The organism is Novosphingobium sp. JCM 18896 (assembly GCF_025938095.1).
GTDB lineage: Bacteria > Pseudomonadota > Alphaproteobacteria > Sphingomonadales > Sphingomonadaceae > Novosphingobium.
In genome coordinates this window covers 1-57,671 of record NZ_JAPCZF010000013.1, presented here as the reverse complement: position 1 = coordinate 57,671, position 57,671 = coordinate 1, and the positions used below count along the sequence as shown (strand labels likewise).

The window sequence follows — 57,671 nt, the reverse complement described above, 5'->3', positions numbered from 1 at the left end:
AGCCGAGCCATTCGCTCCGCATTTTTCAGCGTCATCTTCAAACCCATCAATAGCGGGATCCGAGCCTGTTCGGGGCGAGGCAGACAGTAGGCGTCAGTCAGCTTGAGATGCGCGGACGCGTAGTCGACGGGCTGCTCACCCCAGACAGCGCGGCACGCCGCGACATTCTCGTCGAGCAGCCGATATCGTTCTTCCCAGGCAAACCCCTGGGCCTCGTACTCGGCCTTCTGCCAGCCAACGCCCAGGGCCAGCTGGACCCTGCCCCTCGACAGGACGTCGAGCGTGGCGATCGTCTTCGCCAGCAGCAAAGGGGGACGCAGCGGGGCAAGCAGGATTCCGGTCGAAAGGATCAGGTTCTTCGTCACGCCCGCCATCGCCGCCAATGTGGTCAGCGGTTCCGGCCAGGCGGATTCGGCCCGGTGCAGGAACTGACCGTACGGGTAGGCGGACGTATCCGGGCCCAGCATCAGGTGATCGCCGAACGTGATCGAATGAAGCCCGGCATCATCCGCCGCTCGCGCAACGTCGAGACACACCGAAAGATGTTCGTTCGCCGGGATCTGGTACGGCCTGAAAAACAGGGAGAGCTGCACGGTCAGTTCCTTCTCGAAAAGTCAGGAGTCCGTTTCCAGCCACTGCTGCGCACGGCGAAAGAGAAAGACTGCCTGGTCATGGAGCATGCGGCCGGTGGCTACGTCCGCCTTTCCGGCGGCAGCACGGGCGTGAGTGCCTTCCAGCAGGATGGCGAGCTTGTAGCAGGCCAGTACTTTGTACCACAGTAACTGGGACAGATCGCGCGGGGTGCTCTGGGAATAGCGCTCGACGAGCGTGTCCGCGGTCGGGAAGCCATCCCAAGGCTTCACGGGGAGTTTGGCCGGGTCGAGGCCGAGATCGGGCCAGGTCGCCAATAGCCAGCCTAGATCGATGAGCGGATCGCCAAGCGTCGCTAGCTCCCAATCCACGATCGCGGCTATTTGCGGGCCGTCGTTGCGGTACATCACGTTGGCGAGGTGATAATCGCCGTGCATGATCCCTGGCGTGAAGCTGCTCGGGCAGTTCTGGTTCAGCCAAGCCCCCACAGCGTCAACCCCGGGTAACTGGTCAGGCCCTGGCCAGCCATTGAAAGTGGCATAGCCATCCAGTTGGCGCTTCCAGCGCTGAGGCTGCCGGACCAAGAAATCCTCAGTCTTGCCGAAATCGCCGAGGCCGAGGGCCACGGCATCGAGCCGCCCGAGCTTGCCGATGGCATCGACCAATTCAAGTCCCATTTGGCGGCGTATTTCCCGATCACCGGAATGCAGTTCGGGCATGGCCACGGTCGGATTGAAGCCCTCCACCGGCTCCATCAGATAGAAGGCAGCGCCGATCACCGCGGGATCTCCGCACGCCGCGATCAGGCGAGCGTGAGGGACGTCGGTGTGAGCGATCGCCGCCAGAACGCGCGCCTCACGCCGCATGGTTTCATCGCCGTTCGCGATCGTCGTCGCCGGCGGACGTCGCAAGACATAGCTGCGGCCAGCCCGTGAAAACCGCACGAGGATGTTCTGTGTGCCACCACTCAGCCGGGCGGCGCCCTCGATCGGCCCTGAAGCGAGCCCCTCGCCGTCCATCCAGGCGGCTAGACGGACCTCATCCACCCCGGTGTCGCTCACAGCGAGGCGCCGCCATCCACGGTGATGGTCTGGCCGATGACATAGGCCGCATGCGGCGACGCCAGAAACAGCACGGCGCCCGCTATGTCCGCGGGCGTCCCCAGGCGGCGAGCCGGGATCATGCTCAGAGCCCACTTGAGACGATCGGGGTGTTCGACGGTGACCTTGGTCAGCTTGGTGTCGACCAGCCCTGGCGCAACGCCGTTGACGCGAATGCCGTCGCTGACCCACGCCTGGGCCAGGGAACGGGTCAGCCCGAGCAGACCCGCCTTCGAGGCGTTGTAAGCCGGATTCCCAAGGGTGGTTCGATAGGCCGCATTCGAGCTCAGGATGATCAAGGATCCCTGGCTGGCAGCCAGATCGTCGTGGAAGCGGGTTGCGCAGGCCATCACGCTGCCCAGGTTCACCGCGACGACCTTTTCGAAGCCCTCCATGGCGAATTCGCCTCGCCCGTAGATGACCGTCCCCTGACATTGGACGAGGACATCCAAGCGCTCGAACGGTGCGGCGGCACCGGCCACCGCGTCGAAGTCCGACACGTCGACACAGGCGTAATCCAGGCCCGAGAGGTCGCTTCCGTCTTCGCCTGCATAGGCAGCGGCGCTGTGCCTCGTGCCCCACACGCACACCCGCGCGCCGCGATCGAGGAAGGCCCGCGCGACGCCATTGCCGATCCCGCTGGAGCCGCCCACGACCAGAACGTTCTTGCCTTGATAATCCATCGATCTTTGCTTCCTCAATCGGCAGCGAATGCTCTGCCAGCGACCTCGCTCAGCTAGCCAGCAGCGCGGCGAGTTCCTTCGTGAACGGATCGTCTGCTCCGGTGCCGCTCTTCGGGCCCTGCGGATCAGGCCGATCCGACGTGGGGATGTCGCGGACCAGCTCGAGGTCGTGGATCCCGACCCGATGGATGATCTTCCAGCCCTCTGCAGTTCGAACCAGCCGGTCGACGTAGCGGCCCTTGACCAGCACTTCCTCGGTGAGGTCGGCATCTTTGGCGAGGCGATTGTAGGCGACGAAATGGCAGTCGCTCACCGCGCTGTCGCCGCGGACGACGATGCGGGGCGTGGCGATCATGTGAGTGATGCTGGCGCGGCCTTGCAACCACGCCAAGGCGGGTGCGACCCACTCGCTCGACGGGCCGCGATACCCACCATGGTCATGGGTGGAATCGGGATGGAAGCAGGCGTGGAGCGCGCCCTCATCGCAGCGATCGCAGGCTCCACAATAGGCCAAGAGCAGATCGGTGATTGCCTGGCGATCGGCAAGTTCGGCAATGATCGCTGTGTTGTCTGGCATGCGGGCTCCTTACGATTCCGAGCATCTGCTGTTCGGACCAGCCGACCCGACGGACGAGCTGTCCGAGCCGTCGAGCATGGGGGTCATGGTAACGACCGTTCGGGCCGAGATTTAAGCCGCGTCCGCCTTCGCAAATCGGATCGGAAGTTCCTTCATCGGCCGCAACAGGGCGTGCGGCACGTGAGCGATTTCGGGAAGTGGCCGGGCCAGCTCGATATCCTTCAGGCGAGTGAGCAAGGTCCGAAAGGCGATGACCAGTTCGCGGCGCGCGAGCAGGCGCCCGACACAGAGATGCGGCCCGGTGCCGAACGACAGGTGCGCCTTGTCCTTGCGATCAATATCAAACTTGTCGGGCCGGTCGAACTTCGCCGGGTCGCGGTTCGCCGCGGCATAGCGGGTCATGACAATCGAACCCGCCGGCAGATGAACGCCGGCGAGTTCGGTATCGCGCGTCACCAGACGCGCAAGCCCGGGCACGGCGGTGTCGAACCGAAGCGCCTCCTCGACGAAATCGGGCACCCTTGAAAGGTCAGTCGCGACTTGCTCCATGACGCCCGGCTCACGCAGCAAGATGAGCATGCCGTGTGAGATCATCGTCACGACAGACTCATAGGTTCCGGACAGGAATTGCCGCATGAAGCTTTGCAGCTCCATCATGTCCAGTTCCTCGCCGTCGCTGCCGCGCGAGGACACGAGCGCTGAAATCAGGTCGTTCCGGGGCTCCTTGCGGCGTTCCTCCAGCTTGCCCGCGATGAAATGCTGCATCTCTACAATGGTCTCGGCATTCTCGCGCAGCTCTTCCACGGTCATCACCCGGCTGGTCGGAGCCATGATCGCCTCACCCCACTTCTTGAAGGTGGACATCTTCTCGCTGTCGAGGCCGAGTTGTTCGGAGATGATCGTGCCGACGAACGGAAACGAAAACTCGCTGACGAACTCGCACTCTCCACGGTCGATGAACCGGTCGATGATGAGATTGCACAGTTCCTCGATGCGGTCGCTGATCGCGGCGATCCGTTTGGCATTAAAGATGGAGTCCGCAATGCGGCGATAGCGGGTGTGAACCGGCGGATCGGTGAAATTCAACGTCGGCAGGTCCGGCCAGCCGCGCTCCTGGAGTATGCCTTGGTGTACCTTCCAGTTCTCGCCCTGGAGCATTCCGTATCCGTCCAGGTTGTTCGAAAACGTCTCCGTATCCAGAAGGACCTGTCGCAGGTCCTCATACCGGGACACCAGATACATGCCGGTCTCCGGCATGAGGTATACTGGAGCCTGCTCTTGAGCAGCTCGGTAATATTCGAACGGATTGTCTAGAACCGCGGGATCAAGGAAGTTGAACTCCTCGATCGGTTTCGAATGCGAGCGCAGGTCCATTCGGCTTCTTCCCATTCATCGGCTCGAGCTGCTTGCGAGCCCATCGCTGTCGTGGCGAAGCATATCAGATCTGAAGTGCGAGAATAGGCACATTATATCATGCGACGCAATTTTCTAGCCCTGCTCCTCGGGCACGCTGACGACGAGGCCGTGGAGCTCTGGGGCGAGGCGGATCTGGCAGCTCAGCCTTGATGTGAGGCTGGTGCTGGCCGCCATCTCGAGCATCTCCGTCTCGTTTTCGTTGGGAGGCCCGACCACCGCGAACCAGTGCTCATCACACACAACTTGGCAGGTAGCGCAGGCGCAGGCGCCGCCGCACTCGGCTACGATCCCGGCGATGCCCAGGGACTTGGCGAGTTCCATCAGGGTGGTGTCCTCGGCACCCCGGCCCTGGACCGCGGTTCCATCAGGGCAGAGGAACGTCACTTCGACCATCGATCTCGCCTATGCTGAAGCTGGCGCTGCAAGCGTACGCCGCTGAGCGGTTTCCTGCGAATAACGCATGAGGTGATAGTTTCTGCCGCCGAACTGCTTTTCAATCGCCAACCCGCGGCGGAAATAGCGGCTGATCGGCGTCTCATTGGCGATCCCGATCGCGCCGTGGATCTGGACGGCGTCTTGTGCAACCGATCGACAGACCTTGGCGACGAGCGCCATAGACGCGGAAGCGGCCAAGGTAGCGTCCGCCCCCCCAAGCTTGTTCCGAGCCAATCGCGTGATGCTCTCGGCCTGCTCGATGGCGACGAGCATGTCGACCATTCGGTGTTGCAGCACCTGGAACTCAGCGATCGGTCTGCCGAACTGGACCCGCTGCCGGGCAAACTCCACGGTCTGTGCGTGCATGGCCTTCATTACGCCGACGGCTTCGGCGCAGACCCCGACCACCGCTGAGTTCACCGCGCTGCACGCCCGGCGAAGCGCCTCGGTCCCGGACGCGATCAGAGCGGAACTGCCGACGTGCACGTTCTCGAAGCGAAGGTGGCTCGCCGTTGCTTGATCGATCAAGCTGAAGTCTTCACGCGCCAAACCGGCCGCCCTGGCGGGAACAAGCAACAAAACGTGCTCTCCCCCTCCCAACTCCTGCGTTCGCGCGAGCACGACAAACTGATCCGCGAGCGCCGCATCGCGAACCAGCGCCTTCACCCCATTCAGCACAAAGCCGTCACCGCCGACAGCTGCGATCAAGGCTCTCCCACTCATGTCCTGGTCGCCTGGGCCGTCACTCAACGCCGGAACGATGATCGCTTCCCCGCGCCCGGCGGACGACAGCAGCAGCGTATGTTCAGGCTTCGCGGCGTCGAGCAACTGCGAAGCCGCTACCACGCTGGAAAGGTAGGGCTGAGACACCAGATGGCGGCCGAATGCTTCCAGAACGATTGCGTGCGCATGGTGAGACCCGCCCATCCCGCCGAGCTCGTCAGGCAGACCTACTGCAAGCAGCCCCAGTTCACCTCCGAGCAAATGCCATGCCTCACGGGAGAATTCCCGTCCGCACAGGCCTTCATGCTTGTCGACAAGCACGCGCTCCACGAGGTTCTCGACCGAAGCGAGCAGCTCCGACTGTTCGTCATCCATTGTAATCGAAGCGGTCGTTAGGCCCAGGGCCGTGCGCGTGAGGATATTTCGCTGGATCTCGCTGGAGCCCCCGAAAATGCTGATCGCGCGCATATTGAGGTAATGGGCCACAGGCGTCGCGGCGCGCCGGGGTACGTGTGAGGACGGCTCGCTCCCACCGAACAAGACCTCGCCTTGATAGATCTGCGCGTATTCGCCGATCGCATCCACCTCCAGCTCGGTAATCGCCTGCATGAGGCTGCTGACGTGCAACTTGTGGATCGACGCAAGACTGTCGTCCGCCCCGCTTCCACCCTGGCGCATGGCTTCGAGCTGGCTGTGCTCCGACTGTTCCAAGGCAGCGATCTCGATCTCGATTTGCGCGCGCTGGCGAGCGAAGGCGGGGTCGGACGCGTTCGCCCCGAATGGCCCATCGGGCTCGACGATCTTGTCCAGCATGCCCAAGGCGTTCCTGAGGTATGCCGCCGCCGAGCCGCTGCCCCGCTCGTTCACGAGCAGAAATTTGGCGACCTTCCAGCCCTGGTTCTCTTCACCCACAAGGTTCTCCACCGGCACCCGCACAGCGTCGAAGAAAACTTCGTTCATCTCATGCTCCCCGGACATCGAGATGATCGGTCGAACGGTCATTCCCGGTGCGTCCATCGGCACCAGCAGGAAGCTTATCCCGGCCTGGCGTGGCCCCTCACGGGATGTGCGCACGAGGACGAATATCCAGTCCGCGAACTGGGCGTGGGTGGTCCAGACCTTCTGGCCTGAGACGATGTAGTGATCTCCGTCGCGCACGGCCCGGCACTCCAGGGCGGCCAGATCCGACCCGGCTTGGGGTTCCGAATAACCTTGGCACCACACGTGCTCACCCGACAGAATACGGGGAAGGAAGCGGTCCTTCTGGTCAGGGGTGCCGAACTCTATGAGCACCGGGCCGCACAAGCGAATTCCCGCCACCGGCAAGTCGGGCGTACCCGCGCGGGCGCACTCCTGGTCGAAGATGTACTTCTGCGTGGCGGTAAATCCGGCGCCACCATATTCTTCAGGCCAGCCGGGCGCGATCCAACCCGCCTCATAGAGGATTCGGTGCCATTTGGCGGCCAGGTCCCCATGGGCGAAGACGCCCGTTTGGAGCTCTGCTTCGCGGCGAAGTTCAGGCGTGAATTTCTCGGCGAGAAAGCGCCGGACACGCGCCTGAAAAGCAGCTTCCTCAGGTTCGAGGACCAGGTCGAGTTCAAGCATTGGCGGATACCCCCGGTCTCACGGCTGACGCGGGTTCGAGATGGCCGGACAGGCTCTCGAACAACTCACGGCAAGCAGCGTCGGCGGCGATCCTGTGCTCGAGCCCGGTGCACCGCACTACCAGATCGCGCGAGAACCACACGCCGGCGACCCGCAGTTCACGCGCCGCATCACCTTCCCCGGCTATGACGCAGAGCCGCGCCGCGATCCACCCGAGCGTCGCCAGCCCGGCGAGCTCTAGGAAGGCCGTTGCACCCGCCTCTGCTTTCGGGGGATCGTCCCGCAGTCCCTCGAGACGGACAGCCGCCCGTTCGAGGATGGCGCAACCTTCCAGCGCGGCCATGGCCGGATCGTCACTGCGCCCAGCCAGATCGTTGCGGACCATAGTCAAGAGCCCGGCAAGGCCGGCTGCTCCGTCGTGCCACAGGCGGCGATGCAGCAGATCGAGTGCCTGCATCCCGGTGGTGCCCTCATAAATGGTGGCAACCCGTCCGTCGCGCAGGGCCTGCTCCACAGGCCATTCATCGGTGTATCCGGCGCCGCCCAAAACCTGAATGGCGTCGCTGGCAAGCTCAAACCCGGCCCCTCCGGCCAGGGTCTTGTAGATCGGCAGAAGAAACGCGACGAGCGCGGCAGCGTCTTCACGCTGCCGCTGGTCCGGATCATGGCGGGCGAGATCTGCCTGCACGCCGAGCAGAAGACCGAGCCCGCGCAAGACCTCGAGCTTTGAGATCATCTCGAGCAACTGACGCTGGACGTCCGGGTGCCGGTCGATCGTTACGGGGCGGAGGCCGGGCGGGCCACCCTGGCGTCGCTCGCTGGAATACGCACGCGCGACCTGCACGGCGGTTGCCCCCAGGCCCAAACCTTGGGCGCCGACACACAGCCGCATGTTGACGATCATGACGAACAGCTGAGAGAGGCCGCGTCCCTCCTTGCCGATCAACCAGCCTTTCGCGCGCTCAAGCCCTAGGGCGCACGTCGGCGAACCATGTAGACCCAGCTTGTGCTCGATGCGCCGCACGGAGACCGAATTGCGGGTACCGTCGCCGAGCGTGTCCGGCACGAGAAAGAGGCTGAGCCCGCTTTGGGTGCGGGCCAGGACACAGTGGCCAATGCGGGGGCACAGGTCGTGATCGCCAAAGCTGATCCACATTTTTTCGCCCGTAACCGACCAGCTGCCATCGTCGTTAGCCACTGCCGCCGCCCGTGCCCGCGATGCGTCGGACCCGGCGTCGGCTTCCGAGATGCAGATCGTGGCCGCCCACTCCCCGGACACCAGATGCGGCAGCCATTCCGCGCGCATGGCCTTCGATCCGTGGGCATGGATGAGCCGCGCCGCCGATCGTACCAGCACCGGCAGCATTCCGAACGCGGCACAAGAGCCGTCGAGCAATTGCTGCACCGTCGAGGAGAGGAACAGCGGCAGCCCTTGCCCGCCAATCTCTTCGGGCAGGTCCAGCATGGGCCAGCCAAGCTTGACGTAGGCGTCCCACGCAGGGGCAAACGCTGTTGGCACCGTCACCCGGCCGTCGTTCAGGCGACAACCCTGCCGGTCTGCATCCGAATTGATCGGTGCAATCTGGCCCGCGCAAAAATCCGCCGCCTGCTCCAAAATGGCAGCCGTCAGTTCAGCGTCGGCACTGCCGATCGCCCCGTCAAGCGAACGCAGCCGGTCTATCCCTGGCGTATGTTCGATCTGCACCAGCAGGGTGGAAACATCGAGCCTGGCGGGATGGGCGCTCATCTACCTGTCCTGTCAGCCACGCGGCCGCCGTTAGGCGGGCCGGAAGACAGGCAGCGGCGCACCGCCATCTGTCGGACAGAATGACACCATCACGGGCTGACCGATTTTGACCTCAGCGGGCTCGCAATCAACGATCGCGGTCATCATGATCGGCCCTTCGGCGAGCTCCACCATGGCCGGCACCTTGAAGACCGGGGCGCGCTCGGTGATAGTGAAGGTGTAGATCGTGCCGCTGCCCTGGGCCTCTCGCCACTCGGTACGGTTGCTGCCGCAATGGGGGCAAAACGGGCGCGGATGTACGTAGTGTTCTTCGCACGCCAGGCAGCGCATGAGCATCAGGACGCCGTCGGCGGCCCCCTGCCAGTAGGGTACCGCTTCAGGCCAGATCTCGGGTGCCGAAGGCAGTTGGACAGCGGCGGTCATACGCTTCAAACCCTTTCGAGAATTGCGGTTGCGGAACCATGATAGCCGGCGAGCGACCCGCCGGTGCCGTGTGCCAGAGCCAGCGAGCAATCCGCGACCTGCACCGCCGGGTGCGCCTCGCCCCGCAATTGCCGCACCGCTTCGAGCACTTTGGTGATGCCCCCGCGATTGCCGGGATGGTTGTTGCACAATCCGCCCCCATCCGTGTTGAACGGCAACCGCCCGCTTCCGGAGATAAGATTGCCGTCGGCCACGAAGCGTCCGCCCTCGCCCTTCGCGCAGAAACCGAGGTCCTCGAGCTGCATGATCACGGTGATGGTGAAGCTGTCGTAGAGCGAGACGTAGCGGATATCCGCCGGCGTGATCCCCGCCTCCGCAAAGGCTGCGGTACCTGACTGGCGGCCGGCCGAATAGCTGAGGTCGACCTTTCCGCCGGCATTGTGCTTAACCGCCTCGCCGGCACCACGCAGGCGAACTTTCGGTCTGGCGAGACTGCTAGCAATCTCGGGCCTGGCCAGCACGATAGCGCCACCGCCGTCGCTCATAACACAGCAATCGAGCCGCCGCAGGGGCGCAGCGACATAGGGCGACGCCAGTACTTCATCCACCGTCACCACATTGCGCAGCAGGGCATTCGGGTTGTGCTGGGCATGGTGCGACGCTGCCACCTTGACCCACGCCAGCTGCTCCGAGGTGGTGCCGAATTCGTACATGTGCCGCTGAGCGACCATCCCGTAGAGCGCCGGGGGACCCATAAGGTAACCGTCCTCGAAGGGCTGTTCCGGTGCGCCGCGCCAGTCGACGCCGCCGAGTCCGATAAATTTCCTGCTGGCCACCTGATTGTCGGCGCACGTGATCAGCGCGACGTTGCACTTACCCGCGGCGATGGCCAGGGCGGCATGATGGACATGGCCGATGTAGCTCGATCCGCCCGTTTCAGTGCTGTCGGTGTAGCGCAGCCGCAACCCCATGTACTGGGCCATGGTCAACGCGCCGATACCAGGTGCGTCCGCGCCACAGAAGTAGCCGTCGACGTCCGAAACGCTCAGCCCGGCGTCCTCGAGCGCACCGCGCGCCACATCGGCATGCAGCTGCGCCAGGGAGATGCCCTCCGCCTTGCGGACGGGGTGCTCGTAAATTCCGACGATATGCGCGTCACCCGGGTACATCATTCCACCGTCGCTTGAGGGCAATGGATGGTCGTGCGGGCGGGGTCACCGCCCAGCGCAACGTCCTCTGCCGTTCCATTGGAGCCGTCGCCGCATGCAATGAGCGCGAGAGTGCCCTTGCAGCGAACGAGAGCTGCTGGCTGCCTCGGCAGGCCAACAGCTCTCACCGTCAATCAAAGATCGAGATTGTAGCAGCGCTGCGCATTTTCCTGGAGGATCTTGCGAACGACGGACTTGTCGAGGTCAGCTAGAACCTCGGTCAGATGTGCTTGCGGATCCGGATAAAGCGCCGTCGGATGCGGGAAATCGGTTTCGAACATGACGTTGTCCGGTCCGATGAGATCCAGCATCTTGGATGGGGCCACCTTCTCGAACCAGAACGAGGCGAACATCTGATCGCGGAAGTACTCGACCGGACGCCGATCCATTTTGTAATCGGGCATCATCTCGTCGATTTGGTATTCGAGCGCTTCCAGCAGGAAGGGGATCCAGCCGATCCCACTTTCGACCGACACGATCTTCAGCTTGGTGTACTTGTCGAGCACGCCGCTGACGATGAAATTGCCCAAAGTCGCCGCGTTGCCGATATAAAACAGCATTGATCCGACCGCGAGCTTCTTCTGGAAGTCGAGGTCCTTCCAGGTGATGCCGAAGCCGTCGATCCCACCCGTCGCGATGTGGAAGTTGATCGGTATCCCCTTGTCGTTGCACAGCTCGAACAGGGGCGCCCAATGGTCGTCGTTGAACGTCGGCAGGCCGAACTGCTCTGGCCGATCGGGAAGGTTGAATCCCTTGACGTCATACTCTTCGACGCAGCGCAGAGCCTCCTTGCCCATGGCCTTGCTGTCCCACACCGGCAGCAGCGCCATCGGGAGCAGGCGATTTCCGGACTGCTTCTGGGCATCGCCGCGGTCGTCGTTGTAGACCTTGAGCAGGACTTCGGCGAATTCCTTGTCGACCCAGTTCAACAAGCTCACCGAAGAGGATGCGAAACCGTTCGGATAGCAGATCTGCGAATGGATCCCCAGGTCGTCCATGAAGGCGAGGCGCGCATCCACGTCGTAGGCACCAGGATGCATTTGCTCCATCGTCGGAAGACTTAGCCGACCCAGCGTCTTATCGCGGTTCTTGTCGATGACGGAAGCACCGCCTGGGGAGATGAGTTTGTCACCGATGAACCAGTAGTCCATGCGGCCTTCGCGCTTCATGTACGGAGCGCGGTCCTTCATCCCGGCGGGAAGCCTCGCGGTCCAGAGATCCGGCTTCTCGGAGAAGTGGGAATCCACATCGACGATCTTGATGCCGTCGGTGAGTTCGCTCGTCCCATTCAGTTCGACGCCAGGCTTGATGACGCCGCCATCGGCAAACGCGCCGACCAGCCAACCTCCAACCTGGGTCTCATCAACTCCGAGCTCAGCTCCAAAGCTGAATTTTGCGTCATCCTCTGCCACTTGCTTGTTCCTTTCCAGACTCGATCCGACCGCGCGCCATGCACCGGCCAAAGCTCAATGATTTTGACGGACTCGCTCCGCCTGCATCTCTCATCCACCGCGCGGCCATCGACAGCGACTCTCTGCCATGGATTTTGCATAGCATGGCCATAATCAAACAAAATGCAATACGTTTTAGTTTTGATCGCAAGGCAGTCGGTCGCACGTCTGAAACGGCGTGGCGCCGCCGCCCGGTTGTGACGCGTGCGAGCCGCTGCCTGAACCGGTTTCCGCCACTCGCTGCTGAGCTGAATGGCCCGAGAACCGTGCTTCCACAGCGTGTCAGTCACCCCTGATCTCGTACATGGATAGATGGGCCAGTGTGAGGCATTGCCGGGCTTCACGGCATCGCGCTTGACGAATCTCGACTGAGCTTCTCTAACGGACTCCTAATTATGCATATGTATGCAGAAAGTTGACGGAGGCTCCTGTGATTGGTGGCGCACTGCTGGCGGAGAGTCTCTATCGCCTGGGAATCCGCAACGTATTTACGTTGCACGGGGGGCACCTCGATCCCTTTTTGATCGGCTGCCACGACCTCGGCATCCGCCTTGTCGATACCCGGCACGAGGCGACCGCGGGCCACGCCGCCGAGGTTGCCGGAATGCTTGAGCCCGGAGCCGTGGGCGTGTGCGCCATCACTGCCGGCCCTGGGCTGACCAACGCACTGACTGCGATGGCCAGTGCCTACGTGAACGCCCTCCCGGTGGTGTACATTGCCGGCGCCCCGCCGCTGCGCGAGGCGGAGACCAACGAGCTGCAAGGCGGGTTCGTGCAACTGCAAATGGCCCTTCCGGTCACCAAGTGGGCCCACAGGGTTACTACCGGTGATCGCATCCCTGACTTGCTCGAGAAAGCGATCCGCATCGCCGGTAGCGGGCGCCCGGGGCCGGTGCTCCTCGAGGTGCCGATCGACGTCATGTTTCGTGAGGTGCCGAGGGTGCTGTTCCCCATCGGCGACAAGCGAGTGGCACCAAGCCGCCCATCTCCTTCGGTGGAGGCCGCGCAGGAGTTCCTGCGCGCTCTCGCCTCGGCCGAACGTCCGATCATTGTCTGCGGGACCGGCTGCATCACCTCCGGAGCGGGCGCCGCGATTGATCAGTTCTCACGCCACACCGGCATTCCCGTGGTGACCAACAGCAAGGCGCACGGACTACTGCCCAGCGATCACCCTCATTATTGCGGACCGGCTGGGACCTTGGCGGCACTGGCCATGACGGGGGGAGCCAGACCGGACCTGGTCGTCCTGGCGGGAGCCAGAGCCGGCCTCCTGCTGGGCGGTCGTTCCGGCTCGATCATCCCGAAGGACGCAAGGCTCCTCCAGATAGACATCGAAGCGAGCGAGATCGGCCGGATGTCTCCTGTCGAGAACGCGCTCGTCGCAGACTGCGCCGAGGCGTTCAGGCTGCTCAAGCGGCTCGCTGCCGAATTGGCCTGGAGCCCGTTGGAAGCCTGGGGAGCCGCCTTGGCGAACGTCCGCTCGATCGATCCGTTCGCAGCAGCGCCAGCGGAGTGTGCAAGCGGGCGCATTCACCCTCATCACGCCGCCCGCGCCGTGGTCGAGGCGATCGGATCGGAGGCTACCGTTGTCGTTGATGGCGGCGAAATGACGGCCTGGTGCGAACCGCTCAACCGTGCCTCGCGGGCAGGCGCCTATCTCACCGCCGGCTATCTCGGAACACTCGGCTTTGGACCCGGCTATGCCATCGGGGCCGCGGTCGCGCGGCCGGAAGCACCCGTGTTCCTCCTGGCGGGGGACGGCGCGATCGGGTTCCACTTGCAGGAATTCGACACGATGGCCCGCCACCGCCTGCCGATCGTCACAGTCATCATAAACAATGCCTGCTGGGCCATGTCCAAGAACGGGCAGGATCTCGTATTCGGCGAAGGCAGGCGCGTCGTGGTCGAACTCGCCGACCGGGCCTACGAGGACGTAGCGAAGGCGCTTGGCGGGGCCGGCGAGCGGGTTGAGAGACTAGAGGACATTGGCCCCGCGATAGCGCGGGCCGTGGCCAGCGGCGGACCGGCGTGCGTCAACATTGCTACGGATGGCGATGTGGTTCACCCAATAACCTTCGGGATGGCCGGGGCGGATCCAACGAAAGGCAAGATAGCCATGCCGTACTACCAGAACGAGACTGCGTAGAAGGGTATCGCGCAGCGAGTATCGTAGGATGAGCTTCTCTCAAACACCCCTGCCGACCGGCTTCGGAAACTCCGGCAATTTGCCCGTTTCATGGAAGGCGTGGAGCATCTTCTCAGCCTGGACGGAAATCTCTTCCGTGGTTGCGCCGATCAGGAGCGTCAAAGTGGCCGTGAAAATCGACGGCAGATACTCCTCGTCGCTGATCCGCTCGAGGCACCAGTCGTTGATCAGGGAGTACTGAAGATTAGCCAACTCGCTAGCTACTCGGGCCGGGTCGGCCCAGCCCTTCAGGTGTCCCTGCGACTTCAAGTGTTGAAGCCAATCGCGCCAGCCGCCTTGGGCCATGTCCTGGATAGTCGTCCAGATATCTTTGCTGGTGCCTGGCGAGAAATAAATCGAGACGATCGCTTTTGTATAGTTCCGAACTTTAAAGTTGCGACGGTTTGTAGACAACGTCCGATCGATGGCGCCTTCAATCGAAGTAGGATCAGTCCTGTATGAAACAAAGCGCTGATACTCATCGTACGCTTCGCGAATTGCGAGCGCGATCAGGCGGTCTTTGCTGTCATAAGCGTTGTAGAAGGTCCTCTGCGCCACGTCGGCCCGCTCACACAGCTTTCGGATGCTGAAATTCTCCAGCCCTCCTTCGGCAATCATGGCCCGCGCTTCCGAAAGCAGCCGCCGTCGGCGCTCGATGATCTGCTCACTTGAATACGAAAGTGACTTGTTAGGATTGGCGACAAGAGCCGGCATAAATCGATTATTCCAAGGGGATCAGACAGTTGGCCCGCACTAGACGGCACCCAATTATAGTGCAAGTGGCAATTAGTAGCGGCACTGCTTGGTTGGCCTCACCTTCCCTCAACATCGTCACTCTAGCGCTTTGAACAGGAACCATAAATGCCGAGCATCTTGGACGCGTTTGCCCTCGTAGGCAAAACTGCAGTCGTCACCGGAGCGGGTCGGGGCATCGGCCGCGGCATCGCGCTGGCGCTGGCTGACGCCGGCGCCGACATCATCGCTTGCGCGCGTTCGGAGGAGCAGCTGCTTGACGTGGCTTCTTCGATCCGCGCGCTGGGAAGGCGGTGCGAGGTCTGCGTGGCCGATGTCGTCGCTCCCGACGGCTTTGACGGTGTCGCAGAGACGGTAACCAGCGAATTCGGCAAGCTCGACATCTGGGTCAACAACGCCGGCGGACTGCCGGATGCCACTCCGCGGTACTTGACCAGAACGTCACCGGAGGAATGGGACGCACAGCTCGATCTCAATCTGAAGGCGGTCTGGACCGGCTGCACCGTTGCCGCGAGGCTGATCAAAGCGGGCGCCATCATCAACCTTTCGTCACGTGCTGCGCATGGCGGCCACATTCGTAACGGCCCCTATTCGGCCGCCAAGGCCGCGGTGAACAGCCTCACTGAAACGCTCGCGCTCGAGCTGGCGCCGCGGATCCGGGTCAACGCGATCGCACCTGGCCCCGTAGCCACCTCGAACTTGCTGGAGTCGGTGGGCCTCACAGAAGACCAGAGCGACGAAGTGCTGAAGTATTTTCCGGTTCCCCTGAAGCGGTTGGGAACGCCGGAGGACATCGGTGCCGCCGCCGTGTTCCTGGCCTCGCCCGCGTCCAGCTGGATAACGGGGCAGTGCCTCTACGTCACCGGGGGCTTTTGAGATTATGCGATTTGCTGGCAAGACTTTACTCGTCACGGGTGGCGCCAAGGGCATCGGCTTCGCGGTCGCTGAGAGGTTCGCGGCGGAGGGCGCAGCAGTCGCCCTGATGGATATCGATGAAGGGGGCCTGCAAGCCGCCGAGGCTGCCTTGAGTGCGCGCGGCACCACCGTGATGTCGGTCTGTGCCGACGCGGGAAGCCCGGAGCAGATCAGGGATGCGGTCGCGCGCGTGATCGATCACCTTGGCGGCATCGACGTGGCCGTCGCCGGAGCCGGACGCAATAGCCCCAACGTCGACTTCTTCGATCTTGAGGACGACGATTGGGATGCGGTGTTGCAGCTCAACCTGACCGGTGGGTTCGTGCTCGGCAAGGCGGTCGCCCGTCACATGATCGCAACAGGCCGGGAGGGGGCGATCATCTTTATCTCGTCGGTGGGAGCCGTGCTCGGCGTTCCCACTCAGGCCCCCTACTGCGTCAGCAAGGCGGGCCTGGGCATGCTGACGAAGACCATGGCTTTGTCCCTGGCGCCGCACAACATCCGCGTGAATGCGGTTGGCCCCGGTCCAATCAAGACGGACATGACCGCACCGATCCTTGCCGACGAAGGCATGAACAGGCTGATGCTCTCGCGCACACCTCTTGGCCGTTTCGGTGAAGTTTCCGAGATTTCCGGCGTGGTGTCGTTCCTAGCCAGCGCCGACGCGAGCTTCATGACCGGGCAGACGCTGTATCCCGACGGTGGACGGCTGGCGCTCAATTACGTCATGCCGCCCACCACCTGATCTCTGCACCTTCGAACTCGCCGTTCTCCGGCGCGGCAAGAAGGTGGACTCGAACGGATCCGCTTATCGCGGAGCCATGCGAATGGCGCCGTCCAGGCGAATGGTCTCGCCATTCAACATCGGGTTCTCGATGATCGCCTTGACGAGCAGCGCGTATTCACTGGGTTGCCCGAGGCGGCTCGGGAACGGGACCTGGGCCCCGAGCGACTGCTGTGCTTCCTCGGGCAGGTTGCCGAGCAGCGGCGTCTGGAACAGTCCGGGGGCGATCGTGACAACGCGGATTGCGTTCTGCGCCAGGTCACGGGCGATCGGCAGCGTCATGCCCACAATGCCGCCCTTCGAGGCGGAATAGCTCGCCTGCCCGACCTGGCCTTCGAAAGCGGCGACCGAGGCCGTGTTGATGATCACACCGCGCTCTTCCCCGTGGAGATCGAGCGAGACCATCTTGGCGGCGACCTTCGACAGGACGCTGAACGTGCCGATCAGATTGATCTCGATCGTCTTGCGGAAGATGCTGAGATCATGCGGCGCCCCCTTGGCCACGGTTTTCATGGGGTGCCCGGTGCCGGCGCAGTTGACCAGCACCCTGATCGGACCCACCGCACTGGTCGCCGCCTCAATTGCGCTGGAGACCTCGTCCTCGCTCGTAACGTTAGCCTTGACGAACACGCCGCCCAACTCTTCCGCGAGCTTCTGACCGAGTTCCTCATTCAGATCGAGGATAGCGACCTTGGCTCCGTGCTGCGCGAGGAGGGTGGCGGTAGCCGCTCCCAGGCCGGATGCGCCGCCCGTCACAAGCGCCGCGACATCTTTCAAGTTCATGCTCGTTCCTTCCCTTTTGTGAGCGGAGAGCCGGAGTGGCCCGCCGCGCGATGCGCGAGCAGACCCCGCCCCACCCACCTGCTAAAAACTAGAACGCTGTGCTATATTCAGCTCACGCACAAACCTCAAGTCGCATTTTGCCACGCTTGGGAGTCGGTAGGGTGATCTTTCGCCTATAGAGCCGGCCACCGAATGGCCTTGCCTGCCCCCAACGCCTCGTCAGTCAGATCGGCAAATATGAGCACGACGTGCAAAAAAAGAGCCGCAAGCTCCCGAAGTGCTTGCATACGCCAGCGAAAAGCAGAAGATGTTTCAGGATTCGCAGCGGTTGTATCGTGCGAAGCGGTGAGCAGGAGAGGCGGCCGAATGAAGGATCTGCTTGCAGGCGTTCGGGTCATAGAGGCGGCAGTGTACGGGTTCGTCCCGGCTGCTGGTGCGGCGCTGGCCGATTGCGGCGCCGACGTCATCAAGATCGAGCACCCTCGCAACGGCGACCCCGTGCGCCACTTGTCGACGTATGGGATCAATCCCGGCGACGGCGGAGTGACCACGCTGTGGGAGTGCTTCAATCGGGGCAAGAAGAGCCTCGCCATGGATATCTCAACGGCTCGGGGACGCGAGATCCTGTTGTCGCTCGTGGATGACGCGGATGTGTTCATCACAAGCATGATGCAGCCCGCCCGCGCTCGTCTCGGGATTGACGCCGACCAGCTCATGGCTCGCAATCCAAGGCTGATCTACGGCCGTGGCACCGGTCAAGGTCCGCTGGGACCCGATGCAGACAAAGGTGGCTTCGATGGACTGTCCTACTGGAGCCGGCCTGGCGTCAGCACAGCCGCGAGCCCGCCGGACTACGATTTCCCGGTGTTGCTGGCGGGGCCGGCGTTCGGCGACGTGCAAAGCGGGTTGAACCTAGCCGGCGCCATTCTGGGCGCTCTATACCGCCGCGAGAAAACCGGATCAGGCGGAGTCGTCGACGTTTCGCTGTTCAGTTCGGGCCTCTGGGCGATGCAAGCTTCCATCGCCGGCTGCTATGCCACCGGGCGGCAGAACATCGAGCAACTCGATCGGCGGTGCCCGCCTAACCCGCTCACGAACATCTACCGCTCAGGTGACGGCCGGTTCTTCGTCTTGGGTATGCTGGAGGCCGATCGTTACTGGGCCAAGCTCTGCAGCGCTCTCGATCGCGCCGACTTGGCGGTCGACTCCAGGTTCGGCACGATGTCGACCCGGCGGGAGCACAGCGCCGATCTGGTTCGCGAGCTGGACGGGACGTTCGGGCAGTGGGCCCTGGACGAGGTGGCTCGACGACTGGACAGCCAGGAGGGCCAGTGGAGCCGGGTCGAATATCCCGGAGACGTGTTCAAGGACGAGCAGGCGGTCGTGAACGAGTTCATCCAGATGGTGGACTACGAGAACGGAGCCAGGTTGCCCCTGGTCGCCATGCCAGCCCGGATCGACGGAGCCGGACCGAAGCTGACACGCGCGCCCGCCCACGGGGAGCACACACCAAGCGTGCTCAGCATGGCCGGGATCGCGGGCGAGGAGCTGGCAGAGTTGAGACGAGCCGGCGTGGTCGCCTGATCCCTGGGAAGAAATTGCCAACGAGCGTCGAGCAAAACGGCGGGAAAGTAGCCAATGGGAGAAGCTAACATCAACCGGAGCGGCGAAGCAGCTGCGTTCAAGCCGATTGGCACCGTCGAGCCGGCGGTCGAATGTGAACGGCAGCCTGACGGCAGCATCATCCTGCGCGACCCCCGCCCATTGGTTCCAGCGGAGCGAACCATTGTCACGTACTTGCGGCGCTGGGCAAGCGAGCAACCAGATCGCCCGATCCTGGCCGAGCGCAGCGCGCGAGGCGGCTGGCACAAGATCAGCTACAGCGACATGCGCCACGACGCCGACGCCGCCGCGCAGTGGCTGCTCGACCACGGGATCGCCCCCGGTCAGTCGATCCTGATCCTGTCCCCAGCGTCGCTCGAGCATGCAACCCTCCTGTTCGGGGCCCTCACCGTCGGGATTACGGTCGTCCCCGTCTCTCCGCCCTACGCCCTTCAGCGAACGGGATGGGGCAAGCTGCGCAAGGTCGTCGATGCGGTTCGCCCGGCTGCGATCTTCTCTCAAACCGCTGCCCCCTATGCCGATGCAATCGGGGCAGCCGACCTGTCGCACCTGCCGTGGATCGTAGCGGAGGACGCGCCGCCAGCCGGGCTGATCCCATTTTCCGAACTGCGCGCGACCGTCCCAGGCAACGCCGTCGAAGAAGCCTTCGAACGCACGGGCCCGGACACCGTCGCCAAGATTCTGTTCAGCTCGGGGTCGACGGGATGGCCCAAGGGCATCCTCAACACGCAGCGAATGCTTTGCCTGAACCAGGCCTACTGGGATACGCTGTGGCGTCCCGAAGACCGATGCGGGCCATTCGAAACTCTAAACTGGATGCCGTGGCATCACACTATGGCTGGAAACGGCTTGTTCAACCGCAGCTTGCGGCAAGGGGGAACCTACTACATCGACGAGGGCCGGCCGCTCCCAGGGCAGTTCCAATCGACCATCGACAGCCTGCGCGAGATATCGCCGCATAGCTATTCCGATGTTCCGGCCGGGTTTGCCATGCTCGCGACTGCGCTGGAGGAGGACAACGGTCTGCGGGACCGGTTTTTCCGAAACCTGGTCTACCTGCAGTATGCAGGCGCAAGCCTGCCCATGGAGCTGTGGCAGCGTTGGCAGGACCTGTCGGTCCGCGCGACCGGACGGCGGACGCCCTTCCTCACCGGTTATGGCTGTACCGAAACTGGACCGTTGATAACCCAGCTCTATTGGCCCGTCGAAGGCAGCGGTTACATCGGGCTCCCCGTCCCGGGCGTCGAAGTGAAACTGATCCCCGTCGATGACACGCGCTATGAACTGCGCGCCCGTGGCGGCAACGTGACACCCGGATACGTGGGTCTCGAAGAACTCTACGCCCAGTCTTTGGATGAAGAAGGATTCTATCGAACCGGAGACGCGGTGACGCTGGTCGACGAGGCCGAACCGATCAAGGGGCTGCGGTTTGCAAGCCGCGTCTCAGAGGACTTCAAACTGCTCACCGGCACCTTCGTGGCGGTGGGTTCGCTGCGCGCTCAGGCGGTCGGGGCGATGATGCCGCTGATCACCGACATGGTCATCACCGGCCAGGACAAGGCTTTCGTCGGCGCGCTGGCGTGGCCGAACATCGCCGCTTGCCGGAAGCTCATCCGCGCAGACGGCGCGCTCCTGACGGACTCGCAAGTTGCGGCGCATCCCGAGGTCCACAGTGCGATCGCGCGTGAGCTCAAGAAATTCAACGGCACCAGCACGGCCTCGTCGATGCAGATCCGACGGATGCTGTTGCTCGAAGAGCCGCCGTCCGCCGAGGAAAACGAGATTACCGACAAGGGCTACGTTAATCAGCGGCGCGTAACCGAGCGCCGGGTGGCGCTGATTGAGCAGCTGTATAGCGAACCGCCTCCGGCACACGTCATCGAGGGGACGTGAGGCCGGCGGCGGCTTCGGCTTGCGTCAGGCGTTGTACTCTTTGAGCTTGAGGCGACCGAGCTGGTTGAGGTGAACCTCATCGGGACCGTCTGCCATCCGCAGGAAGCGGTTGATCAGGAAAGTCTCCGCGAGCGGCGTGTCGTCGCAAAAGCCCATGGCCCCGTGGATCTGCATCGCCCGATCCGCTACCGTCTGAGCCATCTGGGGCGCCACGATCTTGATGGCCGCGATGAGATCCAGAGCTCCCTTGCTGCCGACTCGGTCCATCGCGTCGGCCGCCTTGAGCGTCAGCAGACGGGCCTGTTCGATCTCGATGAAGCTGCGGGCGATGTCCTGCCTGATCGAGCCCTGGTCGGAGAGCTTGCGTCCAAACGCGACCCGGTTCGCTGCCCGCACGCACATCAGTTCCAGCGCCCGTTGCGCCTGTCCGATAGAGCGCATGCAGTGATGAATCCGTCCTGGGCCCAAGCGGCCTTGCGCGATCTCGAACCCTCGTCCCTCCCCTAACACGATGTTCTCGGCCGGCACCCGAACGTCCTCGAGCAAAACCTCCGCTTCGCCGCCCGGCGAATGCCAGCTGTTGAAGGTCCGCAAGTTGCGGACAATCGTCACTCCCGGCGAATCCCGCGGGACGATGATCGTCGACTGCTGCAGGTGACGAGGCGACTCGGGATCTGTTTTGCCCATTACTAGGAGGAGTTTGCACTCCGGCTCCATGATGCCGGATATCCACCATTTGCGGCCGTTGATGACGTAGTCGGGGCCATCGCGTCTGATCGACGTCTCCACATTGGTTGCATCCGACGAGGCGACCGCGGGTTCGGTCATCAAGTAGGCCGAGCGGGTCTTCCCCTCCAGCAGATCCGTCAACCACTCGCGCTTCTGCTGCTCGGTGCCGAACTTCGCCAAAACCTCCATGTTGCCGGTGTCCGGAGGAGAGCAATTAAACACTTCCGCGGCCCATGGTACGCGGCCCATGAGTTCCGCCAATGGCGCGTATTCGAGGTTCGTCAGGCCTGGGCTGAGCTCGCCATACTCGAGGGGAAGGAAGAGGTTCCACAACCCTTGGGCGCGCGCCTTCTCCTTGAGCGCCGCCATGCCGGGCCACACTTTCCACCGATTGGCCTCCGCCGCGGTCCACTCCCGCACCTCGCCTTCTGCCGGATAGATATGCTCGTCCATGAAGGCCGCCAGCTCGGTGACAAGTTGCGCGACCTTCTCGCTGTGTTCGAAGTTCAACGTGCAAATTCCTTCTTGTGCGACGCGCCAGCAGTGAACTTCCGGCAAGGCCCCGCACCGCCGCCTCGCGAAAGCATACCTACTCCCCGTGGAGGGGTTGACACCCACTTGCTACAAAAGGATAACGCTGTGCAACAAGTTCCTTTGGCCCACTTCCGGACGGGTCGCGCAATTCCGAGAGATGTCGAATGCAGACGATTGAAACCGACGTCCGTCAGCAGTGGCTCCGATGAGCAGCCAGGCGAACGATCTCGTCGCACCCTGGATGAGCGAAGACGTGGTGCTCTTGCAGAACAGCGTGCGCAGGGTGCTGGTCAATGAATTCCTCCCCCACCGGGAGCGGTGGGATGAAGAGGGGATCGTGGATCGTGCCGCGTGGCTGAAAGCCGGCGAATACGGCCTTCTCTGCCCTAGTCTTCCAGAGGAGTTCGGCGGCGGGGGCGGCAACAAGGCCCACGACGCGATGCTGGCGCAGGAAGTCGAACGCGCCGGGCTTGGCGGCGGATTTGGCGTTGGGATCGGCACCCATTGCATGGTTGCCCACTACATCCTGGCTTATGCCACGGATGAAAAGCGGGCCGAATGGTTGCCGCGGATGGCGAGCGGCGAGTTGATCGGCGCGGTGGCCATGACCGAGCCAGGCACCGGATCCGACCTGCAAGGAATTTGCACCAAAGCCGAAAAAGTGCCGGGAGGCTACAAGGTTAGTGGGCAGAAGATCTTCATATCGAACGGCCAGAATGCAGACCTCATCGTGACCGTCTGCAGGACCGGGGAAGCCGGCTCGAAGGGGCTTTCGCTCCTGGTCGTCGAGGCTGGGTCGGCAGGCTTCAAGAAAGGTCGCAACCTGGAAAAGATCGGGCTGCCAGCGCAGGACACGTCTGAGCTGTTCTTCGACGAAGTCTTCGTGCCGGATTGCAATCTTCTGGGCGGAGTCGAAGGCCAGGGGTTCGGCCAACTGATGACCCAGCTGGTGTGGGAGCGCATGCTTTGCACGTTGGGTGCCGTGGTCAGCATGGAATTGGCCGTGCAGCACACCACCGAGTACGTCAGGGCGCGAAAAGTCTTCGGCAAGACCGTGATGGATTTCCAGAACACGCAGTTCAAGCTGGCCGAATGCGCGACCAAGGCGCGCGTGGCGAGGGTCTTCGCAGACCAGCAAATGCAGCAATTCCTAGACGGAACCCTCGACAACACACATTCCGCAATGGCGAAATGGTGGACGACTGACACCCAGTTCCAGGTGCTGGACGAGTGCCTCCAGCTGCACGGCGGATACGGCTACATGACCGAATATCCGATCGCCCGCCTCTGGCGTGACGCCCGCGTTCTTCGGATCTGGGCCGGCACGAACGAGATCATGAAGGTGATCATCGCCAGAAGCCTTTGAGACTGGGTCTGCCAGGTGCGATCGATCTCCTCTCACCACGTACCGCTGCGGTCTGAGAGGCTTACCGAGGCTGTTTCGTAGGAGGCTAATATGGTCGGACTGGCAGACAAAATTAAGGTCATCGATACCGACACGCACATCGTCGAGCCCTATGACCTGTGGACCTCCCGCATCTCGGTCGCCAAATGGGGTGATAAAGTTCCCCAGGTCCGGCACGTTGCCGAAGAAAAGGAAGACTTCTGGTTTTTCAACGGTGAGCGGCTGGGACCGGCCGCCGGAACGTCCATGGCCGGGTGGCACGAATATGCGCCCAAGCACCCAAAGACCTGGAATGAAGTGAATCCGTTTGCGTCGGATGCGAATGAGCGTCTGAAGAAAATGGACGAATACGGAATCTGGGCGCAGGTCCTCTACCCCAACGTCGCCGGATTTGGCGCGGGTCAGTATCTGGGCCTCGAAGACCCCGAATTGATGCTGCTTTGTGTTCAGGCGTACAACGACTGGATCGCCGAGTGGGCCAGCGCGGATCCCCGGCGCTTGCTGCCGCAGATGGCCCTGCCGTTCTGGGACATCGACCTCTCCGTAAAAGAAATGGAGCGCGCGACGCGGCTGGGCCATTCCGGCGTCATCATGGGCGGCCAACCGGAGTTCTTCGGCCAGCCGAAGCTCACGGATCCCTACTGGGACCCACTCTGGGCCTCGGCGCAGGAAAAAGGCTTGCCCATCGACTTCCACATCGCGTCGGGCGACCTCTCGAACTTCCACCTGCACCACTCCTCCGTCGGTGAGCACGCGGCCTTCTCGGGCCTTGCCGTGATGTTCACGATGGAGAACGTGAAGACCCTGTCGCAAATCATCATGGGAGGCATCTGCCACCGCTTCCCGAAGCTGAACTTCGTCTCGGTCGAGAGCGGCATCGGCTGGCTACCCTTCGCGCTCGAGATGCTCGACTGGATGTGGCTGAACTGCGGGGTTCGCCAAGAGCATCCCGAGTATGACCTGATGCCCAGCGAATACTTCCAGCGCCAGATCTATGGCTGCTTCTGGTTCGAGCGCGGCACGTTGAAGAGCACGATCGAGCAGATCGGCGCCAACAACATCCTCTATGAATCGGACTACCCGCATCCGACCAGCATGAGCCCCGGCCCGGCATCGATCGCCGTCCCTCCCCGGCAATATATCGACGAGGTGCTCGGTGACCTGCCCGAGGATGTTTCGCGCAAGGTGCTTCATGACAATGCCGCTCGCATCTACAATCTGACCTGACCGACCACGCTGTCAGGCAAGCACCTCAAGCGCCGCACAACCTAAATTCTGCATCGCGTATCAAAAACGTTGACACTATGCCGGATTGTGCCAGAAAGAGGCTCAAAGCGCGGTTATGCCGAGGCTGAGCCAGTCAGCTGGGCCCTCGGCGAAATGCCTGTCGATGCAGCACGGTGGCACAAGCTCCCGCGTTGTCGCGATGGCGGCTGTTGAAAGCGGAGAAGATGATGAGCGGCGTGTTGTCGGGAATTCGGGTCGTTGAGGTCGCAATCTACGCGTTCGTGCCAGCTGCCGGAGCCGTGCTGTCGCAATTGGGCGCGGATGTTCTCAAGATCGAGCATCCGGAAAATCCAGACCCGCTGCGGGGCATCTCTTCTTACGGAATAAACAAGCCAGGCACGTCGGGACCCAACGTGCTCTGGGAAGTCATGAACCGCGGAAAGCGGAGCGTCGGTATTGACATCCGCAATCCCCAGGGCCTTGAGGTCTTGATGTCGCTCGTCGATCAAGCGGACGTGTTCATCACCAATTTCATGCAGCCCGCGCGGGCAAAGCTTGGCATTGACGCCGAGCAAATTCTCGCCCGCAACCCGCGCATCATCTATGGTCGCGGAACCGGCCACGGTATCCATGGCCCGGACGCCAACAAGCCAGGTTTCGACGCTCTGTCGTACTGGGCCAAATCAGGCGCCGCCATCGCCAGCATGTCATCCGAGAACCGTTACCCCGCGCTCATGCCGGGCCCGGCCTTTGGCGACATCCAGGGCGGGATGAACCTGGCTGGCGGAATCATGGGCGGCCTTTATCAGCGCGAACGGACGGGCAAAGGCTGCGTCGTAGACGTCTCGCTGCTCGGCTCCGGCATGTGGGCCATGGCGGCCTCGACGGCCGGGGCCTACTCGCGCGGCACCGAGAACATCGAGCAGCTCGATCGTCAGCGCGCGCCAAATCCCATCGCCAACATCTACCGTTCAGCAGACGACCGGTACTTCATCGTCGGTGCCTTGGAAGGCGATCGGTTCTGGCCGAGCGTGTGCATGGTCGTTGGCCGACCGGATCTGATCGCGGATCCGCGGTTCGCCACGTCCAAGGACCGCGCCGTAAACTCTGAAGAATGCGTCTCCATTCTGGAAGAGGCTTTTGCCAGCATGCCTCTAGCGCGCATCGCAGAAGCACTAGACAAAGCTGAATGCCCTTGGGCCGCTGTCACTCCACCGATCCATCCCGTCACCGACGAACAGGCATTGGCGAACAAGTACGTGCAGATGGTTGAATATCCGGGCGGCACCAGCCTGCCGCTGGTGTCCGCGCCGGTCCAGATTGACGAGCATACCGGCACGCTGGCAGCCGCTCCCGGGCATTGCGAGCACACGGATGAGGTCCTGATGGATGCGGGCCGTTCGATGGAGGCCTTGCTAGAGCTCAAGATGTCAGGCGCAATCTTCTAGACGGTCTAGCATTGTTCTCGAAACGGCGGCCCCTTAACTGGTCGCACGCCGAGGAATGGACTTCTGCGGCGCCATCGTCAGCAGCTCGCCGCGCTCCGTTCCGACCGCCGCCTGGTCCACCTCACGGCGAAGCTGTTCAAATAGGCGTCGGCTCCCAAGCAAGTCTTCGAGGTACACGCCCACCTGCTCGTTCTCGCTGCCGATGCAGAGGCCTGCCGCGACGGTGAGGACAGCCAGCGCTTTTCTGTCGAGAAATTGCCCATCGGTGATCGCGCCCCGGCACCAGTCCTGCGATATGGTGAATTTGAGGCGCAGGATCTGGTCCACGAGCTGGTCCGCGGTAACGCCGGGGCGCAATGCCCCTTGCCGCTCGAGAGCAAGTGCCCAGGGACTTACGGTGAGCGTGACGTTGTACCCGGCCGCCTTCCTCAAATCGTCATCGACGTTCAACGAGAAGTACACGCTCGTGACGGCCTTCACGTATTCCTTCATGTCCAGCATCGTCGCGTGGCCAACAATGACGCGCTCGAGCGCGCCCTCAAGGCTGCGCCGAGGGTACTTGAGAGGGTGGGTGGTCGCGAAAGCGTCGAATTGGTGCCGAATGGCTAGTGCGATCAGCCGCTCCTTGCTCCCGAACGCTTTGTAGATCGTATGAGATGCGACCTCGGCTCGCCGGCACAGCTCGCGCATTCGAAAGTTTTCAAAGCCGTGAGAGGCGATGAGCTTGTGCGTTTCTTCGAGTATGCGGCGCCGCCGCTCGAAGATCCTCGGGCTTGCGTAGATCAGGTTATCCGCGAGCCCGAGCTCTGCATCGTTCATATTCCGACCTTTGGATTGCTTGCTACCGGGTTCGTGGCTCGCCACCAGCCTAGGGTCTCAAGCAAGGCCGGCAATGACAAAGGTTATCCCGCTCGGAGTATCATCCCCGCGTTGACGGGATTGTTTCCGTTTACGACCAACGCCATTTCCGCTCGATCCAGCTGACGCCGCCCCGCAGAACCGCGAAGCTGGCGGACCGCCTCCAGCACATGGCCGAACCCCTGGACGCGACCTTCGCCGAGGTTTCCACCGTGCGTACTCATGGGGATCCGGCCCAGGAAGGTCAGCTTCCCTGCCTCCGGGTCCCAGCTGTCTTCCAGGAAGCCGCCAGCCTCTCCACGCACGTCGAACACCGCTTCGATCCATTCGAGGGCCAGGCTCGAAAACCCGTCGTAGATGTTGACGAGGTCCATGTCCTCGATCGACAAGCCACTCTTGTCCCAGAGCCGCTTCATCAGAACACGATAAGCTGCATAGCTGTCGAAGGCCCGGAAGAAAAAGTCCGTGCCGCCCGCTATTCCGTTCGACGAGGCCTCGACCACTACAGGACGGTGCGGCAAATCTCTGGCGCGCTCGACGGTGGTGATGACGACGGCCATCGCTCCGTCGATGGGCATGTCCATGTCCAACGCGCTCAAGGGCGGAGCGATTTCCTTCGCCGCCAGGTATTCGGTCATGGAGAGCGGGGTGTCGTGGAAAATCGCAGCGTCGTTCTGCAAGGCCCAGGTCCGATTGTTCACCACGATCATCCCGAGATGATCTCGCTTGGTGCCGAACTCATGGGCGTGGCGGCGCACCGCTGCGAACATCCCGTTGGGCACTCCGAACGGTTCGACCAGCGGCATGTTCAGCGCTGGGTCGAAAGCTCCTTTGGGCGCCTTGCGGAGCGGATCGTTGCGCGCGGCGCCCGAGACCGTGTCCCACCGAAACTTGGAATGATAGCAAACCGCGTAGTCGCAGGCTCCCGCGGCGACCGCGAGTATTCCTTCCGCCACGGTGTTGGCCGATGGCGGGGACGAGCAGCTGGACCAGACGATGTTGTCGAGGCCAAGCGCTTCGACGACATAGCCCGGCCACACCGTTGGCTGGTCGGTGCTGTATATCCCGGAGACGCCGTCGATCTGCTCGCGCTTGAGGCCTGCGTCACGGATGGCCGCGCGCACTGCGTCGAGTGCCAGAGCCCCTACCGACCGGCCACCGTCGCGCGACAATGTCGAAGCACCGATCCCGACGATCGCAACCTTGTTCGCATCACTCACGATTCATGCTCCGCCATCAAAGCGAATGCCGGAAGAACCACGCCGTCGCGCTCTCGGAGCTCGAGCAAGAGCCGTGCACCAAGCGGCACGGCGTCGATCTCAACGTCGCTTATCGGGGCAACGACAAACAGCTCCGGCTGCTCGTCCAACTCGGCCCAGCCGATCACTTCGGGAGAGCGACCCGGCCCGGTCGGCTGGATCACGCAACTGTACAGGGTCGCAAGACCGCTCGGACTCTCGTGATCGATGTCATCGGCCCAACAGGCCGGGCAGCAGGCGCGCGGCGGATGGATCCACGTGCGGCATTGTCGACAGCGGCAGAGCACGAGCTTGCCTTCCTGCAAGCCCTTCCAGTACGGCGCAGTATCATGGTCCATTCGGCTTGGCCAAGTAACACTCATCAGACACTCCCGGCTATCTTGGGCGATCTCAATCCGCTCACCGAGCATCGCACTTCGGAGAAATGCTACGACGTGCACAAATGGAAGTGTGTCACTGCCACCGCCCAGCAATGGCGTTCGTTGAGGCTATCCCATCAATATAGGGGCGGGCACAAGCCGGCCCCTATACCATGCTGATTAGAACTCGAACCCAAGGGTGACACCGTAGCTAATGGGCCTTGAATAGGACGCGAGGTCTCCAACGTTTGCCTCACGGACATACACCTGGCGACGCTCATCGGTAAGGTTCTCACCCCAGACCCGGACCCTGAACTGGTCGTTGATCTGCCAAGTCAGCGAAGCATTTACGACTACAAAGGACGGCTGCTGCAACCTATTGTTCACATGCCAGAAGAACGAGTCGCTGTAGGAAGCGGTGACGTTGGCCTGCAATGATCCAAGCGGGAGTTCGTGATTGAATGTTCCCGAGACAAAAGCGGTGAAGTCAGGCGTTCGGATCATCTTGTTGCCCGTGGCACTCGGGTTGGGATCGAGCATGTTTCCGCCAACGGGGACACCCGCACCGTTAAGGATCGGTGTCCACTTTGTCGCGAGAGGGAACTCCTTGTATCGCGCATGCGTCCAGGAAGCGCCACTGCGGAAACTGAAGAAATCACTTACCTTCATGGACAGCTCTGCTTCGACGCCGTAAATTTCACCTCGAGCAGCATTGTACAGGATTTGGTTATTCAGCGCATTCAAGGCATTGACCTGGATGTTCCGGTAGTCGGAGTAATACCCGGCTATAGAGATTACAGTACCACCCGCATTGTACTTGTAGCCAACCTCGTAGGATTTGACCTTCTCCGGCTCCACAGGGATGCCACGAAAAGGACAGGTCGGGCCGACCACCGGACAATTTCCTAGATTGCCGCCATCGAAAAGGCCGCTTTTGAACCCTTCACTGTAGCCCACGTATATGCTCGAAGCGTCAGACACGTCGTAGCGGAGCGAAGCCTGAGGCGTGAACGCGCTAAAGCGCTTCGAAGCATCGACGACCAGCGGCCCATTCCGCCCGAAGAAGGTTCTCACCTGCTTGCGCTCAGTGCTATAACGCCCGCCCGCCGTTAGATGCAGGCGGTCCGTGATATCAAGCGTACCTTCAACAAAGGCCGCGAAAGCATCTGCGGTTGCAAAGACGTCCGGAGGAAAAACTACCGCTCCCCCCGCCAAGATGTTAGCGTTCGTCTCCGAATTCTCGTGGAGATAGAAAAGACCGGCAACGAACGAGATGGGGCCGAAGTCAGGGCTCGAATAGATCAACTCTTGCGAGTAAGTTTCTGTCGTCTGTGGATCACCCGTGAACGTCTGAATATTGAATTCGGTACCGTCGAGATCGGTCACGAACGGAAACGATGTATGGGCATAGGCAGAGGTCGATGTCAGTCCACCCCAATCGCCCTTCCAGTCAGCCATCAGGCTCACCGTTGTGAGACGAAGATTATTAACCGGATGGTCGTTCAAAGAAATCTTGCTGAGATCCGTGCGCCCAAGCTGGGCCGCCACGCTGTTCGGACGAATGGAGTTCCCCTTTATCGGAACGTAGGAGTAAGCGGTGTTATCGTCCTGGCTAATATAAGCACCCGACAGGATGAACCGAAGATTGTCCGCCGGCTCAAACAGCAGTCGTCCACGTACACCATATGACTCCGTGACCGACGCCTTCCGGCCATTGAAAACGTTCGTCGTGTAACCATCGTTTGCGCGCACATATCCGCCGATATTGAATGCTACGTTGTCACTAACAGCCACGTTTACGAAAGCGTCGCCACGAAACTCGTTAAAGCGTCCGTAGCCAATCTCGAAGTTAGCACTGTTTTTACCCAGATCAGGAACTTTGGTGGTAACGACGATTGCACCTCCGGTCGCATTACGGCCGTAGAGGGTGCCTTGCGGCCCCTTGAGCACTTCAACCTGCGCCACGCTGTTGAAGTCGAACAGGGCCGCGCCCTGGCTCGCCATATAGACCCCATCCACGTAGATGGCGACGTTCGGATCAGCTCCGGTCCCGGTCACGGTTGTGCCGATACCGCGGATGGTGGGCTGAACAAATGTACCCTGCTGTGAAATATTTAGACCGGTCGTCAGCAGCTGCAGGTCGCGCGTTCCGCTAACCCCCGCCGCAGTCAGCTGGTCCCCAGTCACGACCGAGATGGACGCGGGAACATCGACGTAGCGAGCATCGCGCCGCTGTGCCGTAACCACGATCTCGTCCGAGTTCGTCGCCTCCTCCGCCGGGAGCGCAGCCTCGGCCGGCACCTGAGCAAAGGCGGGCGCCGCTAAAATGGAACTCGCCAGCAGGCCTGGCAAGAACTTGCATGTCTTCATGGCAAAACTCCCCTCACTCGTGATCGGCCGATTTGTTCGCCGTCCCCTTGGTCAATTTTGCAATACCCAAATTCTGCATCGCGTTCTACCAAAAACTGCTCTTCGTATCAAATTTTGGAATTGCAGGCTATATGTGGCGTTTCACCAACGTGTTTCCGTTACGCGGACGCATCGGGAGGCCGTCACGACAGGAGCGAACGACCCGGTTCACCCAGAGGCGGAAACGTCGCGCAGAACGTCCGCGTAGCGGTCTCGGATCAATTTCTTGTCGATTTTGCCCGTTGCGGTCATTGGGACATCAGCAAAGAATATCCGGTCGGGCAGCCACCACGCGGGTACGCACCCTTTCAGATACGCCCTAACGTCTTCTTCACCTAGGAGCGCTCCTTCGTGCGCTTCGACCAGCATGATCGGGCGCTCTTCCCACTTAGGATGGTAGACCCCGGCAACGGCTGCGACCTTGACCCCGGGGCAACCCGCTGCAGCGTTCTCAAGTTCGATGGAACTGACCCATTCGCCGCCCGACTTGATCACGTCCTTCTTGCGGTCGGTGATGCGCATGAACCCGAGTTCGTCGATGGTCGCGATATCGCCAGTGTCGAACCAACCCTCTGGATCGCAGGCGCTTTGAGGCGTGCGGTAGTAACGTTCCAAAACCCAGGGGCCGCGCACCAGCAAGACGCCCGAAGCTACACCGTCGTGCGGAAGGAGATTTCCCGCCTCATCGCGGATAGTCATCTCGATCCCGAACATCATCCGGCCCTGTTGGGTCCAGATATGCTCGAGCTCCGCCTCTCGACCTCGCTGGGCGAGAGCCGGCGTAGAAGTCGCCACAACGCCGAGGGGGCTCGTCTCGGTCATTCCCCAGATTTGCTGAACATTCACGCCGAGCTCGTCGAACGACGCGGCCATCTGGCGCGGTACGGCAGAGCCGCCGATGATCACACGCTTGAGGCTGGTTGGTTTGTGGCCGGTTCGCTTGAGATGGTCGAGGTACATCGTCCAAATCGTCGGCACCCCGCCAGAGAAGGTGACACGCTCGCTTTCGATCAGGGCTTCAAGGCTGGCTCCGTCGAAGCGATCGCCCGGAAACACGAACTTCACCCCGTTGATCGCTCCCGCAAAGGGCAGCCCCCACGCAGTCGCATGATAGAGGGACTGACACGGCATGACGACGTCGAACGCGGAGAAGCCAAGAGCTCCGCTCAGCCCTGCGGCAAACGCGTGCAGCACAACGGACCGGTGACTGTAAAGCACGCCCTTCGGATCACCGGTCGTGCCTGACGTATAGCAGAGGAACGCGGCCGTGTTCTCATCCAGCACCGGCCAGTCGACGCTGTCCTCCCGGCCGGAGATCAAGGTCTCATAACATTCGTAGCCGGGGAGAGCGCGTTCCGGATCGCTGAGCATGATCACCGTCTCGACCGTAGCGAGGCGGCTCGCGATGCGTTCGTAGACGTCGACCAGGTTGCGATCGAGCAGCAGGACCCGGCTCGCCGCATGATTGATCGTATAGATCAGGTGCTCGTCGGGTAGGCGCGGGTTCGCGGTATGAAGCACCAGCCCAATCCCCGGGGCGGCGTAGAAGAGCTCGAAGTGGCGGTGGGTGTTCCACGCCAAGGTGGAAACCCGGTCTCCGGCGCAGAGCCCCTGGCCGAACAGCATGTGGGCTGCCTGAGAGACGCGCTGCAAGGTCCCGGCATAATCGCTGCGCCAGATCGGCTCATCGATGCCCTTGGAGACGATCTCCTGGCCGGCATGTGCGGCTGCGGCGTAACGCAGGATATCGATGATCGCCAAAGGACGACCTTGCATCAATCCGAGCACGGCCCCGCTCCCTCAACTACCAGCGCGCTGGAGGAACGGGATCACCACTTCGACGAACCGCTCGCGCTTCTCGATCTGGGTCCAGTGGCCGCAGTTGGCGAACACATGAAGTTCGCTGTTTGGAATGACTTTGTGGAAGGCGATCGAGCGATCGACAGGTACAATCACATCTTCGCGCCCATGAATGATCAGCACAGGCTGCGTCATTTCGCGCAGCGCTTCATCGCTCGTGGCAAGCTCTTGCAGCCACCGCTGGCGAGGTTCCGGGAACAGACTGGAATACTTTTCATGCGCTCCGGGCCGGATGCTCGCCTCGTACCGTGAGCGGACGATCTCCTCCTTCACCAACGATGGGTCGTGTGCGAAGGTGCGCATCAGCTCGCGCATGCTCTCCATGCTTGGTTGGTAGCCCCACACATCCTCCAGACCCTGAGTCATCTGGAACTCGGTCCGCCCGGCGGAGCCCATCAACACGATGCCGGCAATGCGCTCGGCATGCCGCGTCGCAACCGCCAGGGCCAAGGCGCCACCGTACGAATTGCCGATCACGTGCGCCTTGGCGATGCCAAGCGCGTCCATGAAGCCGACGAGGTGTGCCACCCACCGGTCCATGTTGAACCCGCTGATATCGTCTGGAAAGTCGGTGTAGCCGAAACCCAGGGTATCCGGAGCGTAGCATTTGAACCGTTCGGCGAAGTCGGGGATCACTCCGCGCCAATTGGCGAAAGCCGTGACCCCGGGGCCTGAACCGTGGATCAGGATCAACGGATCGCCCGAGCCGGCTACAATGTAGTTGGTGTTGACGCCACCCACGTTAACAGTCTGCCCGATCTCGGGATTGCTGCTCATCTCTGCTTCTCCCTTTATCCAGCGGTATTGACGCTTCGGCTCCAGATCTACTCGTCGGTCAGACCGAGTATATGTCGAGAGGACATGGAATCTTGTCGTTCATGACTATGATGTGCCGCTTGGCTATTTTGAGGCCATCATCGGTGAGCCTCAGGACATGCTTCTGCGTACCGAAGAACTGGTACGTCGCCTCGAGGCGATAGCTGAACGCGGACCAGCTCGAACCGACTACGATGTCGCCGTCGGCGCCTTGCTCGAAGTGTCCGCAGCTGACCAGGTGCGCGGTGCGAGGGAGCGGGATCGAGGCGAGCGACTGACCTGTGCGGATCCGGTAGACCCGATCTTCAAGTCCCGCCCGGCTCCCGTAGTAGATGAGCGAGATTTGCTCCATCGGGTTTGACCCCAACGAGCCATCCTCCAAATAGCACGGCAACCAGTACTCCGCTTCCGGCAGGTAAAGAGCGAGCCACGCGTCCCAGTCCTGCTGATCCAGCAGCCAGCCTTCGCGGGCCACCAAAGCCGCTGCTTCATTGAACAGCGCTTCAGGCATTCAACGTCTCCCTTGGTGAGAGCGCCGCTTCGCCCATCCCTCTCAGCAGGAGGTCCTGCCAATGGTGATGCTGGTTCAGGTAGATCGCCTCGTCCTGCAGCTGGGTGCCGGAGAAGCGAGGCCGGATCCCCAACTCGGCCGCCCGCTCGTCTCCGCCCTCAATGACGTTTTGCGAGCCGCGCGACACATCGCTCCACTCGAGGTTGGAAGCGTGGAACCCTCGCTGACTGGCGTTGAAGGCCGCGACATCGTCCGGCGTTGCCATGCCGCTGGCGTTGAAGAAATCCTCGTACTGGCGGATCCTGTTGGCGCGCTCTTCAGGCGAGTCGCTCTTCGGCGCAAAGCAAAGCGTCCTAATTTCTGTCTTCCCGGTCGAAAGCGGATGGATGATGCGGATCTGGCTGCTCATCTGATCCATCAGGAACACGTTCGGATACAGGCACAGGTTCCGCCAGCAGTTGATCATCCACCAGCCCTTCGCGCTGCCAGAGCGATCGGTGATTTCCGCTTGGTGGTTCCAGGTGGCGCGCACCTCGGGGTTGGGAGACTGGTTCCACAACACGACGTGGCCATTCCGAAAAGCGTAGAACCCACCCGGGAACTTGGAGAAACTCGCAACATCCATCGGTTTGACACGGGCATTGGCACCGTCGAGCTGGGCGCGGTTCTTCGTCGTAGCCACATAATTGCCGTGGATTGTGTTGACGTGATATCCATCGACGCCGTTCTCGGTCTGAAGCTTCCAGTTTCCTTCGAAAGTGTACGCCTGGGGTCCTGGGATTATTTCGATTTCGCCGTTGGGGTCTTGCTCCACGATCATGTCGATGAACACTTTCGCCTCGTCGAGATGATCTTCCAAGCTCACCACATCAGCCGACAAGCTCCCAAAAATGAAGCCGCGGTAGCTCTCGACATGGGCGACGGGCATCAAGTCCAGGTCAGCTTTTCTGAAGCCGTCGCCATAGCCGGCGACCGGAGAATCGCCGAACGCCAGCAACTTCCCCGATGAACTGAAGGTCCAAGAGTGGAACGGACAGGTGTGCCGCCGGGCGTTCCCGCATTTCGCGATTTGAAGTTCGGTGCCGCGATGCGTGCAGCTGTTCAGGAAGCCGACGACATCCCCCTCGCCGGTGCGGGTGATGATCACCGGCTGGCGCCCGATGCGCGTGGTGAAAAAGTCGTGGTGGTTGGGAATCTGAGCTTCGTGGCCGAGGAACACCCAGTTCTGCTCGAAAATATGCTTCATCTCGAGCTCGAAGAGCTGGTCGTCCGTGAACGCGGACCTGCGAACTCTGAAGAGCCCGCCTTCGTGGTCCTCAGACAGCATTCCGGTGATTGTGTCTCGGGTGATGGGCATCGTCTTCCCCACGCATCGTGTTCAACTGACATGCCAGAATGCTAGAACGGTGTAAACCCTCTCGACGAATGATCCGAAATTCTCGTGTCAGGCGTTCGCGAGATCAGCCGTCTGACGGATCCGTGTACTTCGCGGTCGTCTCGTCGAACCGGGCGCCTCGGCTCGCCTTCATCTTCGGGAGCCAATAGGGCAGCTTGGTCATCATTCCGCCGTCGACGACCAAGGTCTGGCCGGTGATCATCATGGATTCCGCCGAAGCAAAGAAGACAATCGCATTGGCGACGTCGATGGCTTCGGCGAGCCGCGGCAGGGGCGTTTCCGAGGCGAACAGCTCGAACATTTCGCGGCCCATGGTCTTGCGGCCACGCGGCGTCAGGATGGCCCCTGGCACGACCGCATTGCAGCGGACGTTGTCACGGCCGTAGGTCGCGGCCACCTCGCGGGTGAGCTGGTTCACGCCGGCCTTGGCGGCGGAATAGGCTGTCAGATCAACCGTGGCGTCGAACGACGAGGCGGAAGACACGTTGACGATACTTCCGCCGCCACCACGGATCATGGGCGGCAGGCTGTATTTGCAAGCCAACATCGTGCTCGTCAGGTGGCCGGCGAGCGTCAAGTTCCACATCTCCGTGGTCATATCGACGACTTCGCAGTCCGGCGCGATCGAGCGCGGTATGCCCGCACTGTTCACAAGGATGTCGAGCCGGCCGTATTGGCCTACGGCAAATTCAACCACTCCGCGGATCTGATCTTCTGCGAGGATGTCGGTGCGCCAGAATGCGGCAGTCGCCCCGCTAGCGGCGAGATCGCCTACGATCGCCTCGCCGCGCTCGGCATCCACGTCGGCAATCACCGTTCGCGCGCCCAACTCACAGAGGCGACGAACCGTCGCTTCGCCGATACCCGAGCTGCCGCCCGTGACGATCGCGACTTTTCCCTCCAGACCGTTCACCGCGGCCACCTCGCCCCGGCGACCTTACAGCTGAACATCAAGGCCGATCCCGGTCGCCTCGGGGCCGTGGCCAAAGACATCCAGGTGGTGATACGAACGTTGCGGTTCCGGCTTGCAGCCACCCCAGCCCAGTTCCATCAACCAGCCCGAAGGCGTCGCCGAGTAGAACGTGAGCGCCTTGTCGTTGGCATGCTTGCCCAACTGCAGGGCGACTGGGATCTGGCGCTTTCTGATGATGTCGTGCGACGCCCCAAGGTCGTCGATCGACTTGTATTCGAGCATCATGTGGTTCAGCAGCTTCCCGTCCGAGGGCACTCCGAACGCGATCGAATGCTGCCGGTCGTTACAGTGCATGAAGAACGGCTTGATCACGCCGCCTGGGGTGCCGAGATGATATTCGATCGAGCCGGACAGCCCCAGCATACGGTAGAAATCGTAGGTGGCCCGCATGTCTGTGGACGCGATCAGACAGTGTCCAAGTCCGGCATTTTGCGTGACGAAACCGTCGTGCATCCGGCGCCCCGGGTAGAACGGGAAATGCGTATCGACGCGCGGGCCATAGAAGATCTCGACGGGAACGCCGGCCGGATCCTTCAACTTCAAATGCCCGAGAACGCTGCGCTCCTCGTTCTCTTCCAAGGTGGCGACAGTGTAGTCGATACCGTTGGCCGAGAGGAGCTCCTCCATTTCGCGAAGCTCAGGCTCGCCGGCCACGCGCCAGCCCATGTAGGCGAGGTCGTCGCCCTCGCCCACGTGAACGACGAAGCGATGGTGCCAGTTGTCCATGCGCAAGTAGAATCGATCACCCTCGCCTTCGTCGTGCACCTCCAGCCCGACGCATTGCGCCGCGTAGTCCTTCCAGGCAGCCCCGTCGGACACCGTAAGGCCCATGTACCCGAGCTCAGTTACCGCAACCATGCATCCCATCCTTCGTGAATCTGGCGTTCAAGTCGAAGGTCTGCAGGTAACATGTCAGCATGCCACATGCAAATGCTTGCAGGCGTCGCTGCCACGGTCGTGGCCAGCTGAACCGTGGCAGCGCCGAAGCTAGTCGAAGACCAGGGCGGGTTTTCCGAGAATGTGGCTGCGCATGAGGGCCGCCGCGCCCTCCTTGTCACCCGCGGCAATCAGGTCGGCGATCTTCGTACGCTCCTGATTTAACACGTTGGCAATCTTGGGGGCGAGGCTGGAGATGCCTTGCCAAAGGTAAAAGCTTGCCAGGTTTCGCATGCCGCTGAACTGGCCCTCGAGCATCGGCGCCTTTGCCATTGCCCATATCTGCTCATGGAACGCATCGATATAGCGGATATAAGCCGCTCGCGCCGGCACCGCGCCGAGGTCTTTGACCGGTGGCGGCTTGATCGCGCGCAGCTGCCCAACTCCAACCTTCGTCTTGCGCTCTACGGCCAGTTCGACGGCGGTCGCTTCGATGGCGCTGTGGATGCGGAAAAAATCGAAAATCTCTTCCTTGGAAGGCTTCACGACCCGGCAACCGACCTGGGGCAGTACCTCCACGTAACCCGACGCACGCAAGTGTCCTATAGCCGCGCTGACGGGCTGACGGCTGACTTCAAAGGTTTCGGCGAGCATGTTGAAGGATAGGTTTTCGCCAGCCTTGTAGTAGCCCATGATGAGGCGGCGCTCGAGTTCGGCGACGATTTCTCCCGCCTTGCCCGTAGGAATGTTCATGTTCCTGCGATTTCCGTTCCGCCTCTCCGCGGCGGACTCCTGAATCAGGGCATCAAGGCCATCGTCCATCTAGATCTCCAGTATAGTCCCGGTGCGTGAACCTGATCGTTGGTGGTCCCGAGCATAGCACGTCATCTGCACGTCGGCCCTTATCCGGTCCCAGGATCACCGCCCGCACGATTCCATCCCACCATCGCACGGGATAACAGCGCCGTGCACGAAGGAAGAAGCGCGCGAAGCCAGAAAGAGGCACAGGCCGCCAATATCCTCTGGCTTGCCAAGACGACGCAAAGGGACACTCTCGATCACCTTTGCCTCGACTCCTTCCAGCACGCCGCGGGTCATGTCGGTAGCAAAGAAGCCAGGCGCAACCGCATTAACGCGAATGTTCCTCGGGCCAAGCTTGGCTGCCAGATGCCGGGTCAGCATGATCAGTCCGGCCTTGGAGGCGGAATAGGCAAAGCTGTCGAACGGCGGCGGAGAAAGTCCGTCCACAGAGGCGATGTTGATAACGCTTGCGCCGGCCGCCGAACTTTCCAGCGCCGGGAGCAGCGCCTGCACCAGAAAGAACGGGGCTTTGAGGTTGATGTTGAGGGTTTTATCCCAGCCGGCTTCGGGAAACTCCCCCAGCGGAGCGCCCCAAGTGGCGCCGGCGTTGTTGACGAGCACGTCGAGCGTGCCGAACCTGTCGACGACGGCGTCGGCAAGCCGCTCGATTTCGCCTACTTGCGACAGATCGGCAGGGACGGAAAGGCAGTCCCCGAACTTCGCCAGCTTCGCTGCGAACTGGTTGCAGTCGGCCGCCTTGCGCGAGGCGATCATCACGCGCGCGCCATTCTCGACGAAGCTGCGGGCGATCATCGCGCCGATCCCTCGCGCACCGCCGGTGACGAGCACGGATTTCCCGCTTACTTCAAAAAGCCCGCTCATGCTTGCCCTGCCGATCCGCCACGCACCGTACTAGCTTACAAACCCTCTCGTCCGTACTTATCCGGCACCGGCGTCCATCTGCGCCAGCTCTTCCTGGTAACCAGGGTAGGAATCCTTGAAGCTGGCGACATTGAGCACCATGGACGCCAGTACCTCCGTTCCACCGGGGAGGAACACATCTGAGCGTACCCAGCAGCTTTCGGTGCGCTTGCTTGCCGATAGACCGATCAGAGTGCGTTCGATCTCGTAGTCGGTGTCCGGCAGCAGTGGGCCACGCCGAAGCCTGATTTCCTGATCCACGAACAAATCGACGGTCGGCTTCTCGGGCAGCCAGGGGTCACTCTCCGCAACGTGATGGACCAGCACGCTGATCATCTCGATGGGCAGGATCGGGCCTCCCCAGGGCGTTTGGGCGCCCTGCTCGTACCAGGGGCTCGGCTCGGTGATGTGGGTCAGCTTTTCGCGCAGGGTGAATGGATAAAGCGCCCCCATCGTCCGATCGTACCCCAACGACGCTCTCACCCGGGAGCGCTGCATTCCCAGGCTGACGTTCCGGAAGATCACCCGGCGGGGATCTGCCAAGAGCAGGCCGCGAAGCTTCTGCTCCAGGGGCGTCGGCTCGCTTTCGCTGCCCACCATCGCGGTGCCGCGTAGGACCTCCGTGCCGTCTTCCTTGGTCATCCAGACGGCCAGCTGCGTCTCGCCAGCAGCAGGCTTCGCCATGAACGCCTTGACCTTCTCGCCTTCGAGCACCGCCGCCTTGTAGCTCACGGAAAGGCCGCCCTCCGATAGCCAGCGGTCACCCCAAACGTGGCAACACAACGGGGCGAACTGGCTGAAGTGGGTCGGCCCCTCGATCGGAGCGGCCGCGAAGCCCATCTGCCGGGCCGTTGCGTCATCGTGAACCGAAGCATGACCGCCGTAAGTCTGTTCGGACAGCAAGTTGCGCGGGTCGCGCCAAGGTCCGGAGAACGCATCTTCGGTTTCGTCGACAGTGGATGCGAATGCCTTGGTCATCATACCAGCCCCTTCTGCAGTGCGCGTGGCGGCGTTAGATCGAGTTTCGGGTCCGGCTCTGTCCCAACCAGAGTCTGGCTCTGCGCGAGCGCCTTGTTCTTGATGTGGCCAAAACCCGCGATCGCTTCCGGTTTGCGCGCGAGGTCCGTGGCCGCGGCCAGTCCGAGCCATCCGAGGCGCTCGCAAAGCTCCGTGATTTGCTGCTCATAAGCATCAGCCAGCCCGCGCTCGATCTTGCGTTCCGCCTGATACCCGAAGGGGTCGCACGGCGTGCCCCGCAGCCACTTCAGCTTCGCCAAGACCTTGAGGGCAGAAAACATCCAAGGCCCGAAGTTGCGCTTGCGCGGTATGCCCGAGGCGCGGTCGCGGCGCGCCAAGAGTGGGGGAGCCATGCTGAACTCGAGCCGGAAATCGCCTTCAAACTGTTCCTTGATGCGGCTTTCAAACCGGCCGTCCGTGTAGAGCCGGGCCACCTCATATTCGTCCTTGTAGGCCAGAAGCCGGTGAAAGTTCCAAGCGACCGCGCGCGTGAAGTTGGCGGCTTCTCCGGCAATCGCCATTTCGGCCGAGCGGGCTCTCTCCACCAGGGCAAGGTAGCGGTCGGCGTAGCTCCGGTCCTGATAGGCCACGAGCTCAGCCTCACGCTGGCTGATCAAGTCGTCTAGGCCGGCGACCGCGTCGCCGCGGGGTTCACGGCCGCCGCCGGCTGCTCGGTCGACCGCAGCCATGTCGTGAGCCGCCAAGCGTCCCCAAGCGAACGCATCGAGGCTGCCCCGAACGGCCACGCCGTTGAGCTCGATGGCGCGGCGGATCGCCTCTCCGGACAACGGTATCCAGCCGCGCTGCCACGCGAAGCCCATGAGGAACAGGTTACTCGAGATCGAGTCTCCCATGAGGCGGGTCGCCAAGTCCGTGGCGCGGGGGAAGTCGCTGTCGGTCCGGGTCAGGCTTCTCACCCTGCGACGCTCCGCCTCGGCCGAGAGGTCGATCGCGCCGTTGGCGACGAAGGCCGAGGTGGGTGACACGTTGTCGTTGACCACCGCGCGTGTCCGGGCGGGCGACAGCCGGCTCGCCAGATCGTCGCCGGCAGCGACGACCATGTCGCAGGCGAGGAGGAGGTCGGCGGCGCCAACGCCGATGCTGGTCGCGCCGAGCAAGGCTTTGTCTTTCGCGATCCGCACATGGCTGGCGACCCCGCCGTTCTTCTGAGCGAGCCCGGTGTTGTCGAGCACCGTGACGTATTTCCCGTCGAGGTGAGCCGCCATTCCGAGCAGCGCGCCGATGGTGATGACGCCCGTCCCGCCGATCCCGGTGACCAGGATGTTGAACACTTGATCGCCGCTCCACATCGTGGGCTCGGGAAGTTCCTCCCGCAGCACGTCGGCCGGCGACATCGCGGCTTGGCGCCGCGGCGTGCCGCCATGCACTTTGACGAAGCTGGGGCAGAACCCTTCGATGCAGCTGATGTCGGTGTTGCATTCGGACTGGTCGATGCGGCGCTTGCGGCCGAATTCGGTCTCGAGCGGCTTCACCGCAATGCAGTTCGACTTGACCGAGCAATCGCCGCAGCCCTCGCAGACCAGGTCGTTGATGAACACACGAGTGGGCGCAGCCGGCAGGTTCGACCGTTTGCTCCTGCGGCGCTTTTCCGCGGCGCAAGTCTGATCGTAGACCAGGACCGTCAGCCCGCCGATGGAGCGCAGTTCCTTCTGAACTTCCTCGAGCTCGTCGCGGTGATGCACGGTCGTGTTGGGCGGAAAGGCCTGACCGCTGTGCTTCGCCGGGTCATCGGTGACGATGGCGATGCGCTTGGCGCCTTCGGCCGCCACCTGCTCGGCGATGATCGGTACCGTCATCGGCCCGTCGTGATCCTGTCCGCCGGTCATCGCTACGGCATCGTTGAACAGTATCTTGTAGGTGATGTTGACCCCGGCCGCGGCTGCGGCCCTGATCGCCAGCAGGCCGGAATGGAAATAGGTGCCGTCGCCGAGGTTCTGGAAGACGTGCGGCTCATCGGTGAACGGTGCCTGTCCGATCCACGCGGCCCCCTCTCCTCCCATCTGCGTGATGAACGACGTGCGCCGGTCGGCGATCGAATAGGCCATGCCATGGCACCCGATCCCCGCCATCGCCCGGCTGCCTTCCGGCACCTTGGTGGAAATGTTGTGGGGGCAGCCGGAACAGAAGAACGGCGCGCGGGCGAGGTGACCGTCCCCTGCCTCGGGGCGACCCACCGCCTCGAGACCAGCGATCCTGGCGGCAAGGTCGGAGACATCCTGGCCCATCCGGGCCAGCCTGCCGACCACCGCGCGGGCGACCAGCAGCGGATCGAGCTCGCCCGTATCGGGCAACAGCTCATGCCCCGTCTCGTCCCGTTTTCCGACCAGCCTGGGGCGATGGCTGCGGTTGACCAGCAGCGTCGCCAGTTGGGTTTCGACGAACGCTTGCTTCTCCTCGACGACGAAGACCTCGTCCGCGTCGCCGATGAAGCTGAGCACCCCATCCGGCTCCAAGGGCCACGACATGCCCACTTTGTACAGCGCCAAGCCGCGCGCCATCGCGCTTTCGGTGTCGATCCCCAGGTCGGCGAAGGCCTGCAGCAGGTCGTTGTAGGCCTTGCCGGTACTGACGATCGCCAGTCGCGGGTTTTCTGACCGGAAGACGAGGCGATCGATCGGGTTGGCCGCGGCGAAGGCGCGAACGGCCTCCATTCGCGGTCCATGCAGCCGGCTCTCCATGGCCAGCGGCGTATCGGGCCAGCGGATGCCGAGTCCGGCGTTGGGCAGGCCCTGGGCACCCGGAAGATCCAGTTGGTCCTCCAGCTCAGCGAAATCGACCACCGCGCTGCTCTCGACCACCTCGGTGGTGGCCTTGAGACCGACCCAGCAACCTGAGTAGCGTGACAGGGCGAAGCCGTGCAGGCCGAACGCCAGGAGTTCCTGCACGCTCGCCGGATTCAACACCGGAATCATCGCGGCCGCCATCATCGGCTCGCTCTGGTGCGGCAGCGTGGAGGACTTGCAGGCGTGATCGTCACCCATCACGGCAACCACTCCGCCGAACTCGGAGGTGCCGGCTGCATTGGCGTGCTTCAGCACATCCATGCTGCGGTCGACGCCGGGGCCTTTGCCATACCAGATCCCGAACACGCCCTGGACATTCGCTTCGGGCGTCAGGACCACCTGCTGCGTGCCCCACAAGCTGGTTGCGGCGATGTCCTCGTTCACGCCGGGCACGAAGTGAACCTGGTGCTCCGAAAGGTGCTGCTTGGCCTTGCGCAAGGCGTCGTCGTATTGCCCGAGCGGAGAGCCGCGGTATCCGGAAATGAAGCCGGCCGTGTTCAGGCCGGCTCGGCGATCCCGTTCCCGCTGCAGCATCGGCAGGCGCACGAGGGCCTGGATCCCGGTCATGAAGGCCGAGCCATCTAGCCGAGTGTACTTGTCGTCTAGTTCAACCTGTCTCATGTGTGTGCTCCGGGCCGGAACGTCGTGCCCATGTTTGGCGCCCCTGCGGTCACAGCCAGTGGCCAGGCGTATCGAGGACAGTGCGGTCGCACTCGCCGATCCGGGCGAGCACCGCCCTGGCTTTCGGCAGCTCCCACTTGAGGAAGTACCGCGCCGCGGCCCGCTTGCCGTCGTAGAAGTCGCCGGCCTTTCCGTGCGCGGCGATCAGCTGCTCCAGCCAGATCCATCCGATCACCAAGTGGCCGAACGTCTCGAGGTAAGGCGAGGCATTGGCCAAGACCGCCTCTGCTGGATCGAGTCGGTGCAGCTGGCGCGTCACCGCCACCACCTCGCCCAGGAGATCCTCGACCTGTTCGGCGTGATCGGCGATCTCATCGCCGAGAGCGCTCGCTCGATCGCAGCTAGTCCTAACCTCAGCCGCGAAGATATCCAGCGCTGCGCCGCTGGCCATCGTCACTTTGCGGCCGAGCAGGTCCAGCGCCTGGATACCATGCGTTCCTTCGTGAATGGCGTTCAGGCGATTGTCCCGGTAGAACTGCTCGACCGGAAAGTCGCGGGTGTAGCCGTACCCCCCATGCACCTGGATCGCGAGACTGTTGGCGAGGAGGCAAAACTCGGACGGCCAGCTTTTGGCCACTGGCGTGAGCAGGTCGAGCAGGAGCACCTTGGCGTCCCGCTCCTCGGCAAGCTCGCTGCAGCGCATCTGGTCGACCAGTCGGGCGCAATAAAGATTGAGCGCCAGCGCTCCTTCCACGTAGGCCTTCTGGATCAACAGCATGCGCCGGACATCGGGGTGTTCGATAATCGGCACCGGAGCGCTGCCGGGATCCCGCTGGCCGGCCAAGCGGCCTTGCAGCCGGGTACGAGCGTAATCGGCCGAGTGGAGGAACCCGGTGTAACCGATGGCGGCGGCGCTCATGCCGACGCCAATCCGGGCCTCGTTCATCATCGTGAACATTAGCGAGAGGCCCTGCCCCTCCGATCCGACGAGATAGCCGATCGCTCCGGCCTCGCCGTCGGGCGTAAATGCCCCTTCACCAAAATTCAGCGCCGCGTTCACCGTGCCGCGCTGCCCCATCTTGTGGTTGAGAGCCGCGACGACCACGTCGTTTCGGACCTTCGATCCGGTGCTGGGCTCGACGTCTCGCGGGACGAGGAACAGCGACAGCCCCTTGGTCCCAGGCGCCGCTCCGCGGACGCGGGCGAGGACCAGGTGCGTGATCGAGGTCGCCAAGGCGTGATCGGCACCCGAAATCCACATCTTGTTGCCGAACAGGCGGTAGCGTCCGGTCCCGTCGGGCACCGCCGTGGTGGCGATGTCCCCGAGCGACGATCCGGCCTGAGGCTCCGACAGGCACATCGTGCCGAAGGTCTCGCCCGCCAGGAGCGGCTTGGCGAATTTATCGATCTGCTCAGGCGAGCCATGAGTGATGAGCAAATTCGCCGCCGCGGCACTCAGGAGACCGTATCCCGAGATCGCGGGGCTCGCGGCCTGGAGCCACGCGAACGCGGCCCGGTCGATCACGAACGGGAGTTGTCCGCCGCCAATCTCCGCCGGCTGGGATGCCGACAGGAGGCCCGTCTCAGCGAACGCGGCCAGGGCTTCGGCCGTTTCGACCGGGAGGACGACCTCGCCACCATCGCTCAGCTTCGGCTCATCCCGGTCGGCAATCCGATTGGCGGGGAGGAAGTGTTGCTCGGCCAGCTTCTCCGCCAGGTCCATAACCGCGACCAGTGTCTCGCGGTCGTGCTCCGAATACCGGGGCGCCGACAGCAGGTCCTCGACCGCGAGCCATTCGAACAGAACGAAATCGAGATCGCGGCGCGACAGAATCAATGACATGGCATGTGTCTCCCCGCTTGCCGCGGTCGGCGGGGCCACACACGCTTACGGGCGCGCGGCACTCGTCATTTTCACTAGCGTCTGACATGTTAGTATGCAAGTCTGATGTTGGCTTGGAGATGCCGCAGGCGCTAAAAGGAGGCCGAAATGGATTTGGGGATCGCGGGCCGGCGGGCGATCGTGTGTGGTGCCAGCCGAGGCCTGGGCCGTGCGGTGGCAGGGGCCTTGGCTGAGGCCGGGGCCGAACTCGTGATCAACGCTCGCGGCGCCGATGAGCTGGAAACCGCCGCCGAAGATCTGCGTCGCCGATATGGCTGCGCAGTCCATACCTTGGCTGGCGATCTCACCACCGAGGCAGGCTGCGCGAAACTGAAGGAAGCGCATCCAGACGCCGACATCCTGATCAACAACGCCGGTGGCCCGCCCGCAGGGGACTGGCGCGATCTCAGCCGTGACGACTGGAACAACGCGGCGAATCGCAACATGATCGGTCCGATCTTCCTGATGCGGGCCTATCTGGACGGAATGGCCGAACGGCGCTTCGGCAGGGTGGTCAACATCACCTCGATCGTCGTCAAAATGCCGAAGGAGATGCTGGAGCTATCCGTGGCAGCCCGGCTTGGCCTAACCGGTGCGGTCAAGAGCATCGCGCGGACCGTCGCGGGCAGCAACGTGACGATCAACAACGTGCTGCCTGAGCTTTTCGACACCGACCGTCTGCGTCAGAATTTGACCACGATCGGCAAGAAGCACGGGCGCAGCCTTGACGACGAAATCGTAGCCCATCTGGAAAAGACGCCCGCCGGACGCCTGGGGCGCCCTGAAGAACTTGGCGCGACCTGTGCCTTTCTCTGCAGCCAGCACGCCGGCTTTATCACCGGGCAGTCGATCCTCATGGATGGAGGTTTCTACCCCGGCCTGTTCTGATCGTAGCCCGGGTCCGACCGATCGCCGAATGGCTCTGCGGCGGCAAGATCACTGCGGCACGAAAGCCGCCGACCGACTGTGCTTTAGTGGAGGCGCGATTCCGTAACCTGCCGCCACGCGAGTTCCGCCAACTCGGGGAACAGTTCGGCACGCTGCTGCGCCTGGGCCGAGGAAGCAGTTCCCCTGAGGACGCGCCCCTTGATGCCGTGGAAGATGGCCGCCAGGCGGAAGAAGTTGAAGGCCATGTAGAACTCGTACGACGGAATGGACGATCGCCCGGTCCGTTCGCAATAGGAACGCACGTAGTCCTCCTCCAACGGAATCCCGAGAGAACGCACGTCCGCCCCCGCCAAGCCCGCCACTATGTGGGGAGGCATGCGGTACATCATCGCGTGATAGCAGAAGTCGGCTACGGGGCTGCCGAGCGTGGAGAGCTCCCAGTCCAGAACGGCGATGACTCGCGGTTCCGCCGGATGGAAAACCACGTTGTCGATTCGGTAGTCCCCGTGGATCAGGGTCACCTTGTTATCGTCGTGCGGGATATTGTCCGGCAGCCAGGTGATCAGCCGATCCATGTTCGGGTCACGCCCTGCCGCTGAGTCCTCAAGGTACTGCTTCGACCAGCGCCCGACTTGGCGGACCAGATAGTTTTCGGAAGATCCGTAATCGTCCAGGCCGGCCCTTCGGTGATCGACATTGTGCAGCCGTGCCATGACTTCGTTCATGGAATCGAAGTACCGATGCCGTTCTGCTTTCGCGACCTCCGCGATCGTGCAGTCCCAGAATATGCGCCCTTCCACCAGTTCCATGACATAAAACGGTGAGCCGATGATCGCGGGGTCGTCGCAGAGCGCATAGACTTCTGGGACCGGGAAACCTTCGCCCCCCAGTGCCGAAATGACCCTGGCCTCGCGTTCGATCGCGTGCGCCCCTTTGACCAAGGTCCCGATGGGTTTTCTTCGCAGGACATAGTCGCGTGCGGGGGTTTCCAACCTGTAGGTCGGGTTGGACTGACCACCCGGAAATCGCTCAACGCGAAGGGGACCGCCAAAGCCAGCGACGGTTTTTTCCATCCAGCCGATCAGCAGACTCGTATCGAAGTTCGCTTCTGAACCGGTGCCGCGGTGGAGACGAATGGAAGCGTCGGTCACTTGCCGCCGCCTTGCAGGTGCTCGCGCTTGATCTTCTTGGCCAAGGACCATTTGTGCACCTCGGTCGGGCCATCGTAGATGCGAAAGGCCCGGATTTCGCGGAATACCTGCTGGACGATGGTGTCGTCGGTCACGCCCCGCCCCCCCATCACCTGGACGCAGCGATCGGCCACGCGCATCAGCGCCTCGGAGACGGCAACCTTTGCGATCGAGCTCTCGGCCACGCCCAATGCGCCGGTGTCCAGGATATCGGCTGCCCAATCGATCGTGAGGCGGGCCTGCGTGAGCTCGATCAAGTTGTCGGCGAGCATGAAGCCGACGCCTTCGTGATCGATCAGCAGCTTGCCGAAGGCCTCGCGGGAACAGGCATAAGCCGTGGCAATCTCATGGGCGCGGATACAAGCGCCGAGCCAACGCATGCAATGGGACAACCGCGCGGGCGCCAGGCGCTGCTGGGCGTACTGGAAGCCTTCGCCCGGCCGGCCGAGCATTTCCGACTGGGGCACCCGGAGGTTCTCGATCGCAACCACGGCGTGCCCCCCCGGCATGGCGCTGTCGATGGTGTTCAAGATGCGTTCGATGCGGATCGCGGGATTGGGCAAGTCGACCAGGAACATGGCGGCGCCTTCCGGAGCCTTGGCCATGACGATGGCCACTTGCGCCCCCGCTGCTCCGGTGGCGAACGTCTTCCTCCCATTGATGACCCAGTCGTCGCCCTCTGGCTCGCACAGGGTTTTCATCATCGACGGATCGGATCCCGCGCCGCCGTCTTCGGCAGGCTCGGTCATGAGGAACGCCGAGCGGGCGCGACCGGATACCAGCGGGTCGAGGAAGCGGGTCTTCTGTTCCGCGCTCGCCACCTTGCCCAGCAAGTACATGTTGCCTTCGTCCGGCGACATCGTGTTGCAGGCGATCGGGCCAAGCGGGGACAATCCGCTCTTGACCAGAATCTCGGCCGTATCGCGTTGCGACAGGTGCGTGCCGTCGGGCCGTATGTGCGGCGTCAGGACACCGGCTTCGCGGGCCTTGTCCCGCAATTCCTGAACCAGTTCATCAGATGGGCCGTGGGGCCCACAACGCGGATCCTTTTCGAACGGAACCACGCTCTCGCGAACGAAGCGCTCGACGGAAAGCGAGAGTTGTTCGATAGATCCGTCACGTCGCGGCGCGATTGCTGGGACAGTTTCAAGCATCTGGTTTCCTTCGGCTTTCAGCGCCCGCAGACGTGTCGAGGTGCTTCGCTCGCCTGCTCGGCAGCCCCGAGCCTTAGAGCGGAATGTTCCCATGCTTCTTGCGCCGGCTCTCGACCTGCTTGTTGCGCAGCTTGCGCAAGCCGAGAGCGATCCGCCGGCGCGTTGAATGGGGGTGGATGACCTCGTCGATGAACCCCTTCGAGGCGGCCACGAAGGGGTTTGCGAAGCGATCTTCGTACTCGCGGGTCCTCTCGGCGATGCCTGCCTCGGTCTCGCCCCGAAAGATGATCTCAACCGCGCCTTTCGCACCCATCACCGCGATCTCGGCCGTCGGCCAGGCGTAGTTGAGGTCGCAGCGCAGGTGCTTGGAAGCCATCACGATATAGGCCCCGCCATAAGCTTTCCGGGTGATGATAGTAATCTTGGGAACCGTCGCCTCGGCATAAGCAAACGCGAGCTTCGCGCCATGCTTGATGATCCCGTTGTGCTCTTGCGCCGTGCCCGGGAGAAACCCTGGCACGTCGACGAAGCTGACGATTGGGATGTTGAATGCGTCACAGAAGGCTACGAAACGCGCCGCTTTTTTTGACGCATTGATATCCAGCACACCCGCCATGACCAGCGGCTGGTTGGCCACTATTCCCACGGTGCGCCCTTCGACCCGGCCAAAGCCGCAGAGAATGTTGGCGGCATGCTTTGGCTGGATTTCGAAGAACTCCGCCTCATCGACAATGGTCTGGACCACCTCCCGCATGTCGTAGGGCTGCGTCGGCGACGATGGCACGATGGTATCGAGGCCGAAGTCCTTGCGATCCCAAGGATCGGCCGAGGGGCGGACAGGCGGCTGATCCCGATTGGATTGCGGAAGGTAGTCGACGAAATCCCGGACCCCGAGGAGGGCTTCTATGTCATCTCGAAAGGCAAGGTCGGCGACGGACGTCTTGGTCGTATGGGTGACCGCTCCTCCGAGTTGCTCCTGCGTCACCTGCTCGCCGGTGACCGTCTTGACCACGTCCGGGCCCGTGACGAACATGTAGGAGGAATCCTCCACCATGAAGATGAAGTCGGTCATCGCCGGCGAGTAGACCGCGCCGCCCGCGCATGGGCCCATGATGACCGAGATCTGAGGGATGACGCCGGAAGCGTCGACATTGCGCTGGAAAATCTCGCCATAGCCGGCAAGCGACGACACCCCCTCCTGGATGCGCGCGCCTCCTGAATCGTTCAAGCCGATCACAGGCGCACCAACCCGCATGGCCATGTCCATGATCTTGCAGATCTTCTGCGCCTGACGCTCGGACAAAGAGCCGCCGAATACAGTGAAGTCCTGGCTGAACACGTAGACCAGACGGCCGTTGATGGTCCCCGAGCCAGTGACGGCGCCGTCGCCCGGAATCACGTTCCGCTGCATATCGAAATCAACGCAGTTGTGCTCGACGTAAAGGTCCACCTCTTCGAAGCTGCCTTCGTCCAACAAGATGTGCAGGCGCTCGCGGGCGGTCAGCCGGCCCTTGGCATGATGTGCGTCGGTGCGGCGCTGACCGCCGCCCAACTCGGCGGCTGCCCGACGCCGCTCCATTTCCAGGATATTAGCTGACACTACCTGTTCACCGACCTTACTGCTTCTGTGTGGTGACGGCTCAATTCCCGCCCGAGCCAGCGAAACAGCGCCTCAGACGCGCTCGATGATGATGGCCGGAGCCATGCCGCCAGCAGCACACATGGTCACCAACCCGCGCTTCTTGTCCTGGCGCTCGAGCTCATCGAGCAAGGTTCCGATCAGGATTGCGCCGGTCGCTCCGATCGGATGGCCCAAGGCAATGGCGCCACCGTTCACGTTGACCTTTTTGCGATCCAGCCCGAGATCGCGGATGAACTTCTCGGCGACGACCGCGAAGGCTTCATTGATCTCCCAGAGGTCGATGTCGTCCACGGTGAGCCCGGCACGCTGCAGGACTTTTCGTGCCGCCGGCACCGGGGCGTTCAACATCAAGGTCGGATCGTCACCGACGTTCGCGGTGGCTACAATCCGGGCGCGCGGCTTCAGTCCGTGCTCCGAAGCATACTTCCCGGACGCAAGGAGAACACACGCGGCTCCATCCACTACGCCTGATGAATTCCCGGCGTGGTGCACATGCTTGATATCGAGATCGGGAAAACGCTTGTTGATGGCACCGCGGAAGGTATTTCCCTCGGCGTCGCAAGGAGCGTCGGCAAGCCCTGCGAACGAGGGCCTTAGCTCAGCCAGATCCTGCGCAGTCGTCTGCGGACGGGGAAATTCTTCTCTGTCCAGGACGAGGCGGCCATGTTCATCGTGTACAGGGACAACACTCCGGTCGAAGCGACCTTCCGCAATGGCGCGAGCTGCGCGAGATTGGCTTTCAAGCGCGAGGGCATCGAGGACCTCCCTGGTCATGCCCTCCATGCTCGCGATGGCATCGGCGCAAACGCCCTGGTGTGCCTGGGGGTGCGCCGCTTGAAGGCGCGCATTGCCGCTGTCGAGGCCGAGCATCGGGGCGCCACGGCTCACCTCCTCCTGCTGGTTCGCGATCGCATGGGACATCATCTCGGTGCCGCCCGCAATGACCAAGTCCTCCATTCCAGACATGATCTGCGCCGCCGCCAAGCTGACTGCGGTAATGCCGCCGCCGCAAAAGCGGTCGAGGGTCATTCCACTCACTTGATAGTCGTAACCGGCGTCGAGCACGGCCATGCGCGCGAGATCGCTGCCCTGCTTGCCCTTCTGAGACGATGTAGACCAGATCACGTCGTCCACGTCCGCCGTGTTCAGGTTGTGCCGCTGCGCGATCGCGGTGAGCACCGAAGCGGCCAGGTGTTGCGGATGCATATGGGCAAGCGCGCCCTTGCCTACCCTGCCAATCCCCCGCGGGGTGCGGACAGCGTCTATGATATAAGCTTCGGTCACCGATCTTCCTTCTAGCGCAGGCCTCGCAGGCAAGGGGTGGCTAGACGCCAGCGACTCGCCCAGCCAAGCAATGTCGCTGAAATTTGCACAGCGACCTACAAATATGTGCCGCAGCAATGCAGCCTTAGTCAAGGGGGTAAGCGGCCGGAGGGCATATGCACCGGAATAGAGGGTCAGGGCTGAGTTCCCAGCAGACCGCTACATGGCTAACCAATTTTTGCACTAAAGTGCGCTATTGTCCGCGCTCCGCGGACTGCAGACGTGTCAGCCGTCCTGCTGTGACCGCCCCGCTCGTTCGACCAGATCGAGCGCGACATCGACGATCATGTCTTCCTGCCCCCCGACCATCTTGCGCCTGCCGACTTCCGTCAGGATCGCGCGAGTATCGATCCCGAAGTCGGCGGAAGCCTTTTCGGCGTGCCGGAGAAAGCTCGAGTAGACGCCTGCGTAGCCAAGCGTCAGCGTCTCGCGGTCGACACGCACCGGGCGGTCCTGCAGAGGCCGCACGAGTTCCTCAGCCGCATCCATCAGCGCATAGAGGTCGCAGCCATGCTCCCAGCCGCATCGGTCGGCGGCAGCTATGAAGACTTCCAGCGGCGCATTCCCGGCCCCTGCCCCCATTCCCGCCAAGCTCGCATCGACTCTCGTCGCGCCGTTCTGGACCGCCACCATGCTGTTCGCCACACCCAGGCTGAGGTTGTGATGCGCATGCACGCCGCGCTGGGTTTCTGGCTTGAGCACCTTGTCGTATGCCTGCAGACGGGCTGCATACTCGTCCATGTTCATGGCCCCGCCGCTGTCAGTGACATAGACGCAATGCGCGCCGTAGCTTTCCATCAGAAGCGCTTGCTGGGCCAAAGCGTCGGGTGAGCTCATGTGGCTCATCATCAAAAAGCCGGACACGTCCATGCCGAGCCCTCGCGCAGCTTCGATGTGCTGTTTCGAGACGTCCGCCTCGGTGCAGTGGGTGGCTATACGGACCGAACGAACCCCCATCTCGTAGGCATGCTTCAGGTCGTGTACCGTTCCGATACCGGGGAGCAGCAGCGTGGTGAGCACCGAATGCTCCACCACCTCCGCGACGGCACCGATCCAATCCCAATCCGTGTGCGCGCCGAAGCCATAATTAAAGCTTGAGCCCTGGAGCCCGTCGCCGTGCGCGACCTCGATGGCATCGACGTTGGCCCGGTCCAGCGCCCGCGCAATCGTTCTGACATGATCGAGGCCATATTGGTGACGGATCGCATGCATCCCGTCCCGCAAAGTGACGTCTTGGATGTAAAGCTTGCCGCTTGGTGGCTGGGCGCTCATGCCGGCAGCCTCTCGGCGATTTTTTCGGCGGTTTTCAGGGCAGCCGAAGTCATGATGTCGAGATTGCCCGCATACTCCGGCAGGTAGTGGGCAGCGCCTTCCACCTCGAGGAAGACGGTCACCTTCAGACCAGTGAACGACTGGCCCATCTCCGGGATCAGAAGCGGCTGATTGTCGCCGATACTCTCGATCTGGACGGCTTGTTTCAGCCGGTATCCCGGCACGTAGGCCTGCACTTCGGCGACCATTCCCTCGATGCTGCGCCGGATCGCGCCCGGATCTGCGGGCTCGCACAGACAGTAGACCGTGTCGCGCATCATCAGGGGCGGCTCGGCCGGGTTGAGGACGATAATCGCCTTGCCTCGAGTAGCCCCACCGATGTCGCAGATGGCTTGCGACGTCGTCTCGGTGAATTCGTCGATGTTGGCACGCGTTCCCGGGCCTGCGCTCTTCGAAGCGATGGAGGCGACGATCTCCCCGTAATGCACCTTGGCCACGCGATTGACCGCGTGGACGATGGGAATGGTCGCCTGCCCACCGCAGGTCACCATGTTCACGTTGGTCGCATCCAGGCAGCTCTCGCCATTCACCGGGGGGACCACGTACGGACCGATCGCCGCAGGCGTCAGATCGACAACGCGTTTACCATGAGCTTGCAGAACTTCGTCGTGATGCCGATGGGCGGCTGCGGATGTCGCATCGAACACGATCCTGATGTCGGCGAACTCAGGCATGGCGACCAGGCCATCGATGCCATTGTCGGTTACCGCCACTCCCATGCGCGCCGCCCGCTCAAGTCCGTCCGAGCGGGGGTCGATACCCACCAAGGCGCTCACCTCGAGTGTCTTCGAAAGGCGCATGATCTTGATCATCAAGTCGGTGCCGATGTTTCCCGACCCGATGATGGCGACCTTGGTCTTGGTCATCGCCTCACCTCTGCCCATAGGTAAAGCTGACCTGGCCGAGGCCACCGACTGTCGCCCGAACATGATCGCCTGGCTTGAGGGCCACCATCGGCCCCAAGGCGCCCGATAGAATGATGGCGCCGGCTCGGAGCGGCTCGCCGCGTTTGGCGAGCGTGCCGGCCAGCCACGCAGCGGCGTTGAGCGGGTGGCCAAGCGCAGCTGCGCCAACGCCGAGCGATACGATCTCTCCGTTGATCTGCATCACCATGCCGGCGGTCCAAATATCCGTGCCGGCCAGCGGTTTGGGCGCTTCTGACAGTACAAAGAACGCGGACGAACCATTGTCGGCAACCGTGTCCGCGAAGGTGATCTTCCAGTCGGCAATCCGGCTGTCCACGATCTCGATGGCAGCATGGACCGATCCGACCGCCGCGGCCACCATCTCAGGCGTCGTATCCGGATCCGCCAGATCCTCGCTCAGGACAAAGGCGATCTCCGCCTCGGCCTTGGGCTGAATGGCGCGCGCGGGATCGAGAAAGCCTCCGTCAGGCACCTGCATGTCTTCGAACAGCACGCCGAAGTCGGGCTGGTCGACGCCAAGCTGCGCTTGCACCGCTTTCGCAGTGAGCCCCGCCTTGTGTCCGACAACGCGGCGACCTTGCGCCTGCCAAAACTGGGTATTGATCGCCTGGACCGCGTAGGCTCCATCGGCATCAACTGGATCCAGGCCATCACGCAGGGGCGCCACGGCCTGCCCCGAGTAGGAATCGCGCAAACGGCGAGCGATCTCGTCATGCACAGGGTCGACCATCGTTCATCCTCACTTTTGCCTTTGCGGTTGAATAGCGGTCCCAGCGCCTTGGCACTACCTGCACGGCGCGCTACATTCTCACTCGATGAGAGATCGTACACCGCAGCTTAGTTCCTTTAAGCGCACCTTGACCATGCTGGAGGCCGTTCTGGAGGACGGTGCGGAAAATAATGTCTCCGGGATCGCCCGAAAACTCGGCGTTCCGGTGGCGACCGCACACCGCCAGGTCGCCACGCTCGTTGCCGAAGGGTATCTCGTGCCGGCCAGCTATGGTCGGCATGTGGCTGGCGCGCGTTTGATGAGGCTTCTGGAGAAGCTTGACGACAAATCTGTGATCGCCAACGTCGCAGCGCCAATTCTGAACCGTGTGGCCAAGAAGGTGCGCAGCATCGTGCAACTCGGCACGCTCGAAAACGATATGGTGACTTACCGCCTGAAGATGGGTGACAGGGCAGACACCCTTTTCACGAAGATTGGCATGCAACTCGAGGCATATTGCTCGGGGGTCGGTAAGGTATTGCTCGCCCATTTACCGCCGTCGGCCAGGAATTCGTACCTGGCGTCCGGGCCGTTTGTCCCCTTGACCCCGCACACGATCATCGACCCTGAGCGCCTGTCAGCAGAGTTGGACCAAATCCGGGAGCAAGGTTTCGCAGAAGATGTGGGTGAAATACTCGAAGGGCTGTTGTGCATGGCGGTCCCGGTTCGCAATCACAACGGACACGTCGTTGCCGCGATCTCGGTCACGCAAGAGGCCCAATCACCAAATAGAACATTGCCGGAAAACCTACTGCCGATGTTGCAGAACGCGGCCAATCAGATTGAGACGGTCGCCTTTGCTGCGCTCCGCCCTGGGCCGATTGACTACGGCGGCTCATCGATGAGAGCGCTGACTTGACGGGCGCGGCACGGTGGAACTAGGCGAGGATACGGCACGTGGTGCACTCGCTCGCTGCCAGTCGCGGCATCCGCAACCGCCAGAGCGGGGCCGCCTAGTGTGCCGGTTCCGCGCTTATCGCTGAAAGATTTGGCATGGCTTTCTACATTGATTTGGCGGGCCGCACGGCGCTTATTTCTGGTGCCTCCGGCGGACTTGGGGCCCACTTTGCGCGGACATTGGCAGCCGCTGGCGCCAAGGTGATATTAGGCGGGCGGCGGATCGAGGCTCTTGAAGCTGTCGCCAGCTCAATTGCAGCCGCCGGGGGCCAAGCAGTAGCCTTGGGCCTAGACGTCAGCGATCCGTCAGCATTGGCAGAAGCGGTCTCCGACGCGCCTCATTTCGACATTCTGGTCAACAATGCCGGGATCGTGCGCGAGGCCGCGGCGATCGCCGTTACGGAGAGCGACTGGGACGCGGTAATCGACACCAATCTGAAGGGCATGTTCCTAATGGCGCAAGCCGCTGCGAAGCGCATGCGCGAAGTGGACGGCGGCTCCATCATCAACATCGCGTCCATTCTCGGTCTGCGCCAAGGCGGCGGCGTCATTCCCTATGCCGTTTCGAAGGCGGGTGTGATCCAGATGACCAAGGTTCTGGCGCTGGAGTGGGCGCGCTTCAACATTCGCGTGAATGCCATCGCTCCGGGTTACATGGCCACTGACCTGAACCGGGAATTCTGGGACACTCCTGCCGGCCACGCCTTGATCAAGCGAATTCCCATGCATCGGCTGGGCGAACCGTCCGAACTCGACCTTCCCTTGCTGATGCTTGCCTCACCAAGTTCGAGCTACATGACCGGATCAGTAGTAGCAGTCGATGGCGGTCACCTCGTGAGCACGTTGTGAGCGGCCCATTTTCGTTTTGGCGCTTAGCCACTGCAGCTATGCCATACGAAACCAATTCCGGATGTCATCGGCAAGAAGTGCCGGTTGTTCTAGTCCCGGAAAATGGCCACCTTTCGATGCTTGCCCGATAGTCAGGCGGGCATAAAGGCGCTCTGCCCAGCTCCGCGGCGGAGGCTCCGACAGGTCATTAGGGAAGAGTAGAAGTCGGGCAGGCACCGTAACCCGGCGATCCCAGCTGACGGCAAATCGCTTCGTCATTGACGCCGAGCTATAGAGGCTGTTCGCCGTGGATATTCCCGCGATCCAGTAAACCATGACGTTGTTGAGCAAATCATCCCATGCCAACGGTTCGGGCACGACAGATTCTGAGGTGGGGTCTGTCCAGCTGCGAAACTTCTCGAGTATCCAAGCTGCGAGCCCAATTGGTGAATCAGTGAGTCCGAAGCTGACCGTCTGAGGTTTAGAACCTTGCAGCGCCGCGTAAGCGCCCTCCTGGGACCTCCATTTTCTGTCTGTTGCGATCCAAGCCCGCTCCGCAGGGGTGAGCTCCGGTCCGGTCATGTCGGGGACACCGCCGACCATGGTGATATGGATCGCCTGCACAACGTCGGCGTGTTCAAGCCCAAGCCGGGTGGTGATCACCGATCCCCAGTCGCCGCCATGGGCCAAGAAGTGGTCAAAGCCGAGCACATCGATCATCAGTCTGCGAAAGTCGCTCGCGATGTTGGTCGGTGTCGTCGGCCGCGACGTGTGGTCGGAAAAGCCATAGCCTGGAAGGCTTGGCACGACGACTGTAAAACCGTCTTCTGCGTCCCCACCAAATCGCTCAGGATGTGCAAGAGGCTCGATTACGTGCAGCAACTCGACAAAGGATCCCGGCCAACCGTGGGACATAAGCAGCGGTCGCGGGCTGCTGCCGGAACCTAGTTCGATGACATAGTGGAGGCGGCGCCCCTCGTCTATTTCGACTCGATGGTGCTGTGTTTCGGCGTGCAAGTGGTGCCCACCTGACTCGGTGATCGGCGCCTAATCGGGGACCACCCCCGGGTCATCTATGGTCGTCAGCTTTTTTGGTTGGCGACGAGGCGGAGGATGACGAC

The 57,671-nt window shown here is 62.4% G+C and carries 48 protein-coding genes (1 of these 48 running past the window's edge); 11 read left to right on the top strand and 37 right to left on the bottom strand.

What is annotated here, in order from left to right:
* The 11 genes from OLX23_RS25035 to OLX23_RS24985 form a co-directional block, all read right to left on the bottom strand.
* Positions 1-593, bottom strand: the 5' portion of a protein-coding gene (locus tag OLX23_RS25035) for a TIGR03619 family F420-dependent LLM class oxidoreductase (protein ID WP_264448087.1). 316 nt of this gene lie to the left of the window's left edge; 593 of the gene's 909 nt are visible here — the first part of the coding sequence; its start codon is at positions 591-593; the stop codon falls past the left edge of the window.
* Positions 594-614: 21 nt separating this feature from the next.
* Positions 615-1,652 carry a phosphotransferase family protein gene (locus OLX23_RS25030; protein ID WP_264448086.1) on the bottom strand — a complete coding sequence of 346 codons (1,038 nt, stop codon included), beginning with the start codon at positions 1,650-1,652 and terminating at the stop codon, positions 615-617.
* Positions 1,649-2,374 (bottom strand): SDR family NAD(P)-dependent oxidoreductase, encoded by a 726-nt coding sequence (locus OLX23_RS25025; protein ID WP_264448084.1) that lies wholly within the window; start codon positions 2,372-2,374, stop codon positions 1,649-1,651. Before OLX23_RS25025 ends, OLX23_RS25030 begins: the two co-directional genes overlap by 4 nt.
* 49 nt (positions 2,375-2,423) lie before the next feature.
* Positions 2,424-2,951: a nuclear transport factor 2 family protein gene (locus tag OLX23_RS25020; RefSeq protein ID WP_264448083.1), complete on the bottom strand. Its 528-nt coding sequence runs from the start codon at positions 2,949-2,951 to the stop codon at positions 2,424-2,426.
* Positions 2,952-3,062: 111 nt separating this feature from the next.
* Positions 3,063-4,325 (bottom strand): cytochrome P450, encoded by a 1,263-nt coding sequence (locus OLX23_RS25015; protein ID WP_264448082.1) that lies wholly within the window; start codon positions 4,323-4,325, stop codon positions 3,063-3,065.
* A 114-nt stretch (positions 4,326-4,439) separates the two neighbouring features.
* Complete coding sequence (locus OLX23_RS25010) at positions 4,440-4,760, bottom strand: 2Fe-2S iron-sulfur cluster-binding protein (RefSeq protein WP_264448081.1); 321 nt, start codon at positions 4,758-4,760, stop codon at positions 4,440-4,442.
* 9 nt (positions 4,761-4,769) lie between these two features.
* Positions 4,770-7,130, bottom strand: a complete 2,361-nt coding sequence (locus OLX23_RS25005) for an acyl-CoA dehydrogenase family protein (protein ID WP_264448080.1) — start codon at positions 7,128-7,130, stop codon at positions 4,770-4,772.
* A complete protein-coding gene (locus OLX23_RS25000; RefSeq protein WP_264448079.1) occupies positions 7,123-8,877 on the bottom strand; it encodes an acyl-CoA dehydrogenase in 1,755 nt (584 codons plus the stop codon). Before OLX23_RS25000 ends, OLX23_RS25005 begins: the two co-directional genes overlap by 8 nt.
* A gap of 30 nt (positions 8,878-8,907) precedes the next feature.
* A complete protein-coding gene (locus tag OLX23_RS24995; RefSeq protein ID WP_264448078.1) occupies positions 8,908-9,300 on the bottom strand; it encodes a Zn-ribbon domain-containing OB-fold protein in 393 nt (130 codons plus the stop codon).
* A 5-nt stretch (positions 9,301-9,305) separates the two neighbouring features.
* Positions 9,306-10,472, bottom strand: coding sequence for a thiolase domain-containing protein (locus OLX23_RS24990; RefSeq protein ID WP_264448077.1), 1,167 nt, complete (start codon positions 10,470-10,472; stop codon positions 9,306-9,308).
* 170 nt (positions 10,473-10,642) lie between these two features.
* On the bottom strand, positions 10,643-11,920 hold the full coding sequence (locus OLX23_RS24985; RefSeq protein WP_264448076.1) for an amidohydrolase family protein: 1,278 nt from the start codon (positions 11,918-11,920) through the stop codon (positions 10,643-10,645).
* Between the two features lie 469 nt (positions 11,921-12,389).
* On the opposite strand from OLX23_RS24985, the gene OLX23_RS24980 reads away from it, so the two are divergent.
* Positions 12,390-14,105: a thiamine pyrophosphate-binding protein gene (locus tag OLX23_RS24980; RefSeq protein WP_264448075.1), complete on the top strand. Its 1,716-nt coding sequence runs from the start codon at positions 12,390-12,392 to the stop codon at positions 14,103-14,105.
* 39 nt (positions 14,106-14,144) lie between these two features.
* On the opposite strand, the gene OLX23_RS24975 is transcribed toward OLX23_RS24980, so the two are convergent.
* Positions 14,145-14,858: a TetR/AcrR family transcriptional regulator gene (locus tag OLX23_RS24975; protein WP_264448074.1), complete on the bottom strand. Its 714-nt coding sequence runs from the start codon at positions 14,856-14,858 to the stop codon at positions 14,145-14,147.
* A gap of 147 nt (positions 14,859-15,005) precedes the next feature.
* Between OLX23_RS24975 and OLX23_RS24970 the strand changes: the two genes are divergently transcribed.
* Complete coding sequence (locus OLX23_RS24970; RefSeq protein ID WP_264448073.1) at positions 15,006-15,773, top strand: SDR family NAD(P)-dependent oxidoreductase; 768 nt, start codon at positions 15,006-15,008, stop codon at positions 15,771-15,773.
* Positions 15,774-15,777: 4 nt separating this feature from the next.
* Entirely contained in the window at positions 15,778-16,557 is a 780-nt protein-coding gene (locus tag OLX23_RS24965) for an SDR family NAD(P)-dependent oxidoreductase (RefSeq protein ID WP_264448072.1), read from the top strand.
* A gap of 63 nt (positions 16,558-16,620) precedes the next feature.
* On the opposite strand, the gene OLX23_RS24960 is transcribed toward OLX23_RS24965, so the two are convergent.
* Positions 16,621-17,379, bottom strand: a complete 759-nt coding sequence (locus tag OLX23_RS24960; protein WP_264448071.1) for an SDR family NAD(P)-dependent oxidoreductase — start codon at positions 17,377-17,379, stop codon at positions 16,621-16,623.
* A 366-nt stretch (positions 17,380-17,745) separates the two neighbouring features.
* On the opposite strand from OLX23_RS24960, the gene OLX23_RS24955 reads away from it, so the two are divergent.
* On the top strand, positions 17,746-18,963 hold the full coding sequence (locus tag OLX23_RS24955) for a CaiB/BaiF CoA transferase family protein (protein WP_264448070.1): 1,218 nt from the start codon (positions 17,746-17,748) through the stop codon (positions 18,961-18,963).
* 54 nt (positions 18,964-19,017) lie between these two features.
* Positions 19,018-20,895 (top strand): feruloyl-CoA synthase, encoded by a 1,878-nt coding sequence (locus OLX23_RS24950; RefSeq protein ID WP_264448069.1) that lies wholly within the window; start codon positions 19,018-19,020, stop codon positions 20,893-20,895.
* 24 nt (positions 20,896-20,919) lie between these two features.
* Here the strand turns inward: OLX23_RS24950 and OLX23_RS24945 are convergent, their stop codons facing one another.
* Positions 20,920-22,134, bottom strand: coding sequence for an acyl-CoA dehydrogenase family protein (locus OLX23_RS24945; RefSeq protein ID WP_264448068.1), 1,215 nt, complete (start codon positions 22,132-22,134; stop codon positions 20,920-20,922).
* A gap of 229 nt (positions 22,135-22,363) precedes the next feature.
* Between OLX23_RS24945 and OLX23_RS24940 the strand changes: the two genes are divergently transcribed.
* The 3 genes from OLX23_RS24940 (at position 22,364) to OLX23_RS24930 (ending at position 26,238) form a co-directional block, all read left to right on the top strand.
* Entirely contained in the window at positions 22,364-23,524 is a 1,161-nt protein-coding gene (locus OLX23_RS24940) for an acyl-CoA dehydrogenase family protein (protein ID WP_264448067.1), read from the top strand.
* A gap of 90 nt (positions 23,525-23,614) precedes the next feature.
* Positions 23,615-24,790 carry an amidohydrolase family protein gene (locus OLX23_RS24935; protein ID WP_264448066.1) on the top strand — a complete coding sequence of 392 codons (1,176 nt, stop codon included), beginning with the start codon at positions 23,615-23,617 and terminating at the stop codon, positions 24,788-24,790.
* Positions 24,791-24,999: 209 nt separating this feature from the next.
* Positions 25,000-26,238, top strand: coding sequence for a CaiB/BaiF CoA transferase family protein (locus OLX23_RS24930; protein ID WP_264448065.1), 1,239 nt, complete (start codon positions 25,000-25,002; stop codon positions 26,236-26,238).
* A 33-nt stretch (positions 26,239-26,271) separates the two neighbouring features.
* On the opposite strand, the gene OLX23_RS24925 is transcribed toward OLX23_RS24930, so the two are convergent.
* From OLX23_RS24925 to OLX23_RS24855, 15 genes are all read right to left on the bottom strand, one after another.
* Positions 26,272-27,057 (bottom strand): TetR/AcrR family transcriptional regulator, encoded by a 786-nt coding sequence (locus OLX23_RS24925; RefSeq protein WP_264448064.1) that lies wholly within the window; start codon positions 27,055-27,057, stop codon positions 26,272-26,274.
* Positions 27,058-27,140: 83 nt separating this feature from the next.
* Entirely contained in the window at positions 27,141-28,316 is a 1,176-nt protein-coding gene (locus OLX23_RS24920; protein ID WP_264448063.1) for a thiolase C-terminal domain-containing protein, read from the bottom strand.
* A complete protein-coding gene (locus OLX23_RS24915) occupies positions 28,313-28,717 on the bottom strand; it encodes a Zn-ribbon domain-containing OB-fold protein (RefSeq protein WP_264448062.1) in 405 nt (134 codons plus the stop codon). The genes OLX23_RS24920 and OLX23_RS24915 overlap by 4 nt, the downstream gene beginning before the upstream one ends.
* A gap of 177 nt (positions 28,718-28,894) precedes the next feature.
* Entirely contained in the window at positions 28,895-31,084 is a 2,190-nt protein-coding gene (locus tag OLX23_RS24910; RefSeq protein ID WP_264448061.1) for a TonB-dependent receptor, read from the bottom strand.
* Positions 31,085-31,291: 207 nt separating this feature from the next.
* On the bottom strand, positions 31,292-32,911 hold the full coding sequence (locus OLX23_RS24905; RefSeq protein ID WP_264448059.1) for a long-chain fatty acid--CoA ligase: 1,620 nt from the start codon (positions 32,909-32,911) through the stop codon (positions 31,292-31,294).
* Positions 32,912-32,923: 12 nt separating this feature from the next.
* A complete protein-coding gene (locus OLX23_RS24900) occupies positions 32,924-33,760 on the bottom strand; it encodes an alpha/beta fold hydrolase (protein WP_264448058.1) in 837 nt (278 codons plus the stop codon).
* 58 nt (positions 33,761-33,818) lie between these two features.
* Positions 33,819-34,310, bottom strand: coding sequence for an aromatic-ring-hydroxylating dioxygenase subunit beta (locus OLX23_RS24895; protein WP_264448057.1), 492 nt, complete (start codon positions 34,308-34,310; stop codon positions 33,819-33,821).
* Positions 34,303-35,667 carry an aromatic ring-hydroxylating dioxygenase subunit alpha gene (locus OLX23_RS24890; protein WP_264448056.1) on the bottom strand — a complete coding sequence of 455 codons (1,365 nt, stop codon included), beginning with the start codon at positions 35,665-35,667 and terminating at the stop codon, positions 34,303-34,305. Before OLX23_RS24890 ends, OLX23_RS24895 begins: the two co-directional genes overlap by 8 nt.
* A gap of 103 nt (positions 35,668-35,770) precedes the next feature.
* Entirely contained in the window at positions 35,771-36,619 is an 849-nt protein-coding gene (locus tag OLX23_RS24885; protein WP_264448055.1) for an SDR family NAD(P)-dependent oxidoreductase, read from the bottom strand.
* Between the two features lie 24 nt (positions 36,620-36,643).
* Positions 36,644-37,537 carry a VOC family protein gene (locus OLX23_RS24880; protein WP_264448053.1) on the bottom strand — a complete coding sequence of 298 codons (894 nt, stop codon included), beginning with the start codon at positions 37,535-37,537 and terminating at the stop codon, positions 36,644-36,646.
* A 129-nt stretch (positions 37,538-37,666) separates the two neighbouring features.
* Positions 37,667-38,377, bottom strand: coding sequence for a GntR family transcriptional regulator (locus tag OLX23_RS24875; protein ID WP_264448052.1), 711 nt, complete (start codon positions 38,375-38,377; stop codon positions 37,667-37,669).
* A gap of 96 nt (positions 38,378-38,473) precedes the next feature.
* The gene (locus OLX23_RS24870; protein WP_264448051.1) at positions 38,474-39,238 is read right to left on the bottom strand and encodes a glucose 1-dehydrogenase; all 765 of its coding nucleotides are present in this window, start codon (positions 39,236-39,238) and stop codon (positions 38,474-38,476) included.
* Positions 39,239-39,295: 57 nt separating this feature from the next.
* Positions 39,296-40,258 (bottom strand): hypothetical protein, encoded by a 963-nt coding sequence (locus OLX23_RS24865; protein WP_264448050.1) that lies wholly within the window; start codon positions 40,256-40,258, stop codon positions 39,296-39,298.
* Positions 40,255-43,785, bottom strand: a complete 3,531-nt coding sequence (locus OLX23_RS24860) for an indolepyruvate ferredoxin oxidoreductase family protein (RefSeq protein ID WP_264448098.1) — start codon at positions 43,783-43,785, stop codon at positions 40,255-40,257. Before OLX23_RS24860 ends, OLX23_RS24865 begins: the two co-directional genes overlap by 4 nt.
* Positions 43,769-45,562, bottom strand: coding sequence for an acyl-CoA dehydrogenase (locus tag OLX23_RS24855; protein WP_264448049.1), 1,794 nt, complete (start codon positions 45,560-45,562; stop codon positions 43,769-43,771). Before OLX23_RS24855 ends, OLX23_RS24860 begins: the two co-directional genes overlap by 17 nt.
* 147 nt (positions 45,563-45,709) lie before the next feature.
* On the opposite strand from OLX23_RS24855, the gene OLX23_RS24850 reads away from it, so the two are divergent.
* Positions 45,710-46,489 carry an SDR family oxidoreductase gene (locus OLX23_RS24850; RefSeq protein ID WP_264448048.1) on the top strand — a complete coding sequence of 260 codons (780 nt, stop codon included), beginning with the start codon at positions 45,710-45,712 and terminating at the stop codon, positions 46,487-46,489.
* An 83-nt stretch (positions 46,490-46,572) separates the two neighbouring features.
* Here OLX23_RS24850 and OLX23_RS24845 read toward each other — a convergent pair whose 3' ends face one another.
* The 7 genes from OLX23_RS24845 to OLX23_RS24815 all read right to left on the bottom strand — a co-directional run bounded on the left by OLX23_RS24845 (position 46,573) and on the right by OLX23_RS24815 (position 54,786).
* Positions 46,573-47,640: a phosphotransferase family protein gene (locus tag OLX23_RS24845; RefSeq protein ID WP_264448047.1), complete on the bottom strand. Its 1,068-nt coding sequence runs from the start codon at positions 47,638-47,640 to the stop codon at positions 46,573-46,575.
* The gene (locus OLX23_RS24840) at positions 47,637-48,833 is read right to left on the bottom strand and encodes an acyl-CoA dehydrogenase family protein (protein WP_264448046.1); all 1,197 of its coding nucleotides are present in this window, start codon (positions 48,831-48,833) and stop codon (positions 47,637-47,639) included. The genes OLX23_RS24845 and OLX23_RS24840 overlap by 4 nt, the downstream gene beginning before the upstream one ends.
* Positions 48,834-48,906: 73 nt before the next feature.
* Positions 48,907-50,433, bottom strand: coding sequence for an acyl-CoA carboxylase subunit beta (locus OLX23_RS24835; protein ID WP_264448044.1), 1,527 nt, complete (start codon positions 50,431-50,433; stop codon positions 48,907-48,909).
* Positions 50,434-50,505: 72 nt separating this feature from the next.
* Positions 50,506-51,759: an acetyl-CoA C-acetyltransferase gene (locus OLX23_RS24830; RefSeq protein WP_264448042.1), complete on the bottom strand. Its 1,254-nt coding sequence runs from the start codon at positions 51,757-51,759 to the stop codon at positions 50,506-50,508.
* A gap of 264 nt (positions 51,760-52,023) precedes the next feature.
* Positions 52,024-53,070 carry a 4-hydroxy-2-oxovalerate aldolase gene (gene dmpG, locus OLX23_RS24825; RefSeq protein WP_264448041.1) on the bottom strand — a complete coding sequence of 349 codons (1,047 nt, stop codon included), beginning with the start codon at positions 53,068-53,070 and terminating at the stop codon, positions 52,024-52,026.
* A complete protein-coding gene (locus OLX23_RS24820) occupies positions 53,067-53,996 on the bottom strand; it encodes an acetaldehyde dehydrogenase (acetylating) (protein WP_264448040.1) in 930 nt (309 codons plus the stop codon). Before OLX23_RS24820 ends, dmpG begins: the two co-directional genes overlap by 4 nt.
* A gap of 4 nt (positions 53,997-54,000) precedes the next feature.
* A complete protein-coding gene (locus OLX23_RS24815; protein ID WP_264448039.1) occupies positions 54,001-54,786 on the bottom strand; it encodes a 2-keto-4-pentenoate hydratase in 786 nt (261 codons plus the stop codon).
* Positions 54,787-54,913: 127 nt separating this feature from the next.
* On the opposite strand from OLX23_RS24815, the gene OLX23_RS24810 reads away from it, so the two are divergent.
* Together OLX23_RS24810 and OLX23_RS24805 are read left to right on the top strand one after the other, a co-directional pair.
* Positions 54,914-55,684, top strand: a complete 771-nt coding sequence (locus OLX23_RS24810; RefSeq protein WP_264448038.1) for an IclR family transcriptional regulator — start codon at positions 54,914-54,916, stop codon at positions 55,682-55,684.
* 134 nt (positions 55,685-55,818) lie between these two features.
* A complete protein-coding gene (locus OLX23_RS24805; protein ID WP_264448037.1) occupies positions 55,819-56,571 on the top strand; it encodes an SDR family NAD(P)-dependent oxidoreductase in 753 nt (250 codons plus the stop codon).
* Between the two features lie 36 nt (positions 56,572-56,607).
* Here OLX23_RS24805 and OLX23_RS24800 read toward each other — a convergent pair whose 3' ends face one another.
* The gene (locus tag OLX23_RS24800) at positions 56,608-57,567 is read right to left on the bottom strand and encodes an alpha/beta hydrolase (protein WP_264448036.1); all 960 of its coding nucleotides are present in this window, start codon (positions 57,565-57,567) and stop codon (positions 56,608-56,610) included.
* Positions 57,568-57,671 lie beyond the last annotated feature (104 nt).

Bases quoted from the DNA above. Each gene is read 5' to 3' on its own strand.
- OLX23_RS24850 (WP_264448048.1), top strand. From the start codon at position 45,710: ATGGATTTGGGGATCGCGGGCCGGCGGGCGATCGTGTGTGGTGCCAGC.
- OLX23_RS25000 (WP_264448079.1), bottom strand. From the start codon at position 8,877: ATGAGCGCCCATCCCGCCAGGCTCGATGTTTCCACCCTGCTGGTGCAG.
- OLX23_RS24975 (WP_264448074.1), bottom strand. From the start codon at position 14,858: ATGCCGGCTCTTGTCGCCAATCCTAACAAGTCACTTTCGTATTCAAGT.
- OLX23_RS24815 (WP_264448039.1), bottom strand. From the start codon at position 54,786: ATGGTCGACCCTGTGCATGACGAGATCGCTCGCCGTTTGCGCGATTCC.
- OLX23_RS24950 (WP_264448069.1), top strand. From the start codon at position 19,018: ATGGGAGAAGCTAACATCAACCGGAGCGGCGAAGCAGCTGCGTTCAAG.
- OLX23_RS25015 (WP_264448082.1), bottom strand. From the start codon at position 4,325: ATGGACCTGCGCTCGCATTCGAAACCGATCGAGGAGTTCAACTTCCTT.
- OLX23_RS24840 (WP_264448046.1), bottom strand. From the start codon at position 48,833: ATGCTTGAAACTGTCCCAGCAATCGCGCCGCGACGTGACGGATCTATC.
- OLX23_RS24870 (WP_264448051.1), bottom strand. From the start codon at position 39,238: ATGAGCGGGCTTTTTGAAGTAAGCGGGAAATCCGTGCTCGTCACCGGC.
- OLX23_RS24995 (WP_264448078.1), bottom strand. From the start codon at position 9,300: ATGACCGCCGCTGTCCAACTGCCTTCGGCACCCGAGATCTGGCCTGAA.
- OLX23_RS24895 (WP_264448057.1), bottom strand. From the start codon at position 34,310: ATGCCTGAAGCGCTGTTCAATGAAGCAGCGGCTTTGGTGGCCCGCGAA.
- OLX23_RS24855 (WP_264448049.1), bottom strand. From the start codon at position 45,562: ATGTCATTGATTCTGTCGCGCCGCGATCTCGATTTCGTTCTGTTCGAA.
- OLX23_RS24970 (WP_264448073.1), top strand. From the start codon at position 15,006: ATGCCGAGCATCTTGGACGCGTTTGCCCTCGTAGGCAAAACTGCAGTC.
- OLX23_RS24805 (WP_264448037.1), top strand. From the start codon at position 55,819: ATGGCTTTCTACATTGATTTGGCGGGCCGCACGGCGCTTATTTCTGGT.
- OLX23_RS24990 (WP_264448077.1), bottom strand. From the start codon at position 10,472: ATGATGTACCCGGGTGACGCGCATATCGTCGGAATTTACGAGCACCCC.
- OLX23_RS24925 (WP_264448064.1), bottom strand. From the start codon at position 27,057: ATGAACGATGCAGAGCTCGGGCTCGCGGATAACCTGATCTACGCAAGC.
- OLX23_RS25010 (WP_264448081.1), bottom strand. From the start codon at position 4,760: ATGGTCGAAGTGACGTTCCTCTGCCCTGATGGAACCGCGGTCCAGGGC.
- OLX23_RS24865 (WP_264448050.1), bottom strand. From the start codon at position 40,258: ATGATGACCAAGGCATTCGCATCCACTGTCGACGAAACCGAAGATGCG.
- OLX23_RS25020 (WP_264448083.1), bottom strand. From the start codon at position 2,951: ATGCCAGACAACACAGCGATCATTGCCGAACTTGCCGATCGCCAGGCA.
- OLX23_RS24910 (WP_264448061.1), bottom strand. From the start codon at position 31,084: ATGAAGACATGCAAGTTCTTGCCAGGCCTGCTGGCGAGTTCCATTTTA.
- OLX23_RS24965 (WP_264448072.1), top strand. From the start codon at position 15,778: ATGCGATTTGCTGGCAAGACTTTACTCGTCACGGGTGGCGCCAAGGGC.
- OLX23_RS24820 (WP_264448040.1), bottom strand. From the start codon at position 53,996: ATGACCAAGACCAAGGTCGCCATCATCGGGTCGGGAAACATCGGCACC.
- dmpG (WP_264448041.1), bottom strand. From the start codon at position 53,070: ATGAGCGCCCAGCCACCAAGCGGCAAGCTTTACATCCAAGACGTCACT.
- OLX23_RS24880 (WP_264448053.1), bottom strand. From the start codon at position 37,537: ATGGTTGCGGTAACTGAGCTCGGGTACATGGGCCTTACGGTGTCCGAC.
- OLX23_RS24915 (WP_264448062.1), bottom strand. From the start codon at position 28,717: ATGAGTGTTACTTGGCCAAGCCGAATGGACCATGATACTGCGCCGTAC.
- OLX23_RS25005 (WP_264448080.1), bottom strand. From the start codon at position 7,130: ATGCTTGAACTCGACCTGGTCCTCGAACCTGAGGAAGCTGCTTTTCAG.
- OLX23_RS24900 (WP_264448058.1), bottom strand. From the start codon at position 33,760: ATGAGCAGCAATCCCGAGATCGGGCAGACTGTTAACGTGGGTGGCGTC.
- OLX23_RS24960 (WP_264448071.1), bottom strand. From the start codon at position 17,379: ATGAACTTGAAAGATGTCGCGGCGCTTGTGACGGGCGGCGCATCCGGC.
- OLX23_RS25025 (WP_264448084.1), bottom strand. From the start codon at position 2,374: ATGGATTATCAAGGCAAGAACGTTCTGGTCGTGGGCGGCTCCAGCGGG.
- OLX23_RS24955 (WP_264448070.1), top strand. From the start codon at position 17,746: ATGAAGGATCTGCTTGCAGGCGTTCGGGTCATAGAGGCGGCAGTGTAC.
- OLX23_RS24890 (WP_264448056.1), bottom strand. From the start codon at position 35,667: ATGCCCATCACCCGAGACACAATCACCGGAATGCTGTCTGAGGACCAC.
- OLX23_RS24875 (WP_264448052.1), bottom strand. From the start codon at position 38,377: ATGGACGATGGCCTTGATGCCCTGATTCAGGAGTCCGCCGCGGAGAGG.
- OLX23_RS24935 (WP_264448066.1), top strand. From the start codon at position 23,615: ATGGTCGGACTGGCAGACAAAATTAAGGTCATCGATACCGACACGCAC.
- OLX23_RS24940 (WP_264448067.1), top strand. From the start codon at position 22,364: ATGAGCAGCCAGGCGAACGATCTCGTCGCACCCTGGATGAGCGAAGAC.